50 protein-coding genes and 1 pseudogene (2 of these 51 only partly in view) are annotated in these 56,528 nt (G+C 72.3%); 12 read left to right on the top strand and 39 right to left on the bottom strand.

Annotated features, from left to right (window positions below; genetic code table 11):
- The 3 genes in view from NHL53_RS01165 to NHL53_RS01175 are tightly spaced (at most 1 nt apart) and all read left to right on the top strand, a layout consistent with a single transcriptional unit that may run on beyond the window.
- Positions 1–505, top strand: partial view of an L-fuconate dehydratase gene (locus NHL53_RS01165; RefSeq protein ID WP_433774309.1) — the end only. The gene continues 776 nt to the left of window position 1, outside the view; the window shows 505 of its 1,281 coding nt (coding positions 777–1,281); its start codon lies off the left edge, out of view; the stop codon is at positions 503–505.
- Entirely contained in the window at positions 498–1,481 is a 984-nt protein-coding gene (locus NHL53_RS01170) for an aldo/keto reductase (RefSeq protein ID WP_433774312.1), read from the top strand. The genes NHL53_RS01165 and NHL53_RS01170 overlap by 8 nt, the downstream gene beginning before the upstream one ends.
- A 1-nt stretch (position 1,482) precedes the next feature.
- On the top strand, positions 1,483–1,902 hold the full coding sequence (locus NHL53_RS01175; protein ID WP_433774314.1) for an RbsD/FucU domain-containing protein: 420 nt from the start codon (positions 1,483–1,485) through the stop codon (positions 1,900–1,902).
- On the opposite strand, the gene NHL53_RS01180 is transcribed toward NHL53_RS01175, so the two are convergent.
- The 4 genes and pseudogenes from NHL53_RS01180 to NHL53_RS01195 all read right to left on the bottom strand — a co-directional run bounded on the left by NHL53_RS01180 (position 1,797) and on the right by NHL53_RS01195 (position 6,445).
- Positions 1,797–2,702, bottom strand: a complete 906-nt coding sequence (locus tag NHL53_RS01180; protein WP_433774430.1) for a glycoside hydrolase family 95-like protein — start codon at positions 2,700–2,702, stop codon at positions 1,797–1,799. The two genes, NHL53_RS01175 and NHL53_RS01180, sit on opposite strands and share 106 nt — an antisense overlap.
- Positions 2,700–4,781, bottom strand: a pseudogene (locus tag NHL53_RS01185) (glycosyl hydrolase family 95 catalytic domain-containing protein); the annotation flags it as partial. The gene NHL53_RS01180 and the pseudogene NHL53_RS01185, both read right to left, overlap by 3 nt.
- An 18-nt stretch (positions 4,782–4,799) precedes the next feature.
- Positions 4,800–4,997 (bottom strand): hypothetical protein, encoded by a 198-nt coding sequence (locus tag NHL53_RS01190; protein ID WP_433774317.1) that lies wholly within the window; start codon positions 4,995–4,997, stop codon positions 4,800–4,802.
- Positions 4,998–5,575: 578 nt separating this feature from the next.
- Positions 5,576–6,445 (bottom strand): sugar phosphate isomerase/epimerase family protein, encoded by an 870-nt coding sequence (locus NHL53_RS01195; RefSeq protein ID WP_433774319.1) that lies wholly within the window; start codon positions 6,443–6,445, stop codon positions 5,576–5,578.
- 220 nt (positions 6,446–6,665) lie between these two features.
- Here NHL53_RS01195 and NHL53_RS01200 point away from each other — a divergent pair, with 220 nt between their 5' ends.
- The 3 genes from NHL53_RS01200 (at position 6,666) to NHL53_RS01210 (ending at position 10,301) form a co-directional block, all read left to right on the top strand.
- Complete coding sequence (locus NHL53_RS01200) at positions 6,666–8,183, top strand: sugar ABC transporter ATP-binding protein (protein WP_433774321.1); 1,518 nt, start codon at positions 6,666–6,668, stop codon at positions 8,181–8,183.
- Positions 8,183–9,232 (top strand): ABC transporter permease, encoded by a 1,050-nt coding sequence (locus NHL53_RS01205; RefSeq protein ID WP_433774323.1) that lies wholly within the window; start codon positions 8,183–8,185, stop codon positions 9,230–9,232. The genes NHL53_RS01200 and NHL53_RS01205 overlap by 1 nt, the downstream gene beginning before the upstream one ends.
- A 70-nt stretch (positions 9,233–9,302) precedes the next feature.
- On the top strand, positions 9,303–10,301 hold the full coding sequence (locus NHL53_RS01210) for an ABC transporter substrate-binding protein (protein ID WP_433774325.1): 999 nt from the start codon (positions 9,303–9,305) through the stop codon (positions 10,299–10,301).
- Between the two features lie 205 nt (positions 10,302–10,506).
- Here the strand turns inward: NHL53_RS01210 and NHL53_RS01215 are convergent, their stop codons facing one another.
- From NHL53_RS01215 to rbsK, 8 genes are all read right to left on the bottom strand, one after another.
- Positions 10,507–11,469, bottom strand: a complete 963-nt coding sequence (locus tag NHL53_RS01215; protein WP_433774327.1) for a phosphotriesterase family protein — start codon at positions 11,467–11,469, stop codon at positions 10,507–10,509.
- Entirely contained in the window at positions 11,466–12,374 is a 909-nt protein-coding gene (locus NHL53_RS01220) for a shikimate dehydrogenase family protein (protein WP_433774329.1), read from the bottom strand. The genes NHL53_RS01215 and NHL53_RS01220 overlap by 4 nt, the downstream gene beginning before the upstream one ends.
- Positions 12,371–13,024: a bifunctional 4-hydroxy-2-oxoglutarate aldolase/2-dehydro-3-deoxy-phosphogluconate aldolase gene (locus NHL53_RS01225; RefSeq protein WP_433774331.1), complete on the bottom strand. Its 654-nt coding sequence runs from the start codon at positions 13,022–13,024 to the stop codon at positions 12,371–12,373. The genes NHL53_RS01220 and NHL53_RS01225 overlap by 4 nt, the downstream gene beginning before the upstream one ends.
- Complete coding sequence (locus NHL53_RS01230; protein ID WP_433774333.1) at positions 13,021–13,992, bottom strand: NAD(P)-dependent oxidoreductase; 972 nt, start codon at positions 13,990–13,992, stop codon at positions 13,021–13,023. The genes NHL53_RS01225 and NHL53_RS01230 overlap by 4 nt, the downstream gene beginning before the upstream one ends.
- Positions 13,992–15,497, bottom strand: coding sequence for a xylulokinase (gene xylB / locus NHL53_RS01235; protein ID WP_433774335.1), 1,506 nt, complete (start codon positions 15,495–15,497; stop codon positions 13,992–13,994). The genes NHL53_RS01230 and xylB overlap by 1 nt, the downstream gene beginning before the upstream one ends.
- 8 nt (positions 15,498–15,505) lie before the next feature.
- Positions 15,506–16,081 (bottom strand): glucose-6-phosphate isomerase family protein, encoded by a 576-nt coding sequence (locus tag NHL53_RS01240; RefSeq protein ID WP_433774337.1) that lies wholly within the window; start codon positions 16,079–16,081, stop codon positions 15,506–15,508.
- A gap of 86 nt (positions 16,082–16,167) precedes the next feature.
- Positions 16,168–16,956, bottom strand: a complete 789-nt coding sequence (locus NHL53_RS01245) for a GntR family transcriptional regulator (protein WP_433774338.1) — start codon at positions 16,954–16,956, stop codon at positions 16,168–16,170.
- A 5-nt stretch (positions 16,957–16,961) separates the two neighbouring features.
- Positions 16,962–17,909, bottom strand: coding sequence for a ribokinase (rbsK, locus tag NHL53_RS01250; RefSeq protein WP_433774340.1), 948 nt, complete (start codon positions 17,907–17,909; stop codon positions 16,962–16,964).
- Positions 17,910–18,015: 106 nt separating this feature from the next.
- Between rbsK and NHL53_RS01255 the strand changes: the two genes are divergently transcribed.
- Positions 18,016–18,663: a transaldolase family protein gene (locus NHL53_RS01255; protein WP_433774342.1), complete on the top strand. Its 648-nt coding sequence runs from the start codon at positions 18,016–18,018 to the stop codon at positions 18,661–18,663.
- 109 nt (positions 18,664–18,772) lie between these two features.
- On the opposite strand, the gene NHL53_RS01260 is transcribed toward NHL53_RS01255, so the two are convergent.
- The 21 genes from NHL53_RS01260 to NHL53_RS01360 all read right to left on the bottom strand — a co-directional run bounded on the left by NHL53_RS01260 (position 18,773) and on the right by NHL53_RS01360 (position 39,689).
- The gene (locus NHL53_RS01260; protein WP_433774344.1) at positions 18,773–19,702 is read right to left on the bottom strand and encodes a hypothetical protein; all 930 of its coding nucleotides are present in this window, start codon (positions 19,700–19,702) and stop codon (positions 18,773–18,775) included.
- Positions 19,703–20,035: 333 nt separating this feature from the next.
- Complete coding sequence (locus NHL53_RS01265; protein WP_433774346.1) at positions 20,036–20,782, bottom strand: SDR family NAD(P)-dependent oxidoreductase; 747 nt, start codon at positions 20,780–20,782, stop codon at positions 20,036–20,038.
- Entirely contained in the window at positions 20,779–21,615 is an 837-nt protein-coding gene (locus tag NHL53_RS01270) for a fumarylacetoacetate hydrolase family protein (protein ID WP_433774348.1), read from the bottom strand. Before NHL53_RS01270 ends, NHL53_RS01265 begins: the two co-directional genes overlap by 4 nt.
- 108 nt (positions 21,616–21,723) lie before the next feature.
- The gene (locus NHL53_RS01275; protein WP_433774350.1) at positions 21,724–22,566 is read right to left on the bottom strand and encodes an amidohydrolase family protein; all 843 of its coding nucleotides are present in this window, start codon (positions 22,564–22,566) and stop codon (positions 21,724–21,726) included.
- A complete protein-coding gene (locus tag NHL53_RS01280) occupies positions 22,563–23,237 on the bottom strand; it encodes a FadR/GntR family transcriptional regulator (protein WP_433774352.1) in 675 nt (224 codons plus the stop codon). The genes NHL53_RS01275 and NHL53_RS01280 overlap by 4 nt, the downstream gene beginning before the upstream one ends.
- A 191-nt stretch (positions 23,238–23,428) precedes the next feature.
- Positions 23,429–24,349, bottom strand: a complete 921-nt coding sequence (locus NHL53_RS01285) for a dihydrodipicolinate synthase family protein (RefSeq protein WP_433774354.1) — start codon at positions 24,347–24,349, stop codon at positions 23,429–23,431.
- The gene (locus tag NHL53_RS01290; protein WP_433774357.1) at positions 24,343–25,170 is read right to left on the bottom strand and encodes an SDR family oxidoreductase; all 828 of its coding nucleotides are present in this window, start codon (positions 25,168–25,170) and stop codon (positions 24,343–24,345) included. The genes NHL53_RS01285 and NHL53_RS01290 overlap by 7 nt, the downstream gene beginning before the upstream one ends.
- The gene (locus NHL53_RS01295) at positions 25,167–26,267 is read right to left on the bottom strand and encodes a mandelate racemase/muconate lactonizing enzyme family protein (protein ID WP_433774359.1); all 1,101 of its coding nucleotides are present in this window, start codon (positions 26,265–26,267) and stop codon (positions 25,167–25,169) included. Before NHL53_RS01295 ends, NHL53_RS01290 begins: the two co-directional genes overlap by 4 nt.
- Positions 26,268–26,298: 31 nt before the next feature.
- A complete protein-coding gene (locus NHL53_RS01300; protein ID WP_433774361.1) occupies positions 26,299–27,189 on the bottom strand; it encodes a carbohydrate ABC transporter permease in 891 nt (296 codons plus the stop codon).
- Entirely contained in the window at positions 27,186–28,124 is a 939-nt protein-coding gene (locus tag NHL53_RS01305; protein ID WP_433774363.1) for a carbohydrate ABC transporter permease, read from the bottom strand. The genes NHL53_RS01300 and NHL53_RS01305 overlap by 4 nt, the downstream gene beginning before the upstream one ends.
- Positions 28,125–28,128: 4 nt before the next feature.
- Positions 28,129–29,382 (bottom strand): ABC transporter substrate-binding protein, encoded by a 1,254-nt coding sequence (locus NHL53_RS01310; protein WP_433774365.1) that lies wholly within the window; start codon positions 29,380–29,382, stop codon positions 28,129–28,131.
- A gap of 99 nt (positions 29,383–29,481) precedes the next feature.
- A complete protein-coding gene (locus NHL53_RS01315; RefSeq protein ID WP_433774367.1) occupies positions 29,482–30,198 on the bottom strand; it encodes a FadR/GntR family transcriptional regulator in 717 nt (238 codons plus the stop codon).
- A 231-nt stretch (positions 30,199–30,429) separates the two neighbouring features.
- A complete protein-coding gene (locus NHL53_RS01320; protein WP_433774369.1) occupies positions 30,430–31,299 on the bottom strand; it encodes a dihydrodipicolinate synthase family protein in 870 nt (289 codons plus the stop codon).
- Positions 31,300–31,341: 42 nt separating this feature from the next.
- Positions 31,342–32,430 (bottom strand): sialidase family protein, encoded by a 1,089-nt coding sequence (locus NHL53_RS01325; RefSeq protein WP_433774371.1) that lies wholly within the window; start codon positions 32,428–32,430, stop codon positions 31,342–31,344.
- Positions 32,427–33,920 (bottom strand): tripartite tricarboxylate transporter permease, encoded by a 1,494-nt coding sequence (locus NHL53_RS01330; protein WP_433774373.1) that lies wholly within the window; start codon positions 33,918–33,920, stop codon positions 32,427–32,429. Before NHL53_RS01330 ends, NHL53_RS01325 begins: the two co-directional genes overlap by 4 nt.
- Positions 33,917–34,420 (bottom strand): tripartite tricarboxylate transporter TctB family protein, encoded by a 504-nt coding sequence (locus tag NHL53_RS01335; RefSeq protein ID WP_433774375.1) that lies wholly within the window; start codon positions 34,418–34,420, stop codon positions 33,917–33,919. The genes NHL53_RS01330 and NHL53_RS01335 overlap by 4 nt, the downstream gene beginning before the upstream one ends.
- Entirely contained in the window at positions 34,417–35,394 is a 978-nt protein-coding gene (locus NHL53_RS01340) for a tripartite tricarboxylate transporter substrate binding protein (protein WP_433774377.1), read from the bottom strand. Before NHL53_RS01340 ends, NHL53_RS01335 begins: the two co-directional genes overlap by 4 nt.
- Positions 35,395–35,614: 220 nt before the next feature.
- Positions 35,615–36,274: a GntR family transcriptional regulator gene (locus NHL53_RS01345; RefSeq protein WP_433774379.1), complete on the bottom strand. Its 660-nt coding sequence runs from the start codon at positions 36,272–36,274 to the stop codon at positions 35,615–35,617.
- 300 nt (positions 36,275–36,574) lie between these two features.
- Complete coding sequence (locus tag NHL53_RS01350; protein ID WP_433774381.1) at positions 36,575–37,999, bottom strand: FAD-dependent oxidoreductase; 1,425 nt, start codon at positions 37,997–37,999, stop codon at positions 36,575–36,577.
- 508 nt (positions 38,000–38,507) lie between these two features.
- The gene (locus NHL53_RS01355; RefSeq protein WP_433774383.1) at positions 38,508–39,281 is read right to left on the bottom strand and encodes a M56 family metallopeptidase; all 774 of its coding nucleotides are present in this window, start codon (positions 39,279–39,281) and stop codon (positions 38,508–38,510) included.
- A 48-nt stretch (positions 39,282–39,329) separates the two neighbouring features.
- On the bottom strand, positions 39,330–39,689 hold the full coding sequence (locus tag NHL53_RS01360) for a BlaI/MecI/CopY family transcriptional regulator (RefSeq protein WP_433774385.1): 360 nt from the start codon (positions 39,687–39,689) through the stop codon (positions 39,330–39,332).
- 299 nt (positions 39,690–39,988) lie between these two features.
- Here NHL53_RS01360 and NHL53_RS01365 point away from each other — a divergent pair, with 299 nt between their 5' ends.
- The 4 genes from NHL53_RS01365 (at position 39,989) to purU (ending at position 47,371) form a co-directional block, all read left to right on the top strand.
- Positions 39,989–41,569, top strand: coding sequence for a cytochrome ubiquinol oxidase subunit I (locus NHL53_RS01365; protein WP_433774386.1), 1,581 nt, complete (start codon positions 39,989–39,991; stop codon positions 41,567–41,569).
- A gap of 15 nt (positions 41,570–41,584) precedes the next feature.
- Positions 41,585–42,637 carry a cytochrome d ubiquinol oxidase subunit II gene (cydB, locus tag NHL53_RS01370; protein ID WP_433774388.1) on the top strand — a complete coding sequence of 351 codons (1,053 nt, stop codon included), beginning with the start codon at positions 41,585–41,587 and terminating at the stop codon, positions 42,635–42,637.
- Between the two features lie 94 nt (positions 42,638–42,731).
- Positions 42,732–46,379 carry a thiol reductant ABC exporter subunit CydC gene (cydC, locus tag NHL53_RS01375; protein ID WP_433774390.1) on the top strand — a complete coding sequence of 1,216 codons (3,648 nt, stop codon included), beginning with the start codon at positions 42,732–42,734 and terminating at the stop codon, positions 46,377–46,379.
- Between the two features lie 125 nt (positions 46,380–46,504).
- The gene (gene purU, locus NHL53_RS01380; RefSeq protein WP_433774392.1) at positions 46,505–47,371 is read left to right on the top strand and encodes a formyltetrahydrofolate deformylase; all 867 of its coding nucleotides are present in this window, start codon (positions 46,505–46,507) and stop codon (positions 47,369–47,371) included.
- A 620-nt stretch (positions 47,372–47,991) separates the two neighbouring features.
- Here the strand turns inward: purU and NHL53_RS01385 are convergent.
- Positions 47,992–48,903, bottom strand: coding sequence for a serine hydrolase (locus NHL53_RS01385; protein WP_433774394.1), 912 nt, complete (start codon positions 48,901–48,903; stop codon positions 47,992–47,994).
- A gap of 137 nt (positions 48,904–49,040) precedes the next feature.
- On the bottom strand, positions 49,041–51,014 hold the full coding sequence (locus tag NHL53_RS01390; protein WP_433774432.1) for a M13 family metallopeptidase: 1,974 nt from the start codon (positions 51,012–51,014) through the stop codon (positions 49,041–49,043).
- Positions 51,015–52,150: 1,136 nt separating this feature from the next.
- Between NHL53_RS01390 and NHL53_RS01395 the strand changes: the two genes are divergently transcribed.
- Positions 52,151–53,473, top strand: coding sequence for an MATE family efflux transporter (locus NHL53_RS01395; RefSeq protein WP_433774396.1), 1,323 nt, complete (start codon positions 52,151–52,153; stop codon positions 53,471–53,473).
- A gap of 422 nt (positions 53,474–53,895) precedes the next feature.
- On the opposite strand, the gene NHL53_RS01400 is transcribed toward NHL53_RS01395, so the two are convergent.
- The 4 genes in view from NHL53_RS01400 to NHL53_RS01415 are tightly spaced (at most 25 nt apart) and all read right to left on the bottom strand, a layout consistent with a single transcriptional unit that may run on beyond the window.
- Positions 53,896–54,186, bottom strand: coding sequence for a hypothetical protein (locus NHL53_RS01400; RefSeq protein ID WP_433774398.1), 291 nt, complete (start codon positions 54,184–54,186; stop codon positions 53,896–53,898).
- A 25-nt stretch (positions 54,187–54,211) separates the two neighbouring features.
- Positions 54,212–54,853, bottom strand: coding sequence for a TrmH family RNA methyltransferase (locus NHL53_RS01405; RefSeq protein WP_433774400.1), 642 nt, complete (start codon positions 54,851–54,853; stop codon positions 54,212–54,214).
- A 19-nt stretch (positions 54,854–54,872) separates the two neighbouring features.
- Entirely contained in the window at positions 54,873–55,529 is a 657-nt protein-coding gene (locus NHL53_RS01410) for a metal-dependent transcriptional regulator (RefSeq protein ID WP_433774402.1), read from the bottom strand.
- 23 nt (positions 55,530–55,552) lie between these two features.
- Positions 55,553–56,528: the 3' portion of an SDR family NAD(P)-dependent oxidoreductase gene (locus NHL53_RS01415; protein WP_433774404.1), read on the bottom strand. 11 nt of this gene lie beyond the right edge of the window; only the last 976 of its 987 coding nucleotides appear in the window; its start codon lies off the right edge, out of view; the stop codon is at positions 55,553–55,555.

The following is a 56,528-nucleotide window of genomic DNA, read 5'->3' on the forward strand; positions in this document are numbered from 1 at the left end:
CGCCTGGATGGGCCGCCTCGCGGAGTTCGACGTCGCCTGGATCGAGGAACCCACCAACCCCGACGACATCCTCGCCCACGCCGCGATCGCGAAGGGCGTCGCCCCGATCCCCGTCGCGACCGGCGAGCACTGCGGCGGACGCGTGATGTTCAAGCAGATGCTGCAGGCCGGATCCCTGAGCGTGCTGCAGATCGACGCCTCGCGCGTCGCGGGCGTCAACGAGAACATCGCGATCCTCCTGCTCGCGGCGAAGTTCGGCGTGCCCGTCTGCCCGCACGCGGGCGGCGTCGGCCTGTGCGAGGCCGTGCAGCACCTCTCGATGTTCGACTTCGTCGCCGTCTCCGGCACGACCGAGGGGCGCGTCATCGAGTACGTCGACCACCTGCACGAGCACTTCGCGACCCCCACCGACGTGCGAGGCGGCGTCTACCACGCGCCGACCGCGCCCGGCAACGGGATGGAGATGCTCGCCGCCAGCCGGAAGGAGTACGAGTTCCGTGGCTGACCCCGTCTCCGCCCGCTCGGCGCTCGAGCTGCCCGCCCTGGGGTACGGCGCCGCGAACGTCGGCAACCTGCACCGCGCCCTCACCGACGACGAGGCGCACGCCGTGCTCGAGGCCGCGTGGGACGCGGGGATCCGGTACTTCGACACCGCGCCGCACTACGGCCTCGGCTGGTCGGAGCGCCGCCTCGGCGCCTTCCTGCGCACGAAGCCGCGCGACGAGTTCGTGCTGTCGACGAAGGCGGGCCGCCTGCTCGTGCCCAACCCGGGCGGCGAGGGCGAGCTCGACCTCGAGAACGACTTCCACGTGCCGGCCGCGGTGCGCCGCGAGTGGGACTTCTCGCCGTCGGGCATCCGCCGCTCGGTCGAGGCGTCGCTCGAGCGCATGGGGCTCGACCGCATCGACCTCGTCTACCTGCACGACCCCGACCGCCACGACCTCGAGCGCGATCTCGCCTCGGGCACGGAGGGCCTCGACGCGCTGAAGAGCGAGGGGATCCTGCGGGCGTCGGGGATCGGATCCATGTCGTCCGACGCGCTCGCCCTCGCGGCGTCGTCTGGCGGGCTCGACGTGCTCATGGTCGCCGGGCGCCTCACGCTGCTCGAGCAGCCGGCCCTCGCCGACGTCGTGCCGGCGTGCGAGCGCACCGGCACGGGCATCGTCACGGCGTCCATCTTCAACTCGGGGCTCCTGGCGACCGACGATCCGACCGCCAACCCGCGCTACGAGTACGGCACGGCGCCGCAGGAGGTGCTCGATCGGGCGACGCGGATCGCCGGGATCTGCCGTGCGCACGGCGTCCCCCTCCCCGCCGCGGCGCTGCAGTACACGCGCCGCATCGGGCCGGTGCGCTCGGTCGTGGCGGGCAGCAGCCGGCCCGCGCAGATCCGGCAGAACGCCGCGTGGATGACCCTGTCCGTTCCCGAGGACCTCTGGGCCGAGCTGGCTCACGAGGGCCTCATCCCCGAAGGAGTCTGACGTGCTCGAAGGAATCCACCCGCTGCTCACCGGCGAGCTGCTGCTGCGCCTCGACGAGATGGGCCACTCCGACGCCGTCGTCGTCGCGGACGCGCACTTCCCCGCCGCCGCGCTCGGCCGACACGTGATCGACCTGCCAGGTACGTCGACGCCCGACGTGCTGGCCGCGATCCGCTCGGTCGTGCCGCTCGACGACGCCCCGGGGCTCGACCTCATGGAGTCGGCCGACGGCCAGGTGCTGGACGTGCAGCGCGAGCTGATGTCGGCGGCAGGCACGACGCCGGACGCGACGCGGTTCGTCGAGCGCTTCGCCTACTACGAGGCGGCCCGCGCCGCGTACCTCATCGTGCGCACGGGCGAGACGCGCAAGTACGGCAACGCCCTGCTGCGCAAGGGCGTCGTCGGCCACCCCGCCGCCTGACACCCCCCCAGACCCGCCCCGCTCGCCCGAGCCCCCTGCTCGCGAGCGGCGCAGATATTCCTCCACATATCTGCGCCGCTCGTGCATTCCTGCGCCATTCGCGAGCTGAGCAGCCGCGGGGAGGCGCGACGAGCGGAGACGCGCACGGCCCCCGCGGCGAGCATCGGCCCGACGTCCTCGCCCGTCGTCGCGAGCCCGTCGTCGCCGCCCTCGTCTCCGGATCCCGGCGCGTCGTCGCCGCCGTCCGAACCGGATCCGTCCGATCCCGCTCCCGCGTCCTCCGCGGACCCGTCGTCGGCGGCCTCGCCCGCGTCGTCCGCGGATCCGTCCTCGCCGGCCTCGCCCGCGTCTCCTGCGTCGTCGCCAGCCTCACCCGTGCCCTCCGCGGACCCGTCGGCGGCCGCATCCGCGTCGTCGCCGGCCTCGCCTGCGTCCTCCGCATCCTCGCCGGGATCCGCATCCTCGTCCGCGGGCGGATCGTCCGCCTCCGCGATGCGGTAGGTCTCCCCCTCGACCGTGTCGAAGGAGATCTGGTCGGATCCCTCCGCGACCGTCTCGACGACCGCGCCCGAGCTGTCGCGGACGACGAGGTCGGCGATCCCGGGGTGCTGCCCGACGAACGTGCCGCCGCTGCGCGAGGTGACCGCGAACTCCGTCGCGACGCCGTCCTCCCAGGCCTGGTCGATGACGAAGTTGCCGCGGGCGACGAGCCCCTCCACGCGTCCCGCGCTCCACGCCTCGGGGACGGCGGGCAGGAACTGCGTGTAGCCGAGCTGGCTCTGCAGGAGCATCTCGGTCATGCCCGCGGTCAGGCCGAAGTTGCCGTCGATCTGGAACGGCGGGTGGGAGTCGAGGAGGTTGTCCATCAGCCCGTTCCGGTTGCCGGCGAGCATGGCTCGGACCATCGAGTAGGTCTCCTCCGCGAGGCCCGTGCGGGCGTACTGGTTGATCTTCGTCGCCTTCGCCCAGCCCGTGCCCTCCAGACCCCTCTGGTCGAGCGACGTGACGGCGGCGTCCATCCACTCCGGCGTGTCCTTGCTGATGAGGGTGCCGGGGAAGAGCCCGATGAGCTGGGACACGTGCCGATGGACCGAGCCCTGGTTCGCGTCGCCGCCCGCCCCGAAGTTCCAGATGTCCTCCTCTGGCAGCTCGCCCGCCTGGGCGCGACCGAGGGACGTCTCCTCGAACCACTCCTTGACCTGCCCCTCCTCGCCGATGAGGACGGGATCCAGCTGCGCCTGGTTCGCCTCCCAGACCGCCCGGAGATCGGCGTCGACGTCGAGCTCCTCGGAGGCGTCGATCGCCATCTCGTACAGCTCCCAGACGAGCGACTGGTCGTAGGTGGTGCCGATCGCCGCCGGGCCGTGCTCCGCGGAGACGCCCGGCGCCACGGTCAGCCGCTCCTGGTACGGGCTGTACCAGAGGTACTCGTTCCAGAACGCGGCCATCTCCCTGAGCATCGGGTACGCCGTCTCGCGCAGGAAGTCCTCGTCTCCACTGAACCGGTAGTAGTCGTAGATGTTCTGCATCGCCCACGAGGATCCGCCGATGTTCCAGCCGTACTCCTGGATCCCGATGGGCGCCGTGTGGCCGAAGGGGTTGACCTGGGTGTTGATGAGGAACCCGGCGCCGTCGCCGATCGGCGTGCCGGCGAGGTCCTCCGTCGCCACGCCGGCCGACCGCTCGGCGGTGAGGCGGCCCGGCACGACGAGCGACTCGACGTACTCGTTGAACGGGATCTGCGTCTCCGCGAGGTTCGTCGTCATGGCCGGCCAGTAGTTCATCTGGACGTTGACGTTGAAGTGGTAGTCGCCGCCCCAGAAGCTGTCGGCGCTGCCGATCAGCCACAGGCCGACGAGGTTGGTCGGCAGATCTCCGGCCCGGGAGCCCGCGATGCTGAGGTAGCGCCCGAACTGGAACACCAGCTGGTCCACGGCGAGGTCGTGCTCGCCCTCGCGGTAGCGGCGCATGAGCTCGTCGGTGGGCACGTCCGGCACCTCGGCGCCCACGTCGAAGCTGACGCGCGAGAAGAGCTCCTGGTAGTCGGCGAGGTGCCGCTCGCGCAGCTCCTCGTATCCGCGATCCAGGGCCGTCGTGACCCGCTCGAGGATCTCGGCGTGCGGATCGTCGCCGCGGTAGTGCGGGTACTCGTTCGCGTAGTCCGTGCCGGTCGAGAACACGAGCGTCACCGCGTCGGCCTCGCTGACGGAGAGCGTCGTCCCGTCGTCGCTGCGCACCGACCCGCCCTCGTTGGCGAAGCGCACCTGCATCTCGCCCTTCAGCTGGTTGTCGTCCACCCGTCCGGACAGGACGATGCTCTGCTCGTCGGCGTCGGCGACGGTCGTCGTGGTGAGGCCGCTCGCGGCGTCGACGGAGGCCGTGAACGACAGGCTCCCCGCCTCGGAGGCCGTGAGCCGCACGACGACGACCTGATCCGGGTAGCTCACGAAGTACTCGCGCTCGTAGCGCACGCCGTCGTGCTCGAAGCCCACCGTCGAGACGGCGGTCTCGAGGTCGAGGTCGCGCACGTACGCGCCGACCTCGTCGTCCGAGATGCCGGAGGCGGAGAAGTCCAGGGAGATGTCGCCGAGATCCTGGTACTTCCCCATTCCGCCGGTGTCGCCGAACATGAGGCCCTCGAGCTGCTCGTTGGCCCCGCCCTCGCCCGCGGCGGGGAGGCCGAAGACGTGCTCGGATCGGTCGTCGAGCGCCTGGCGGTAGCCCTCCAGCTGCTCGGGCGTCACGCCGTCGCGCCTGTTGCCTCCGAGGTACTCGCGCCCCGGCGCCGGCCCGCCCTCCCAGAGGGTCTTCTCGTTGACGTGCAGACGCTCGGAGGCCGGCCCTCCGAACGCCATCAGGCCGGTGCTGCCGTTGCCCTGGACGAGCGCCTCGCTCTCTCAGTCCTCGACCGGCGCGGTGTACCACATGCGCAGCGGATCGCCGTCCTGCGCCGCCTCCGCGGGCGGGAACGCCTCGCTCGCGGCCGAGGGGACGCCGCGGGCGTCCGCGGACGGCGACGCGGCGGGCAGCGCCGCCCCGGTCAGGGGCAGCGCGAGGAGCGCGGCGACGGCGGGCAGGAGTCTCTTTCGGATCATCATCGACCTTTCGGATGAGGCGCACGACGGGGTGCGCGTACGCGACCCCGTGAACCGTCAGAGAGCCCCGATGCCCGGAAGGCCATCGATAGATCGGATGTCTGACCGCCTCGGCTGGACGGTACCGAGCTGAGGAAACCCTGCCTACCACAGGTCTCCGCGAAACTGACCGTCTCGCCACTCACAAGACATCCCATGCCTGCGCCGCGGGCGAGGCGCCGCCACCCCGACGATCCCCGCCGGCCACCTCGCCGAGCCGCCCCTCCTTCGCCCCACGGAGCCCCCCCCCGCCCGCACCCCGTTCGCCACCTGCCACGCCCTGCCCTGCTCGCCACCTGCCTCCCCTTGCTCGCCACCGGCCTCCCCTTGCGCGCGAGTGGCGCAGACATTCACGAGCGGCGCAGATATTCGGCCGGATTTCTGCGCCACTCGCGAGAAACTGCGCCACTCGCGAGCCGAACGGGGAGGGAACGGGAAGAGGACCGATCAGAAGGAGGGCAGGTCGAGGCGAGTACGGACGGCCGGGGCGGAGGCCGATCACGGAGGGCGCGGCGAGCGAGGGCGCCGAGCGACACCCCTCAGTGCAGGCGGATCGTGTCGACCGCCCGCAGCTGGCCGCGGATGAACGCGTTGGCGTGGGCGGCGAGGTCGTCCGAGTCGTCCCAGAGGTTGCGCCACACGCCGAGGGTGTTGCTGAGCTCGGCGCTCACGATCGCCGACGAGAACGACTCGAACACGACGGGCCCGTCGTATCCGGCCCGCGCGAGGCCGCGGAAGAAGCCGTCGAAGTCGACCGTGCCGCTGCCGAGGTAGCCCCGGTGGCTCTCGCCGATGTGCACGTATCCGAGCGCGTCGCCCGCGTCGAGCACGGGCTGCGCCATATCCGACTCCTCGATGTTCATGTGGTACGTGTCCAGGTGCAGCGACACGTTCTCGTGATCCACCCGGTCGAGCAGCGCGAGGCCGCCCCGCGCGGTGTTCGCGACGTTCGACTCGTAGCGGTTGACGATCTCGAGTCCGAGGCGGATGCCCTTCCCCGCCGCCCGGTCGGCGAGGCGGCGCAGCGCGTCGGCCGCGTGCGCGACGCCCTCCTCGGTCGCGGGCTCCATGTACTTCCGCATCGCGCTGTAGATGACGCCCGTGAGCCACCGGCCGCCGAGGGCGTGGACGATGTCGATGCACGTCTCGAGCATCTCCTCGCCCGCCACCCGCACCGCGGGATCCGGGCTCGTGAGGTCAGTCGCGGCGGTGAGGCCGAGCGAGGCGGTCGCCTCGATGTCGTGCTCCGCGAGCAGGCGCGCGGCGAGCGCCCGGTCGAAGCGCTTCGGATCCATCATCGGGATCTCGAGGATGTCGAATCCCGCGCGTCTCGTCGCGGTGATGGCCCGCGTGATCCCGCTCTCGTCGAGACTCCCCGTGAACACCTGAGCGTGTGCGCCGATCTGCATTGACGTTCCTTCCCTCTTCGTCGAGGATGTGCTTCCGTAATCGTTTACAGGCGGGCTCGCAGGGACTTGTTATCGAAATGTCTCCCGGATCACCTCGTTGACGAATACATTATGTGACAACCTTGCGATCGAGGCCACCGCAAGACAGAATTGATCTGACCTTTGCGGGCGGAGTCGCCGGCAAAGACGCCACCCACCCTCAACGAAGCAGGTACACATCGTGACCGCACCACTCCTCGAAGTCGAGGGGATCAGCAAGAGCTTCCCCGGCGTCCGAGCGCTGCACAAGGTGCAGTTCCGGCTCGACGCCGGCGAGGTGCTCGTCCTCGTGGGCGAGAACGGCGCCGGCAAGTCGACGCTGATGAAGATCCTCTCGGGCATCTACACGCGCGACGAGGGCGTCATCCGCGTCGACGGGCGCGACGTCGCCATCGCATCCCCGAGCGAGGCGCAGGAGCTGGGCATCAGCATCATCCACCAGGAGATGAACCTCGCCCCCGACCTCACGGTCGCCCAGAACATCTTCATCGGCCGCGAGCCGCACGTCGGGCCGTTCCTCTCGGAGCGCGCGCTCAACAAGAAGACATCTGATCTTCTTCGCGAGCTCGGCATCGTGCTCGCACCCCAGCAGCTCGTGGGCGACCTGACGGTCGCGCAGCAGCAGATGGTCGAGATCGCCAAGGCGCTCTCGTACAGCGCGCGCGTGCTCATCATGGACGAGCCGACCTCGGCGCTCAGCGACTCCGAGGTCGAGACCCTGTTCCGCCTCATCGCCGACCTCAAGGCCAAGGGCACGGGCATCGTCTACATCTCCCACCGCATGGAGGAGCTCCAGCGCCTCGCCGACCGCGTCACCGTCCTGCGCGACGGCGAGTACATCGGCGGCCTCGAGCGCGCCGAGATCTCGATCCCGCGCATCATCGAGATGATGGTCGGCCGCGAGATCAAGGAGGGCGCCCGCCCCGCGTCGACCGACGTCGCCCGCGACGAGGTCGTGCTCCGCGTCTCGGGCCTCAGCACCCGGTCGCTGCTCCAGGACGTCTCGTTCGAGCTGCACCGGGGCGAGATCCTCGGGTTCGCGGGCCTCATGGGCGCCGGCCGCACCGAGACCGCCCGCGCCCTCATCGGCGCGGATCCCCGAACCGCCGGCGCCATCGAGGTGAACGGGCGCGAGGTGCGCATCTCGCAGCCCGCCGACGCCGTGCGCCACGGCATCGGCTATCTCTCCGAGGACCGCAAGCGCCTCGGCCTCATGCTCGAGCAGGACGTGAACTTCAACACGCTGCTCGCCTCGATGCAGGACTACGCGTCGGCCATCGGCTGGATGCGCGACGGCAAGGGCCGCGACGTGACGAAGGGGTACGTGCAGAGCCTGCGCGTGAAGACCCCGTCGATCAACCAGACCGTCAAGCTGCTCTCGGGCGGCAACCAGCAGAAGGTCGTCATCGCGAAGTGGCTCGCTCGCGACTGCGACATCCTCATCTTCGACGAGCCGACGCGCGGCATCGACGTCGGCGCGAAGGAGGAGATCTACGCCCTCCTGCACGAGCTCGCGCGCGAGGGCAAGTCGATCATCGTCATCTCGTCGGAGCTCCCCGAGGTGCTCCGCCTCTCGCACCGGATCGTCGCGATGGCGGGCGGGCGCATCACGGGCGTCCTCGACAACGAGAACGCGACCCAGGAGAACATCATGGAACTCTGCACGATGGATGCAGCAGAAGAAGGGCAGGCCGCCTGATGAACGCACAGCCCACCTCGCGCAAGGGCGACGAGTCGCCCGGCACCACGACCCTCATCGCCACCGCCATCGCGGAGGAGAAGCGCTCCTCCGGCGGGATCAAGGGCGTGCTCAGCCGCTCGCTGCAGCAGTCGCTCGCGTTCGGCACGCTCATCGTGCTCATCGCGTTCTTCGCGATCGCCAGCCCGAACTTCTTCACCTGGTCGAACATCTCGAGCATCCTGCTCTCGACGGCCGTCGTCGGCATCCTCGCCCTCGGCACGACCATGGTCATCATCACGGGCGGCATCGACCTGTCCCTCGGCACCGGCATGACGCTCTGCTCGGTCATGACGGGCGTGTTCATCACGAACATGGGCCTGCCGCTCTGGGTCGGCGTCATCGGCGGCATCGCGATGGGCGCCCTCATCGGCCTCATCAACGGCACCGGCGTCGCGATCCTCGGGCTGCCGCCGTTCATCGCCACGCTCGCGATGATGATGATCGCCCAGGGCCTCGCCCTCGTGATCTCCGGCGTCGCCCCCATCTACTTCTCGGGCACCCCGGCGTTCAAGGAGATCGCGCTCGGCGCCCTCATCCCCGGCCTGCCGAACGGCGTGCTCATCATGCTGGCCGTCGCGCTCGTCGCCTACCTGCTGCTGAGCAAGACGCTCATGGGCCGGTACACGTTCGCGATCGGATCGAACGAGGAGGCCACGCGCCTCTCGGGCATCAACACGCGCCGCTGGAAGATCCTCATCTACACCGCCGCCGGCGCCTTCACGGGCCTCGCGGGCGTCGTCATGGCGGCCCGCCTCGACTCGGCGCAGCCGCAGCTCGGCATGGGCTACGAGCTGCAGGCGATCGCCGCGGTCATCATCGGCGGCACCTCGCTGCTGGGCGGGCGCGGATCCATCATCGGCACGCTCATCGGCGCGCTGATCATGTCGGTCCTGCTCAACGGCCTGCGGATCCTGTCGATCCAGACCGAGTGGCAGACGGTCGTCACGGGTCTCGTGATCCTCGTGGCCGTGTTCGTCGACTCGCTGCGCAACAGGCGCAGCGCCTAGCTCCCCCTCCGCACACCCCCTTGCACCCGAACGCCGGTTGGGAACCGGCAGAAGAGACGATGGAGTTCTCATGAAGAAGTTCACGAAGCGCGCCGCGGCCCTCGGCATCGCGGCCGTCGCGGCCCTGGCCCTCGCCGGCTGCTCGAACAACGGCGGCGGATCGAGCGACATCGATCCCGACAGCATCCCCGAGGACGAGACGTACATCGCCCTCGTCTCGAAGGGCTACCAGCACCAGTTCTGGCAGGCCGTGAAGGCCGGCGCCGAGGAGCGCGCGGACGAGCTCGGCGTCACGATCACGTTCGACGGCCCCGCGGCCGAGACCGAGATCGACAAGCAGCTCGACATGCTGAAGAACGCGATCGACCGCAAGCCCGACGCGATCGGATACGCGGCCCTCGACCCCGAGGCCTGCGTGCCCCTGTACGAGGAGGCCGAGGCCGCGGAGATCCCGATCGTCGAGTTCGACGCCACCTGCAACAGCGAGTACGCGGCGAGCTTCGCCGCGACCGACAACACGGTCGCGGGCGCGCTGGCGGCCGAGAACATGGCCGAGCTCATCGGCGGCGAGGGCAAGATCGGCATCGTCGGCCACAGCCAGATCAACTCGACCGGCGTCGAGCGCCGCGACGGCTTCGTCGAGAAGATGGAGGCGGACTACCCCGACATCGAGATCGTCGACATCCAGTACGGAGACGGCGACCACCTGAAGTCGGCCGACATCGCGAAGGCGATGATCACGGCGCACTCCGACCTCGCGGGCATCTACGGCACGAACGAGGGCTCCGCTATCGGCGTCGTCAACGCGGCGAACGAGCTCGGCCTCTCGGGCGATGACCTGATGATCGTCGGCTTCGACTCGGGCGCGGCGCAGATCAACGCCATCAAGGAGGGCACCATGGCCGGCGCCGTCACGCAGGACCCGAAGATGATCGGCGCCCTCACCGTGCAGACCGCGTACGACATCATCAACGGCGAGGAGGTCGAGGACTACCTCGACACCGGCTCGTTCTGGTTCGACGCGAGCAACATCGACTCGGAGGAGATCCAGGAGAAGATCTACGAGTGATCTGACCCGCACGACGAAGGCCCCCGCCGCTCGGCGGGGGCCTTCGTCGTATGCGGTGCTCGTCTCGTTGCTCGTCTCGTTGCTCGCGAGCGGCGCAGAAACTCGCGAGCGGCGCAGAAATCAGGCCGAATATCTGCGCCACTCGCGAAGACCTGCGCCACTCGCGAGCCTCCTGCCCGGCAAGTCCCGCCCGACGCGTCGGGCCTCAGAAGGCGAGGAGGGCGCGGGGGCCTGTCGTCGTGAACCGGGACACGGCCCCCCGGCCGATCCGCGCCGCGAGACGCGGCAGGTAGCGCTCGCCGAGGTACGCGATTCCCGGCATGCCGCCGTAGGCCCGGTAGCGGGTCGCGCGCGCGACGTCTCCCCCGAGGAGGATCCGGTCGCCCCCGGCCGCGACGACCCGCTCCGTGAGGCGCAGCAGCTCGTCGTCGCTGCGCGTGCGGGGTCGGGCCATGCCGTCGTACCCGAGCCACGCCCCGCGCGCCATGAGCTCGACGTGCAGGCCGGGGTCCGGATCCCGGTCGGCGTGGGCGAGCACGACGCGGCGCTCCGCGACCCCGAGGCCCGCGAGCAGGTCGAGCACCTCGTGCGCGGCCGTGCAGAACTCGAGGTGCACCATGATCGGCGCGCCCGTCTCGCGGTGCGCGCTCGCCGCCGCCTCCAGCGTCGCGCGCTCGAACGGGCTGATCGCCCAGTAGCCGATGCCGGTCTTGACGATGCCGGCGCGCACCGGGGATCCGTCGGGGGCCGTCGCCGGGGCGGCTCCCGGCTCGTCGCGCTCGGGCGCGCCGTCGACGATGTCGCGCACGAACAGCGCCGCGCGCTCCTCGACCCCGAGCCGGCGCAGCGGATGCCCGTCGGGGTAGTGCGCCTCGCGGTGGAGCCCCGTCGCCTGCACGACGGCGAGGCCCGTGCGGTGCGCGATCGCCGCGACGTCGGCGGGGCGGCGCCCGAGGCCGATGGGCGTCGCGTCGACGAGCCCCGAGAAGCCGCTCGCGACGAGCGACGCCGCCTCCCGCTCGGAGCGGACGGGATCGTCGATCTCGTCGCCGGGCAGCAGGGGGCTGACCTGGAAGAGGTGCTCGTGATAGTTCGTCGGCCCGAGCAGAGACGGATCGAGGGGCCCGAGCGCCGTGCGCACGAGCCCCTCCGGACGCGGCTCGGTCACCGCCGCGCCTCCTCGGCGATCCGCGCGAGGCGCGAGACCCGGTCGGCCGGCATGGGGATGTCGTAGACCTCGGCGATCACCTGCGTCCAGCCGTGGATGAAGTAGCGCCAGCCGTCGACGACCGTGAGGCCGCGCGCGGCCTCCTGCGCCCGCGCCTGATGCAGGAACTCGAGGGATCCGCGGTAGTTGAACTCCCACGCGAACGCGCCCTCGGGGAGCACGGCGTCGTCGGGGAGCGGGGATCCGGGGCGGTCCTTGCCGAGTCCGGAGGCGTTCACCACGAGGGATCCGGCGGGCGCCTCCGCGAGCGCGCGCCTGGTCGCGTCGGGGCTCGCGAGGCGCAGGTCGAGCAGGTCGGCGGGGGTGCCGCGCTGGTCGTGCACCTCCCGCAGGTGGGCGAGGCGCTCCTCGCTCGTGTCGGTGACGACGATCCGGCGGGGCCGGTCGTCGCGCTCCGCGAGGCACCAGGTGAGGGCGGTGCCCGCTCCTCCCGCGCCGAGCACGACGGCGTCGCGGGCGGCTCCGAACCCGTCGGCGGGGAAGAACTCCTCGAGCGCGAGCCGCGCCGTGAGGGGATCCTTCGCGTGCCCGAGCAGGCGCCCATCGCGCTTCGCGATGCTCGAGATCTCGCCGCAGGCGCGGGCGAAGTCGTCGAGCTCGTCGAACAGGTCGTGCGCGGCGGCGTAGAGGCTCATCTTGTGGGTCGTGACGAGAGCGCCGGCCCGGTCCGGGTCGTCGCGCAGCGCCTCCACCGACGTCCGGTACTGATCGGGGCGCGCGCCCAGGGGCAGGTCCTCTCCCGCGAGCGTCGCGCCCTCGAGGCCCAGCTCCTCGGCCCAGAGCGGGAAGAGGGTCATGATCGACGAGGATCCGGTGGAGACGCCGATGAAGGTCATGCGGGTCATGCCGCGCCTCCCGTCGCCCGGACGAAGGCGGCTCGGAACTCGCGCGCCAGGCGCTCGATGACGTCGTAGCGCTCCTCCGCGAGGGCCGTCGCGGGGCACAGGTCGCCGCCCGCGCCCACGGCGATCGCGCCCGCGGCGATCCAGTCGGGGATGTTCTCCGACGTCACGCCCCCCGTCGGCATGAGGGGGGCGTCCGGGAACGGCCCGCGCAGCGCCCTGAGGAAGGCGGGGCCGCCGAGCGATGCGGGGAAGATCTTCACGACGTCGGCGCCGAGCGACAGCGCCCGCATGACCTCGCTGGGGGTCAGCGCGCCCGTCATGGCCGCGCGCCCGGTCGCCGTCATCGCGCGGGCGACCTGCTCGTCGGTGCCGGGCGAGACGAGGAACGCGGCCCCGGCGTCGGCGGCCTCCTCCGCCTGCGCGGGCGTCGTCACCGTGCCCGCGCCCACGAGGGCGGCGTCGCCGTGGCGGGCGACGAGCTCGCGGATCGCGGCGGGCGCGTCCGGCGTCGAGTAGGTGATCTCGAGCCCGGTCACGCCGCCGCGCACGAGGGCGTCGCCGGCCGCGACCGCGTGGGCGGCGGACGGAGCCCGCAGCACGGCGAGCACCCCCGCCTCCCGCACGCGGCGGATCGTCTCGGATGTCGTCATCGTCTTCCTCCTTGCGGGGCGGGGACCACGGCGTCGGGCGGCGCGCTCCCCTCGAGAGCGGCGAGGGCGTTGCGCACGGCGCCCTCGCCCATGTTGTCGACCGCCTCGACGGTCTGCGCGCCCAGGTGCGGGGTCACCGTGACGCGGTCGGCGAGCTCGTCGGAGAGCAGCGGGGATCCGTCGGCTCGCGTGTCACCGGCGAGCGTGTCGGCGGCGAACGCCCCGACGCGGCCGTCGCGCAGCGCGGCGGCGAGCGCCGCCTCGTCCACGAGGTCGGGGCGCGCGGTGTTGACCACGACGGCCCCTGGCCTGCTGGCCGCGAGCCAGTCCGCGGTCACGACGGGGGATCCTCCTGGCGCGTGCAGGGTCACGAGGTCGCACTCGCGGGCGATCCGCTCGGGATCGGCGGGCTCGACGCCGAGGCGCTCGGCCGCCGCCTCGTCGAGGAACGGGTCGGCGGCGAGGAGGCGCGCGCCGAAGCCGGACAGCCGCCGCGCGACGCCCTGTCCGATGCGGCCGAAGCCGACGATGCCGATCGAGAGGCTGCCGAGCTGGCGTCCGCGCGCGACCGACCAGTCGCCCCGGCGCACGCGGCGGTCGCCCACCGCGATCTGCCGCAGGGCGGCGAGCATGAGACCGACGGCGTGATCCGCCACCGCGTCGCTGTTGGCGCCGGGGGTGTTGGACACCGCGATGCCCCGGGCGCGAGCGGCGTCGAGGTCGACGGCCTCCACGCCCACGCCGTATCGGGCGACGATCCTCAGGCGCGGCGCCCGGTCGAGGTGGGCCGCCGTGACGGGCCCCGTCCCGGCGATCCAGGCGTCGGCCCGCGGGAGCAGGTCGGCGAGGGCGTCGAGGTCGTGGTCGCTGGGCCCCGTCGCGACCTCGTGGCCGAGCTCCTCCAGCCGGCGCACGAGGTCGGCGTCGCCGGATCCGAACGACCGGCTCGTGACAAGGACGACGGCCATCAGCCCCTCGCCTCCGCGGCGCGGCGGAACCAGGGCGCGAGATGGCCGTAGGCCTCGTCGAAGAGCGGCAGCCGCGCGCGGTACGCGGCGGTGCGGGAGGGGTCGGGCGCGAACTCGGCCGTGATCTCGGAGAGGTCGCGCGCGGCGCCGAAGCCGTCGACGAGCCCCAGCCCCACCGCGCCCGTGACGGCCGCGCCGAGGCTGTTCGCCTCCTCGACCACCGTGCGGCGGCGCACGGGCACGCCCCACATGTCGGCCATGATCCGGAGCCAGGCGTCGCTCGCCGCGCCTCCGCCGACCGCGTCGATGCGGTCGATCGTCGCGCCGCCGGATCGGAACGCGTCGATGCACTGCAGGAGGGTGTACGAGACGCCCTCGAGCACCGCCCGCATGAGGTGCGCCCGCGTGTGGTGCCGGCCGAGGCCGACGAACGCCCCGCGCGCGTCGGGATCCCACCTCGGCGAGCGCTCGCCCAGCAGGTAGGGCAGGAAGAACAGGCCCCCGCCCGCCGCGTCGGCGGTGTCGGCCTCCGCGACGAGGTCGCCGAGGGAGGCGGCGTCCGGCCCCGGAGCGAGGATCTCCGAGAGCCACTGCACGGAGGCCCCTCCGGCCTGCATCGTCGCGGTCGGCGCGAACATGCCCGGCACGACGTGGTTGAAGGTGAAGGTGCGCATCTCGGGGTCGAGCACGGGCTCGGGGGAGGCGAAGGAGATCCACGACGAGGTGCCGAGGCACACGTACGCGCCGTCCTCGGGCGCGACGACGCCCGCCCCCACCGCGGCCATCGGGCCGTCTCCCCCGCCCATGACGACGCGCGTCCCGCGGGGCAGGCCCGTCGCCTCGGCGGCCTCGACGGTGAGCGTGCCGACGACGTCGGTCGACTCGACGATCTCCGGGAGGATCCGCGGATCCACCCCCGCCGCCGCGAGCACCTCCTCCGACCACGTGCCGGTGCGCTGGTCGTAGGCGTTCATGGCGCTCGCGTCGCTGCGCTCCGTCGCGAGGCGGCCGGTCAGCCACTGCACGACGACGTCCTTCGCGACGCACGCGTGGCGCACGCGCGCCCACACGTCGGGCTCGCTGTCGCGCACCCACATGACCTTCGCGAGCGAGTACGTGGGGTTGAGGCGGTGTCCGAGGATCCCGTAGGCGCGCTCCTGGCCGAGCCGCTCGACGAGCTGACGCGTCTGGCGCTCGGCGCGGGTGTCGGCCCAGATGATCGCGGGGCGCACGGGCCGGAAATCGGCGTCGAGCAGCACGGCGCCCATCATCTGGCCGCTGACGACGAGGCCCGTCACCTTCCGGGGGTCGGTGCCGGTCTCGTCGAGCAGCCGGCGCGTGGCCGCCACGACGGCGTCGCGCCAGTCGTCGGGATCCTGCTCGGCGACGCCGCCGACGTCGAAGCGCACGGGATAGCCGACCGTGACGGCCGCGAGCAGGCGCCCCGCCTCGTCGTGCAGGGACGCCTTGTTCCCGGTCGTGCCGAGATCGTGTGCGATGAGCACGGGGATCCTCAGCCGAAGAAGGGGCGCAGGTCGACGCCGTCGGCTCCGGCGAAGGCGCGGCGCCCCATGCCGTGCTCGAGCACCCAGCCGTAGTCGTGTCCCGCGCCGCCGGGGTAGACGGCGAGGAAGCGATAGGGGTCGTCGCCGACGTTGATCGAGCGGTGCGCCCACCCCGGAGGGATGTAGCCGATCGTGCCGGGGAGCATGTCGAGCCATTCGGCGCGCTCGCCGTCGAACATCAGCAGGCCGCCTGCGCCCGAGAGGGCGAGGTAGATCTCGCCCTGGTGGTTCGGGTGCTGGTGGCCCTTCGTCATCCAGAGCTCCCCGGCCGTCGTGCCGGGCTGGATCGTCGTGATCGACTGCGGCAGCTCGCGGTCGGCCTCCGGCACGGGCGAGCTCTGCACGCTGTAGACCACGGGGTCGCCGTCCGCGACGGCGCGCTCCCAGGCGTCATGGTCGGCGAAGAGTCCCTCGAGGTCGCTCATGCGGCGCACGAGCGTGGGGCCCTCGGGCGAGAGGGTCGCGTTCTCGGCGTCGAAGCGGATGGCGAACGGGGCGATGGGGGGCGTGGCGAACTCGGTCACGTCGGGACTCCTCGTGGTCGCGGCCGTCCTCCGTCGGACGGGCGGGTCCCCCCAGACTACTTGTAATTACAAGTTGTGCCAAGGCCTCACGCGAGACCGTGGACCGCCGTGTGCCGCAGCTGCGCCGTCGAGGGATCCTCGGCGCTCAGCTGGAACTCGAAGCGGCTCCGGTCGCCGCGATGGTAGGCGACGAAGCACTCCACCGGGCGCTCGTCGGCGCCGTAGCTCACGCTGCGCAGCACGAGCAGCGGCCCGCCCACCGCGACGTCCAGCAGCTTCGCCTTCTCCGGATCCGCGACCGTGGCCTCGGCCGAGCGCACGCCGCGCACCGCGTGGATCCCGTGCGCCGCGAGCACTGCGTAGAGCGACCCCTCCGTCAGGTCGACGTCGAGCGCCGCGGCGCCCGTCTCCTCCGGCATCCACGTGGTCGACAGCGACCACGGCTCCCCGCCGACGAAGCGCAGGCGCTCGATCACGACGACGGGGTCTCCCGGCGCGACGCCCAGCGGGTCGGCGACCTCGTCGGGCGCCGGCTCGACCCGCTGTCGCAGGACGCGGCTCGTGACGCTCACCCCGCGCGCCGCCATCTCCTCGTGCAGGCCCCCGAGGGTGTGCACGAGCGTCTCGGAGACCTTCTGCGGGGCCACGAACGTGCCCTTGCCGCGCACGCGCGACACGACGCCCTCGTGCTCCAGCTGCGCGAGCGCCTGCCGCACCACCGTGCGCGAGACGCCGAACATCTCGCAGAGGCGGTGCTCGCCAGGCAGCAGGTCGCCGGCCCTCAGCCCGTCCTCCTCGATCATCTCCACGAGGCGGTGCTTGAGCTGGTGGTACATGGGGTGCGGCGAGCGCCGGTCGAGCGCGGTGTCGGCCATGGCGCTCAGCCCTGCGCGCGGAGGAGCGCGTCGACCTCGGCGCGCTCGGGGATGCTCGGGGAGGCTCCGGCGCGCGTGACGGCGAGCGCGCCCGCGGCCATCGCCCGACGGATCGCGTCGCCGCGCGACAGGCCCTCCGCGAGCCCGGCGGCGAGGCATCCGGCGAAGGCGTCTCCCGCCGCGGTCGTGTCGACGACGTCGACGCGGATCGCGTCGGAGGACTCCGCCCCGTCGGCGGTGACGGCGACGGCGCCCTGGCCCGCGAGGGTGATGAGCGCGACGCCCGTGCCGCGCTCGACGAACCAGCGCCCCGCGCGCACGGCGGAGTCGCGATCCGCCACCTCGATGCCCGTGATGAGGCGGGCCTCGGTCTCGTTCGGCGTCACGATGTCGACGAGCGCCCAGATGCCCTCGTCGAGCGGCTGCGCCGGCGCCGGATCCAGCACCACCGTCACGCCGTGCTCGCGGGCGCGGGTGGCAGCGTGCCGCGTGAGGGCGTAGGGCGTCTCGAGCTGGGTGAGCATGACGGCGCAGCGGTCGCCCACCTCGGCGAACGCGCGGTCGATGTCGCCCTCTCCGAGGTGTCCGTTGGCGCGCGGGACCACGACGATGTCGTTCTCGCCGGCGGCGTCGACGCGGATGTGCGCGATGCCCGTGCCCTCGCCCGCGACCTCGCGCACGAAGGTCGTGTCGACCCCCGCGTCGGTCAGGCCGTCGCGCACGATCCGGCCGAAGGGGTCGTCGCCGACGCATCCGACGAGGAACGACTCCGCCCCCGAGCGCCCGGCCGCGATCGCCTGGTTCGCGCCCTTGCCGCCCAGCACCATCGTGAACTCGTCGCCGAGGATCGTCTCGCCGCGCTCGGGCACGCGGGAGGAGAAGGTCGTGAGGTCGACCGACGAGCTGCCGACGACGATCACCGCCGAACGTCCCGCTGCGGAAGCACCCGTCATGTCATCCTCCTGTCGGCGGGCGGCATCGTTGACGCGCCCGCGAAGTTGTCATTACATTAGCGGAACGCGCATCGCTCCGAGCGCGGCCGCGCCCGAGAGGATCCCCATGCCCGCTTCCCCCCGCCTGTACGCCGACTCCGCCGTCGTCGACGAGGTCTCGCCCCTCCTCGCGGGGCGCCTCGTGCACGGCGTCACGACGAACCCCACGATCCTCGCACGCGGGGGTCGCACCGCGCAGGACATCCCCGCCCTCTATGCGACGTGGGAGGAGCAGGGAGCCCGCGAGATCTTCTTCCAGGCGACGGGGACGACCGAGGAGGCGCTCGAGACGCGCGCCCGCGAGATCCTCGCGCTCGGCGATCTCGCCGTGGTGAAGGTGCCCGCGACGGCGACGGGCTTCCCCGTCGCGTCCCGCCTCGCGCACGAGGGGCACCCCGTGCTGCTGACCGCGGTCTACGCCGTGCCCCAGGCCCTCGCGGCGGCCGCGGCGGGCATCCGCTACATCGCCCCCTACCTCGGCCGGCTGCGCGACGCGGGCCACGACGGGCTCGCGCTCATCCGCGCGATGCAGGAGCAGTGCGAGGGATCCGCGACCGACGTGCTCGCCGCGAGCATCCGCTCGCCTCAGGACCTCGTCGACCTCCGCGCCGCCGGGATCCCCTTCCTCACGGCGAACCCCGCCGTGCTGCGCGACGCCCTCGTGTGCGAGGCCAGCGACGCGGCGGCCGCCGACTTCGAGGCCGCCGCGGGCTGAGGCGCTCGGCCCTCGGCTCGGCCCTCTCTCGTCCCCCGGCCCCTCCCGGCCCGGCCCCAGCCCCGGCCTCCCGGCTCGCGAGCAGAGCAGAGCAGAGGACAGGGGAGGGTCATGGGCGGATGCCCAGCCCCGTGAGGAATCCGCGGAAGGTCTCGTACGAGCGGATCTCCGGCATCCCCCATCGCACCATCCGCCGTCCCGTGCGGGCCCGGATCCAGTCCTCCCGGCGCTTCTCCGCTCTCACCGCCTCCGCGACGTCCCCGCCGCGGAGCGCGTACTTCGCCTGCCCGTCGAACTCGCCGAGCACCCCCGCGAACTCCAGATCGATCTCGAACGGACGCTCCGCCCAGGAGGCGACGGCGACCTGCAGCCGGATGTCGCGGAATCCCATCCTGTCGAGGTAGAGGCGGCTCACGCTCTCGCCCGGCGATTCCGCGCGGGGATCCGCGAACGCGAGGACGAGACGCGCCTGCTTCACACCCCGTTTGCCGCTCGAACGAGCGAGGATCTCCGCGATGTCGGCGCGCAGCTCCTCCGCCCGCCCGAGATCGACCTCGCGGCTCCCCTCCCGCACCGCGACGGACCGGAGGGCCGCGTCGGCGCAGCAGACGGCGGTCTCGATACTCGCCGAGCGCATGACGTCGTAGACGGTGCGCGGCAGGGTCGTGACCGGCATCCCGTCGAGCACCTGCACCTCGCCATCCCAGCGATCCCGGTGGCGGATCAGGGATCCGGTCGAGGATCCGCTCGTGCGCCGACGCACGATGACGTGGGCGCGGTCGGGACGGTGTCGGAAGAGGGGCAGACCCCACACCGCCGCGGCCGTGGTGTGCGAGAGGACGGCCCCGCCGAGCGTCGCCGCGACAGCGGCACGGGCGAGCGCGAGCTCCCGCGCCTCCGAGAAGGCGCCGTCCCAGGCGTCCGCGTCGACGTAGCGTCCGTGGCGGATCCGCGTGATCTCGCCGCGTTCGACGGCCGCCGCCGGATCCCGCCCCGTGAGGGCGAGCTCGTCACGGCCGAGGGGGTGAAGAAGCTCCATGCGGACAGCGTGCCGCGCGACGCGCGCCCCGCAGGAGGCGGATCCCCGGAAGGGGAAGGAATGTCCCCGGATCCGCCCCTGTGGAGACGGAGTCGCCCAACGGAGCGCCCGACCTCGGCACGGCACCCGCCGCGTTCCGCGCGCTCGCGAGCGGCGCAGATATGCACGAGTGGCGCAGGAATCCGGGAGAATTCCTGCGCCACTCGCGAGTTTCTGCGCCACTCGCGAGCCCGGCTCGGCGCGCCACGCACGAACCGAGACCGGCCGGCCGAACCCGGGCGGGGCTCGGCGCGCCACGCCGGCCCGAACCGAGACCGGCTGGGCGGGGTGCGCCTACTCCGGGCGGAGGCGCAGGCCCTGCATGCCGCCGTCGACTGCGAGGGCGACGCCCGTCGTGGATCCGGCGCGCGGGCTCGCGAGGTACGCGACCGCGTCGGCCACCTCCTCCGCCTTCACGAGACGGCCGTGGGGCTGGCGCGCGTCGAGCGCGGCGCGCTCCGCCGCGGGGTCCGGCGCCGCCTCGAGCAGGCGGCCGATCCAGGGGGTGTCCGCCGTGCCGGGGTTCACGCAGTTGACGCGGATCCCCTCGCGCAGGTGGTCGGCCGCCATCTGCAGGGTCAGGGACTGCACGGCGCCCTTCGTCGCGCCGTAGAGGGCGCGGGCGGGCAGGCCGGCGGTCGCGGCGATCGAGCAGGTGTTGACGATCGCAGCGGCGCTCGACCGGCGCAGGTGCGGCAGGGCGGCGCGCGCGACGCGCACGGCGCCGACGACGTTCACGTCGAACACGCGGTGCCACTCGGCGTCGTCGTTGTCCTCGATCGTGCCCTGGGCGCCGATCCCGGCGTTGTTGACGACGACGTCGACGCCGCCGAGGTCGGCCGCGACCTGCTCGACGCCCGCGCGCACGCTGGCGTCGTCGGTGACGTCGACGCGGTAGGCGTCCTCGAGGCCGTCGTGCACCTCGCGGTCGAACACCGCGACGCGGGCGCCGTCCGCGCGCAGTCGCTCCACGATGGCCGCGCCGATGCCGGAGGCGCCTCCCGTGACGATGGCGACGAGTCCGTCGAACGCGCCGGTCATGCGAAGACCTGCCTCTGCGCGCCGAGTCCGTCGATCTCGAGCTCGACGACGTCGCCCGCCTTCAGGTAGGGGAAGCGACCCGACAGCGCGACGCCCTCGGGCGTGCCCGTCATGATGACGTCGCCGGGCTCGAGGGCCAGGTACTGCGACAGATGCCACACGATGTACGGCACGTCGAAGATCAGGTCGGAGGTCGATGAGTCCTGGCGCGGCTCGCCGTTGACGAAGCTGCGCAGCCGCAGGTCGGCGTGGTCCACCTCGTCGGGCGTGACGAGCCACGGGCCGAGGGGAGAGAACCCCGGGGCCGACTTGCCCTTCGACCACTGCCCGCCCGAAGTCTCCAGCTGCCAGACCCGCTCGGAGAGGTCGTTCGCGATCGTGAAGCCGGCGATGTGGTCCGCCGACTGCTCCGGGCTGTCGAGATAGCTGGCCTGCTTGCCGATGACGATCGCGAGCTCGACCTCCCAGTCGGTCTTCGTGCTCGAGCGCGGGATCCGCACCTCGTCATGCGGCCCGACGACCGTGTTGGGCGCCTTCATGAACATCACGAGGTTCTCGGGCGGGGCGGATCCCGACTCCGCGGCGTGCGCGGCGTAGTTCATGCCCACGCAGTAGATCGCGGAGGGGCGCGCGACGGGGGCGCCGAAGCGGGATCCCTCGATGTCGGCGACGGGCAGGGATCCGGCGGCGATCGCCTCGCGCACGCGGGCGGCGGCGCTCTCGAGGAAGGCGCCGTCGATGTCGTCCGTCAGCGGGGTCAGGTCGTAGGTCGTGTCGTCGACGACGGCAACGGGCTTCTCCGCTCCCGATGCGCCGCATCGCGCGAATCGCATGAATATCTCTCCGAACGTCCGAGGTATGAGGGGCCACTCAGGGTGGACAAGGCCGAGAATACCACCCGCGCGACGCAATGGTCGGATGTTTCCGCGAGCGCGGGGCGGTCAGCCGACGGCGATCCCGTAGAACGCGCGCGCCGTCGATCCGGAGAGCATCTCCCACTCGCCCTCCGACGCCTCCCGGCGCAGCGCGTCGAGCGCCCTGGCGACGGGCACGCCGACGTTCGGCGGCCCCGAGACGGGCCAGTCGCCGCCGAACATCGCCCGCTCGGCGCCGAACGCGTCGAGCGCGACGCGTTCGAAGGCGCCCGCCGACGCGAGGAAGCCCTCCTCGCCCCCGGCCTCGGCCGGCAGGCCGGAGATCTTGACGACGACATCGGGCAGCGCGGCGAGGCGGGTGAGGGATCCGCGCCACCGATCCCCCGCATCGCTCGCGAGGCCGTCTGCGACGGGAGGCTTGCCGAGATGGTCGAGGACGACGCGGACGCCCGGCGCCTGGGCGAGGGCGTCGGCGAGGAGGTCGAGCTGCGGCCACCGCACGCAGGCGTCGAAGGTCAGCCGGCGCGCGCCCGCTCGGCGCAGCACCCGGACGAGGTCGTCGGAGGCGAGGAGAGCGTCGGGAGCGCCCTGCAGCGACGGCCGGACCCCGACGAGGAGCGGCTGCTCCGCGAGCTCGTCGAGCTGGCGGTCGACGTCGGGCGCGACCTCGACGTGCCCGACGACGCCGACGAGGCCCGGCCAGTCGAGGCCCGCCACCCAGTCGATCTCGGCGCGGGCGTCGGCGGGATCCGCGTCGGCCTCGACGAACACCCACTCCGAGATCCGCCCGTCGGCGTCGTCGATGTCGGCGGGCAGCAGCGGTCGGTCGAGCGGCGGGACGCCCCGCAGCCACGGATAGGAGAGGATCCGCGGATCCCACACGTGCGCGTGCGCGTCGAGCACGCTCATCCCGCGGCGCCCCTCAGCCAGCGCTCGACGCCGGCGACGTGGGCGATCATGAGGGCCTGCGCGAGCTCGGGATCCTGCGCGCGCAGGGCGTCGACGATCGCGCGGTGCTCGTCGATCGTGCGGGAGACGGATCCGCCCTCCGTGATACCGCGCCAGATGCGCGCGCGCACCGTGTGCCCGGAGAGCGTGTCGAGGAGGCTCGTGAGGTAGGTGTTGCCGGTGGATCCGGCGAGCGCCGAGTGGAACTCGACGTCGTGCGCGACGAGATCCTCGATGTCGGGGTCGTCGGCGAGGCCGTCGATGAGGGCGTCGAGGGCCGCCACGTCCTCCGGCCCCGCGGTGCGGGCGGCGAGGTGCGCGGCCTGGGGCTCGAGCATGCGGCGCACGGCGAAGATCTCGAGCACCGAGTCGTCCTGGTGGAGGTCGACGACGAACGACATCGCCTCGAGCAGCATGCCGGGGTCGAGGCTCGTCACGTAGGTGCCGTCGCCGCGCCGCACGTCGAGCACGCGGATCACCGACAGCGCCTTCACGGCCTCGCGCAGCGAGCTGCGCGAGATGCCGAGCTCCTCGCTGAGCTCCTTCTCGGGGGGCAGCCGCTCTCCGGGAGCGAGCTTGCCCGACACGATCATGTCCTTGATCTTGACGATCGCCTCATCGGTCACGGCCATGAGAGGAGCCTATCGAGAGATCCGACGTCTGGGGTCGTGGATCCGCCCCGGCCGGGCCGCTCGGCAGGGAAGGCGCCGGGGGCGGCAGGCTCGCGAGTGGCGCAGGAACTCGCGAGTGGCGCAGATATCCGCTCGAATATCTGCGCCGCTCGCGGACATCTGCGCCGCTCGCGAGCCGGGTGAGGCCGCGCCTACCGCGCCCGCTCCGCCCGCGTCGTCTCGATGTGCTCCGCCACGACGTCGGCGAGCCGCGCGACGCGCGAGCGCTGCTCGTCCGACAGCGGGCGGAACGGCCGCCGGCAGTCGCCGAGGCCGCCGAAGGGCAGGCCGGACAGCTCCTTCGCGGCGGGGAACACGTCGATGTCGACGAGCTCCGCGACGACCTCCCCGATCCGGCTCTGCACGCGCTGCGCGCCCGCGAGGTCGCCGCGCTCGAGCATCTCCCGCGCGGCGAGGAACAGCTCGACCTGGAAGCCGATCGTCGTGCCGATCGCGCCGCGCGCTCCCGCCGCGACGGCCGCGACGAACACCTCGTCGAAGCCGCCGATGTAGGCCTTGTCGGGGAACGCGGCGCGCATGCGCTCCAGGTGGAACATGTTGTGCGCCGTCTGCTTGACGCCGATGACCCGCTCGTCCTCCAGCAGATCCGCGGCCGAGTCGGGGTCGAACTCCGTGCCCGTGAACTGCGGGATGTTGTAGAGGATCATCGGCACGTCGACCGCGTCCATGACGGTCCGGTAGTGCTCGGCGATCGCCTCCGGCCCGTAGCGGTAGTAGATCGGGGGCACCATCGACACGGCCACCGCGCCGGCGTCCTGCGAGCGGACGGCGAGGTCGACGGCCTCGCGCGTGCTCAGCGCCCCGACGTGGGCGATGACGGGCACCCTGCCCGCCGCCGCGGCGGACGCCGCGCGCACCACCTCGACCCGCTCGTCCGCGGTCAGCAGCAGGCCCTCGCCCGACGATCCGCAGCAGTAGAGGCCCTCGACGCCCCGGGCGACGTAGTCGTCGACGAGCATCCCGATCCGCTCCGGGTCGACGCGTCCCTCGGCGTCGTAGGGCGTCGCGAGCGCGGCGCTGAGCACCGCGATGTCGGCGGGCGTCGTCACCATGCCGTCCAGCCCCCGTCGACGACGAGGTTCGCCCCGGTCATGTAGCGCGAGGCGTCCGACGCGAGGAAGACGATCGCGCCGTTGAACTCGTCGGGCTCCGCCATCCTCCCGATCGGAATCCGCGCCGTGTAGTTCTCCTGGAACGTCGCGTCCTGCGTGTCCCTGCGCACGCCGGAGGGCGTGAGGGTGTTGACGCGGATGCCGTGCCGGCCCCAGTAGGTCGCGCAGTAGCGGGTGAGGTTGTAGACGCCCGACTTCGCGGCCGAGTAGGCGACGGGCTTCACGAACGGCACGCCCGTCTGCTCCTCCTTGTACGCGTAGATGTCCTGCACGGGCGAGACCATGCCGTAGATCGACCCGACGTTGACGATCGAGCCGGGCTTCCCGGCCCGGCGCATCCGGGCCCCCGCGGCCTGGGACACGAGGAACGTGCCCACGAGGTTGACATCGACCACCTCGCGGAACACCTCCGCGGGGAAGTCCTCGAACGGGCCGGAGACCTCAGGGGGCGCGCTCGGCTGCGTGTCGAGCCCCGCGTTGTTCACTACCGCGTCAGGGCAGTCGCCCCACGCCTCCTCGATCGCGTCGAGCCCGGCCTCGACGCTCCCCCGATCCGTGATGTCGAGCGGCACGGCGAGGAGCCTCTCGTCGCCCGCGAGGTCGGGGAAGACCTCGGCCAGACGCTCCGGCCCTGCTCCGCGCGAGGCGACCGCGACGCGGGCGCCCCTCCCGTGCAGCTCGCGCGCGAAGGCGGCGCCGATCTGGCCGAGCCCGCCGGTCACGAGCGCGATCCGCCCCGCGATGTCGAAGATGTCGCTCATGCCGCGACCTCCGCTCCGACGGCGTGCGCCCTCAGCCGGTCGCGGTCGTACTCCAGCCCCGTGCCCGGCACGTTCCGCGGCGCGAGGAACCCGTTCTCCGGCGGCTGCGGCGCGATGACGCCGAGCTCGGTGAGCGTGCCCCCGTCGGTCATCTCCCCGCAGAGCGCGTTCGGCACGGCGCAGAGCACGGCCGCGCTGAGCTCGACCACGAAGTGCGGCGCCATCGGCGCGCTGTACGCGCGCCCGAGCGCGGCGATGTCCATGTACGGGGTGATCCCGCCGACACGACCGAGGTCGGCCTGCACGAAGTCGCAGGCGTCGTTCACGAGGTACTGGTTGAACTGCTGCAGCGTGTACACGTTCTCGCCGAGGCCGATGGGGATCGACGACCGGGCGCGGAGCCGCGCGTGCGATTCGACATCGTCGACGCGCAGGGGCTCCTCGACCCAGTAGAGCCCGAGGTGCCGGAAGCGCTCGACGGCGCGGACGGCCTCGCCGTACGTCCACCCCTGGTTCGCATCGACCATGAGCGGGTAGGAGCCGACGGCCTCGCGGATCTTCGTGAGCCGCTCGACATCCTCCTCGAGGTCGGGCTTGCCGACCTTGACCTTCGCGGCGAAGAACCCGTCCGCCTTCCAGCCCTTCACCTGCTCGACGACCTCCTCCGCCGAGAGGTTGAGGTTGATGCCGGATCCGTACAGCGGCACGCGGTCGCGGACGCGCCCCAGGAGGTCGGGCAGCGCGAGGCCGTAGCGCTTCCCCAGGAGGTCCCACAGGGCGATGTCGATCGCGGCGAGCGCGAGCGTCGTGGTGCCGCCCGGCCCGTTGTCGCGCAGGTGCTGCCAGGCGTCGTGCCAGACGCCGCGGGGGTTGACCTCGCGCCCGATGAGGGTCGGGACGAGCTCCTCGAGCGCGGCCATCATCATGCGCCCGCCGACGCCGGAGGTGTGGCTGAAGCCGGTGCCGACGAGCCCCGTGTCGGTCGTGATGTCGGCGAGGAGGATCTCGATGTGCGTCACGCGGTGGATCTGGTCGCCCCACGGCCCCTTGGGGAGGGGGATCCGCGAGAGCTGCAGGTCGATGGAGTCGATCTTCATGGAGTGTGTCTCTTTCTGTGGGCCGCGGGCGTCAGCCCTTGACGGAGCCGGCCGCGAGGCCGGCGACGAGTCGCTTCTGCACGATGAGGAATCCGACGATGACGGGGAGCACCGAGAGCACGCCTCCCGCGGTGAGGAGATCCCACCGGATCTGGTACTCGCCGATGAACAGATGCAGGCCGATCGGCAGCGTGCGGGTCGATGTGGATGCGGTGAAGGTCAGGGCGTAGAGGAACTCGTTCCACGTGAGGATGAACGAGTAGGTGCCCGCCGCGACCATCCCGGGGAGCAGGAGCGGCAGGATGAGCAGCCGCACGATCTGGCTCGTGGACGCCCCGTCGATCGCGCCCGCCTCCTCGAGCTCCCGGGGGATCGAGTCGGCGAACCCCTTCAGCAGCCAGGTGGCGAACGGCGTCGCGAAGGCAACGTGCACGAGGGCGAGGCCGATCTTGCTGTCGAGCAGTCCGAAGGCGCGCAGCTGGCCCTGGAGGGAGATGACGAGGAGCACCGCGGGGAACATCTGCGCCACGAGGAGCCCGGTCATCACGCCCCGCTTGCCGGCGAAGTCGAATCGCGAGAGGGCGATCGCGGCGCCCGTCGCGATGAGGAGCGTCAGCGGCACCGCGATCGCCGCCACCGTGAGGCTGTTCGCCAGGTAGGTGAGGAACGGGGTCGTCGTCAGCAGCTCGCGGTAGGCGTCGAGCGTGAACTCGTCGGGGATGATCGACGCGCCGGCGGCCGTCAGCTCGGATCGCGGGGTGAGCGAGGTGAAGGCCATGACGACGTAGGGGCCGAGCACGAGGCACAGGATGCCGATGAGGGCGATCCCGAGGCCGGTGCGGGAGGCGACGAGGCCGATGGGCGCGCGTCCCGCCCGGCGCGGTGCGACGGGCCTGCCGGTGACGATGGTGCTGGTGGTCATCGTCCCGCCTCCTTCCGGTTGGTCATGCGCAGGTAGAGCACAACGAAGATCGCGAGGATGGCCGCCTGGATGACGGCGTAGGAGGCGCCCTGCCCGAAGTCGGTCGCCTTGTAGGCGGTCAGGTAGGACTCGAGCGCGAGGGTCGTCGACGAGTTGCCCGGCCCGCCTCCCGTGAGGATGAAGATGAGGTCGACGTAGTTGGCGGTCCAGATGAGGCGCAGGACGACGGTGATGAGGATCGTCGGGAGGATCACCGGCAGGACGACGTAGCGGAACACCCGGAACGGCCCGCATCCGTCGATGCCCGCGGCCTCCTTGAGCTCGCCGGGCACGCCCTGGAGCGCGGCGAGGATCATGACGGCGAACAGGGGCACGCCCTGCCAGACGTCGATCATGATGAGCGTCGGGAGGGCCGTCGCGTTGGTCGAGAGGAACTCGATCGGGCGGTCGATGATCCCCATGCCCTGCAGGGCGCCGTTGACGATGCCGCTGTTGGGGTCGAGGATCCACTTCCACATGAGCGCGATGAGCACGCTCGGGGTCGCCCATGGCACCATGATGAGCCCGCGGTAGACGCCGCGGAGGGGGAAGCGGTTGTCGAGCAGCAGCGCCAGGCAGAGCCCGAAGATCAGCTGCAGCGAGACCGCGCCGATGACCCACATGGCGGTCCGGCCGAGCGTCGGGGAGAACCCGGGGTCGGTCACGACGGCGGCGAGGTTCTCGAATCCGACGAAGCTGCGCTCTCCCGAGAAGGGGGAGATCCGGTTGAACGCGAACCAGATCGATCGCACCAGAGGATAGGCGGCGAAGACGCCGACGACGACGAGCGCGGGGGCGAGCAGGATGTAGGGGGTGAGCGGGCCGCGCGGCCGCCGGCGGGCGGCGCCCGGCCGCGCCCCCGACGCGGCCGGGCGCTGGTCCTGTGCGACAGTCACGGCGTCACTCCGCGCGCAGCACGTCGGCCATCTGCCCGAGCGCGTCGGCGCTCGAGACCTCGCCCTGGAAGGCCTGCTGGATGATCGGCCCCCACTGCGCGGCGGCGAGCTCGGCGACGCCGGGCAGGGCGGGCCACGCCTGGGCGGTGGGGATCGCGTCGACCGCGACGGAGAGCTGCGGGTCGTCGCTGTACTCGGGCAGGTCGATGACGGATTCGAGCACCGGGAGCTGGCCCTCGGGCGACGCGCTCATCGTCGCCATCTGGTCGTGCTCGCTGAGCCAGGAGATCCACGTCCAGGCGGCCTCCTTCGCGTCGGAGCCCTCCATGACGACGTTGCCGCTCATGGAGCCGAGGGTCGCGCCCGGCTGCCCGTCTCCCGTCGGGATCGGGATCACGCCCAGGTCGTCGCCGAAGGTGTCCTGCATCTCCTTCAGGGATCCGGGGTGGTGGATCATCATCGCGGTGAGGCCGTCGGCGAAGTTGGTCTTGACGTCGGCGAAGGCGGCCGTGATCGATCCGGGAGGGGCGGCGCCCAGTTCGGTGGTGAGGTCGAGGTAGCGCTGGTTGACCTCGACGGCGGTCTCGTCGTCGAGCACGACCTGGCCGCTGTCGTCGACGACGTCGGCGCCGCCCGCGTACATCCACGCGAGCCACTGGTCCTGGCCGCCGGCCCCGCCGCGCACGTCGATCGCGAAGCGTCCGTCTCCGGTGAGCTGCTCGGCGACGGCGAGGAAGTCGTCCTGGGAGGCGGGCGGCTCGAGGCCGGCCTCCTCGAAGAAGGAGACGCGGTAATAGAGGTAGAGCGTCGTGTACTGGTGCGGGAGCATGTACACGGCGTCCTCACCCGGGAGATGACCGGTGGCCCAGAGCGAGTCGACCACGTCGTCGGCGCCGTCCCAGTCGTCGGCGAACCCGCTGAGGTCGGCGATCGCCCCCTCGGGCGCGAACTGTCCGAGCCACCAGTCCTTGCTGCGGGCCGCGTCGGGGCCGGTCCCGCTCATCGCCGAGGTGATGAGCTGGTTCTGGTACTGGTCGAGGGGGATGGTCTCGAGCGTCACCTCGACCTCGTCCTGCTCGGCGTTGAACTGCTCGGCGAGCTCGCTCCAGGTGGTGTCGGTGGCGTCGTCCTGCCACAGCCAGTAGGTGATCGGGACGGGGCCGTCGGATCCGGCGGATCCTCCCCCGCCCGAGCATCCCGCTGCGGTGAGGACGATGGCTCCCGCGGCCGCGAGGGCGGCCAGGCGTCGACGTGTCATCTCTTGCGCTCCTTTGCACGGTGAAACGGATCGGCGCGAGGGCGCGCCGACCGGGGACCGCGACATCGCGGTCGGTCTGCTCCCGAGGGAGCCGAGGGCTCAGACGGCGAGGACGCTCGCCGCTCCGAAGGTGACGTCGGGGAAGCGGTTGCGAACCCCGTAGAAGTGGGCGTCGAGCTCGTACACGGCGCGACGCATGTCGCCCTCCTCGATCGCGTCGATGACGCGCTCGTGCATCGCGGCGATCTCGGGGTTCTCCGCGACGCTCTCGTCGTCGGGGAGAGCGGCGGCGAAGGCGGCCCAGAACGACTGCAGGATCGCGTCGAGGGCGGGGTTCTGGAGCGGCGCCAGAAGCCCGCGGTGGAACCGCTCGTCGAGCTCCGCGAACGACTCACCGCGTTCAGCCCTGGCGACCATCTCGCGCGCGAGGGCGCGGAGGGCGTCGAGGTCGGCGCGGGCGAGGCGGGGGGCGGCGGCGGGGAGCATCGAGGTCTCGAGCGCGTGCCGCACCTCGAGCAGCCCCTTGGCCCCCTCGTGAGCGTCGTCGAGCAGCGAGATCGAGCGGCGGAGGAAGGAGGCCATGTCGAAGCCCTTCCAGATCCGCCGCGCTCCCTGGCGGCTGACGACGATGCCGAGCGCCTCGAGGGCGCTGAGGGCCTCGCGCACCTGCTGGCGCCCGGCGTCGAGCTCGCGGCACAGCTGCGCCTCGCTCGGCATGGGGTCGCCTGCGCGCAGGCCGCGGCGTCGCACCACCTCGACGACCCGGTGGAACAGGGGCTGCTCCGCGGGGTTCTCGATGTCCATCTTGTCTGACATGTTGTGACACTTTCGTCGCCGATGAGGGGTGCGATCCCAGATTACGAGGCGATATCCCCGACGGTCAACCTATTTTGGTCAACAACTTGTCAACAAGTGAGAGGTGTCCAAGGATCCCGCAGTCCCTCCCGAGCGTCGCCGGAACGCGCGATCTCGGCGCGGGCATCCGGCCGGATGCCCGCGCCGATCGAGAGACGGGAGGACGGGCGGGGCGGCGGGAGCCGCCCGCGCTCAGCGGTACGCGGCGACGACCCGCGCGATCTCGGCGAGGGCCGCCTCGTCCGGCTCGTCGAGGGCCATGCGCGACGCCTGCGCGGGCACGTCGAGCAGCCGCAGCGCCGCCTTCATGCGGGGCATGTCGCCGCCGATCACGCGCACGACATCGTCTACCTGCTCCTGCGCGGCCGCGATCGCCGCGGCGTCGCCCGAGTCCGCCGCGGCAGCGAGCGCGCGGAAGGGCTTCGGCAGCACCGACGAGACGCCGGAGACGACGCCCTGGGCGCCCACCTCCCCCGCCGCGACGAGGTCGCGGTCCGCGCCCGTGTAGATGACGAAGCCGTCGGGGACCACGGCGCGATAGGCGGCGATCTCCTCGAGCGACAGCTCGCTGGCCTTGAGCCCGACGACGCCGGGGATCGCCGCGAGCCTCACGAGCAGATCGGGGCTCACGGCGTTCCCGCTGCGCGCGGGGTAGATGTAGACGTACAGGTCGCCGTCGCCGATCTCATCGGCGATCGCCGAGAAGTGCGCGACCATCGCGTCGTCGCTCGTCGGCAGGTAGTAGGGCGTGATCGCCGCGAACTCGCGCGCGCCGAGAGACTTCGCGATCCGCACCCGGCGCCGCGACTCGAACGTGCTGGGCGTGCCGACGTGCACGACCATCCGCATCGTCGGGGCGATGATCTCGGACGCCTGGGCGATGAGATCCCGGAACTCCTCGTCGTCGATCGCCGGGAACTCCCCCGTCGTCCCGAGCACGAACCCTCCCTCGTTGCCCGAGCGCGCGACGTGCTCGAAGATCGCGCGGCTGCCGTCGAGGTCGAGGGCGCCGTCGGCGCGGAACGAGGTGGGGATCGCGGTGAGGATGTCGCGTCTGGTCATGCTGGCTTCTTCTTTCTCGAGAGAGGTGCGGGCTCGGCGGCGTCACGCCGCGAGCAGCTCGCGGGGGACGAGCGCCTCGACGATGCCGCGGCGCTGCCAGGTGTAGGTGATGAGCAGGCCGCCGTCGACGAGGCAGGCGCTCGGATAGGAGTACTCGCCGGATCCGTCGGTGACGACGCCGCTGTCGGCGCCCGCGAAGGATCCCGCGCCCGACGGGGCGCTCGGGGCGAGCAGCGGCTCGTCCGGCACCGGCGTCGCGCCGTCCTCGATCGTGACGGCCTCGCGCCAGGTGCGGCCGCCGTCGCGGCTCAGCGAGACGGAGAGCGGGCATCGCGCCGCCCAGTCCCCGGAGACGGGGTTGTGCACGCAGGCGACGAGACCCGGCGCGACGGCGAGCGCCGTCAGGCCGGAGTTGTTGTTCGCGAGCGCCGTGGGCTCGAGCGGCGTCCAGGTCTCGCCGTCGCGCGACCGGGAGAGGAAGGCGCTCCCCTCCGTGCTGCGGGCCAGGGCGACGACCTCGCCGTCCTCCTCCCACAGCGCCGGCTGGATGACGCCCGCGCCTCGCAGCCGGGCGCGGTCCAGCGGGAGGGGGATCCGCGACCACGTGCGCCCTCCGTCCGACGACCGGTCGACGAACGCCGACCACGTGGGGCGCGCGCCCCACTCCTCCACGGATCCGGGCGCGAGCCAGGTGCCGTCGGCCCGCCGCAGAGGGGGGTTCTTCACGGGACCCCGCCCGCCCGAGCGGTCGCCGGGGACGAGCTCCTCCGGGGCGCTCCAGGTCGCGCCGCCGTCGGAGGATCGGATGACGAGCGTGCGCCACTCCGAGATCCGCTCGCCCCGCTTGAAGAACAGCCAGAGGTCCCCGCTCGGCCCCTCGGCAAGGACCGGGTTCCAGTGCGCGACGTCCGCCGCGACGAGGGGGCGGGGCTCGCCCCACTCCCCGTCGGAGGGTCGCGCCGCGAGCCAGATCCTGTTGTCGGGCGTTCCTTCGCGCGTACCGCCGAACCAGGCGCAGAGCACCCGGTCCCGGTGCGCGATCGTCGACGAGGCGTGCGCCTGCGCCCATCCGGGGTGGTCGACGGCGACCCATCGCCGCCGCACACCGGGGGCGACGGATCCCCCGCTCACGACGAGACCGCCCTGCGCGCCCGCCGTGCCGCGCGGGCGCGGCCGATGAGCGGCGCCGCGACGCTGAGCGCGGCGAGGAGGAGCAGCGCGAGCGAGATGGGCTGGGTGACGAAGATCGACGGGCCGTCGATGATGAGCGCCCTGCGCAGGTTCGACTCCGCGAGCGGGCCCAGCAGCAGCCCGAGCACGACGGGACCCGGCGGGAAGCCCGTGCGCTTCATGAGCAGGCCGACGACGCCCGCGCAGAGCATGACCCACACCGTGTAGATGCTGTTCGTCGTCGTGTACGTGCCGATGATGCAGAAGATCAGGATCCCCGACCAGAGGTAGTGCACGGGCAGGTCGAGGAGCTTCACCATCGCCCCCATCCGCAGGAGGCTGATGCCGAACGACGCGATCGTGGCGATGATCATGATCGCCGCCATCGTCACGACGAGGTCGGGGTTGTTCGCGAACATCGACGGGCCGGGCTGCAGGCCCCAGATGATCATCGATCCGATCATCACGGCCATGACCGCGTCGCCGGGGATGCCGAGCGCCATGGTCGTCGTGAGCGACCCGCCGAGCGTCGCGCTCGACGCGGTGTCCGCGGCCGTGAGCCCCTCGAGCGACCCCTTCCCGAAGCGGCCGGGGCGCTTGGAGGCCCGCTTCGCGCGGTCCCATCCGACGATGCCGGCGATGTCGCCGCCGGCCGCCGGGACGACGCCGACGATGAGCCCCACGACCGAGCCGATCCCGAAGGGCTTTCCCATCTCGCGGTACTCGGCGCGCGTGGGCCACTTGCGGCCCATGCTCGAGATCGGACGCACGGCCGAGGCCCGGTGGGTGAGGATCTGGTCGAACACCTCGGCGATGCCGAACACGCCGATGATCACGGCGATGAACGGCAGGCCGGAGTTGAGGTCGTTGACGCCGAACACGAAGCGCCCGTCGCCGGTGATCGGGTCGCGCCCGACGATCGCGATCGTCAGGCCGACGACGCCCGCGATCACGCCCTTGAGCAGCGACTTCGACGAGATCGAGATCATGATCGTGAGCCCGAAGACGACGAGGGAGAACATCTCGGCCGGGCCGAAGTTCAGCGCGAGCTGCGCGACGGGGCGCGCGACGGCGATGAACAGGATCATCGACAGGAGGATGCCTCCCGTCGTGCCGATCGACGACACGACGAGCGCGAGCCCGGCCTTGCCCTGCTTGGCGAGGGGATAGCCGTCGAGCGTCGTGGCGATCGCCGCCGGCGTGCCGGGCGTGTTCACGAGGATCGACGGGATCCGGTCTCCGTAGTTCGCGCCCACGTAGATCGTGAGCAGCACGGCGAGTCCCTGAGCGGGCTCGAGGGTGAGCGTGAAGCCCGCGGCGAGCGCGACCGCCATCGACCCGGTGATCCCGGGGAAGGCGCCCACGAGCGTGCCGACGACGAGCCCGACGACGAGGCACAGGATCGTCGTGAGGTCGAGCAGCGGCGCGAGGCCGTCGACGATGGCGTTCATAGAGGCACCTTGAGGAGCGTGTGGAAGAGCAGGTAGATGAAGGCGGTGACGCCGACGGGGAAGATCACGAGGGTCTTCCAGCCGCGGCCGCCGAGCACGGCGATGAGCACGAGCGCGTAGACGAGCGCCGACGGGAGGAACCCGACGGCGGGCCACGCGACGGCGAAGGCCGCGGTCGCGGCGAGCACGACGCCCAGCCGGATCCACCCGGTGCGGGTCGTCGACTCGACGTCATCCCGTGGGATCGTGCGGACGACGGCGACGACGAGCAGCGCGGCCGAGACGGCCATGCCGGCGAGGCCCAGCGCGCGGGGCCACCACCGCGGGTCGATCCCGCCCGTCTCGGCGCGCAGCTCGATCCGGCCGGCCAGCCAGGTGACGAGCGCGAAGACGAGGAGGGAGACGACGGCGGTGACGATCTCGAGCGGCCGCGAGGGCGGGAGGCCGGGCTGTTCGGCCTCCCGCTCCGCGAGCGCGTCGTCGGGGGACGCGTCGGTCATCGGCTGCCCAGGATCTCGCCGAAGCGCTCGTACTCGGACAGGACGAACTCCTGGAACTCGGCCGAGTCGCGGTACACGGGAAGCGGTCCCGATGCGGCGAGGGTCTCGACGAAGCCGTCGGAGGTCGCGGCCGCCTCGACCGCTTCCTCGAGCGTCGCCCTGACGTCGTCCGGCAGGTCCTTCGGGGCGTAGATCCCGCCCCAGCCGCCGAACTCGAGGTCGTCGTATCCCGCCTCGGCCGCCGTGGGCACGTCGGGCAGATCGGGGTGGCGCTCGTCGTGGAAGATCGCGAGCGGGCGCAGCTGGCCGTCGTCCGCCGCCGCGGAGACCTCGCCGACGCCGCCGACCGCCGCGTCGATCTGCCCGCCGATGACCGCCGTCACCGCGGGCGCGCCGCCGTCGAACGGGACGGACTCGAGCTGGGCGCCGGTCGCGTCGGCGACGCCGAAGGCGGCGGCCTCCCAGATGGATCCGGCCCCGGAGTTGCCGACGGCGAGGGGCGTCTCCTTCGCGCCCTCGATGAAGTCCTCGAAGGTCTCGTAGGGCGAGTCGTTCGGCACGACGAGCGCGCCGGGGGCGAGCATGATCTGGCCGATGAAGTCGTAGTCCTCGGGCAGCACGTCGAAGCCCTGGTGTCCGAGCATGGCGATCTCGACCGGGACGAAGCCGATCGTGTAGCCGTCTGGCTCCTCGTCGCGCACGTACTGCATGGCGGTGGATCCGGAGGCCCCCGGGCGGTTCTCGACGACGATCGAGGTGTCGAGGAGGGGCTCGAGCTCGGCGGCGAGGGCGCGCGAGGTGAGGTCGGACCCTCCGCCCGCGGCGGCCTGGACGATCAGCGTGATGTCCTCGCTCGGATAGTCGTCTCCCGCGTCGCCCCCGGATCCGCCGTCGGAGCACGCGGCGAGCGCGGCGACGGAGAGGAGGGCGGCGCCGGTTCCGGCGAGGCTTCGGGTGAGTCGGTTGCGGGGCATCTTCGCTCCTTACGGCTGTGCTCCCGACCTCTGTTGTCGGGCAGACGCCATCACATCACGTTAACTGTTAACAGTCAACACCCCGGCGGTGTGTCGGCCGCGTCCCCGGACCCACCTCGGGCTCGCGAGTGGCGCAGATCCTCGCGAGCGGCGCAGATATCCGGGTGGATATCTGCGCCGCTCGCGGATTCCTGCGCCGCTCGGGAGAGAGGGTGCGGCCTCAGACGCGCGCGTCGAGCTCGAGCCGCATGCGGCGCTCCGCGCCCGCGAGGTGGCTCTGCAGCTCGGCCGCGGCGATCACGGGATCCCCCGCCCGCAGCACCTCGTAGAGGCGGCGGTGGGCCTCGGCCGACTCGTGCAGATCCTGGTCGTGGTCGATGGTCACCTGCAGCAGCGCCTCGAAGAGGGGCAGGTGCTGGCGCCACGTCGCCCGCAGCCGCGGATGGTCCGCGAGGTCGTACAGCAGGGTGTGGAAGCGCAGGTCGGCGTCCAGGAACGTCTCGTGGTCGCTCGCGTCCGCCGCGACGGCCAGCTCCTCGACGCACGCGAGCATCGGCTCCCACCGGCTCTCGTCGGTCACGGTCATCGCGCGGCGCAGCGCGAGCTGCTCGAGCGCGCCCCGCAGGCTGTAGAGCTGCTCGACGTCGTCGTCGTCGAGGCCGATCACGTAGATCCCCCGGGGCTTGTGCACCTCGACGAGGCGCTCGTAACCGAGACGCGTGATCGCGTCGCGGACGGGCCCGCGGCTCACGCCGAACTCCTCCGCGAGCGCCTCCTCCGTCATCCGCTGCCCCGGGGCGAGCTCGCCCCGGACGATCCGCTGCCGGAGGATCGCCGCCACCTGGGCTCCCAGCGGCTCCGTGCGCCTCACCTGTGCCATGGCACCCCTCCCGTCATCCGTTAACAGAGTACAGAAGGGGTCCTCCCCCGCGCCCGCCCGGCCCCTCCGGCTCGCCCAGCCGTCCGATCCGTTCCTCCGGCCCCACCGGCTCGCGAGTGGCGCAGAAACTCGCGAGTGGCGCAGGAATCCCCTCCAATTTCTGCGCCACTCGGGAACATCTGCGCCGCTCGCGAGCTGGACAGAGCCGAGCAGAACCGAGCAGAACCGAGCCGGGCGGGCAGACGGGAACAGGAAGACACAGCGCGGATGCCGCGCACGGCCGGGCCGAGCGCGGGCGCGCTACGCGGCGAAGGCCTGCAGCGCGGTGGAGGCGAGGGTGAGCGCCTCGTCGTCGTCGAGGGCCGCGAAGCGCGCGGCGTCGGGGCCGCCGATCACGCCGACGAGGATCGGCTCGCCGGTCGACGGCATGAGGTTCACCCAGGTGCGCACGACGGGGGGCGGATCCTCCCCGTCCTCCTCGCCCTCGTCCTCGGGGGTCTCCTCGACATCGCCCACGGGACCCACGAGGTGCCAGAGGCCCGCCTCCGTCGTCCAGAACGGCTCGTCGAAGCGCAGCCAGATCGTCTCGATCTGCCCCATCTCGAGCGCGGAGATCGCGGAGCGGATCTCGAGCGGGAGGGGCGGCTCGAACTCGATCGCGTCGGCCTGCAGCACGCCGAGGGGCACGGTCACGACGACCCGGTCGAAGGTGAGCGCCTCGCCGGTCGCGAGGCGCAGGCTCACGCCCGTGTCGTCGTAGACCACGCCCGAGACGGGCGACGAGAACGTCACCTCGGTGTCGCCGAGGACGGTCTCGGTGAGCGGCGCGACGTCGCTGACGGCGGCGAGCAGGTCGGATCCCGGCAGCGCGACGGGGAACCAGCTGGAGGCGGTCGCGGGGTCGGCTCCCGTCAGCGCGGCGATCGCGGCGCGCAGCGCGTCGAGCTCGTCGGAATCGTCGGCCCCTGCACCCTCGAGCGCCTCGTCGAGCGTGAGATCCGACGGCTCGGACGCCGCGCGCTCGATGGCCTTCGCGAGCAGGTCGCGGTCGGGCATCTCGGCCTCGCCGTCGGCGGTGCGGGCGGTCTGCTCGCCGACCGGCACGGTGCCGACGCCGAGCACCGCGAAGCGCGCCGCGAGATCCGCGTCGTCGGCGACGATCCACGCGCCGAGCTGCGGCGGGATCGGCCACTCCTCCTCGTCGACGTGGCTGACCATGCGCCCGCCGGTGTGCTCGCGCGCCTCGAAGACGGTGAGGTCGAGCCCGCGATCGGCCTCGACGAGCCCGCGTGCGGCGGCGGATCCGGCGAGCCCCGCGCCGATGACCGCGATGCGCTCGCCCGGCTCCGCGCGCTCGAGCAGCGCGGCGGCGGCGGCCTCGCCCGACTCGATCGCCCCGGCGATCGTTCCCGGCTTGTCGGCGCTCGTCGCCTCGCCCGAGAGGAAGACGCGATCCGCGATGGGGCGCGCGATCGCCTCCCGGTCGACGGGCGACGAGCCGGCGGGCGTGACGCTGCGCGCGCCGTGCGCGAACGGATCCTCCGCCCATTGGGTGCGCACGAACGCCGCCGCGGCCGGCACCTCGCCGAGCGGCTCGGGCGATGCGGTCGGCTCGGGCGGCTCCGTCGGGCCAGGCCGGGGGTCGTCGCCGGTGCACGACGCGAGCAGCACCGCGAGGGCGCCGGCCCCGGCGCCCGCGAACAGCGTGCGACGCGAAATCCTCATCGCCGCCACACTACCCGCGGCGCCCTCGTCGGCCCATCACGTTCCGGCGTCGGCTGCGTCTCGCGACGCGAGAGGGCGCCCGCCGCATACCCGCACCGGTCGGCGCACGCCGGGGCGGGAGCCCCGTGTCTCACGAAACGCGGGAAAGCTCGCCGCATACCCGCCGGAATCGAGACACGCACCGGACGCCGGTTCAGCGCGCGGACCGATGAGCGCACCGCGACTCGCGAACGGCGGGAACGGATCCGCCCCGCCGAGTCGCCGAAACGCACTTCTCCGGAGCCTCATGGCGTGCGTTTCCGCGACCCCAACGGATCCGCTCCGCTCCGAGTCGGCGAAACGCACCCGCGGAGGCACGCTGACGGTGCGTTTCCGCGACTCGGCCAGGCCTGCCGCGCTCCGCATCCCCGAAACGCACCGGCGCAGGCGCGCCGAGCGTGCGATTCCGCGCCCCGAACGGATCCCCCGCCCGCCGAGTCGGCGAGACGGGCGACGCACCTGCCCGCCCTCACCGCCCGTCGAGCCGCGGGGCGAGCCTCCGGAAGCGGTCGTGCAGGCGGTTGCGGCGGCTCGACGCGCCCTCCGGGGATCCCTGCACCTGGGCGACGGTGAGGATCGCGCGGGCGAGCACGGCGTCGGGCTGGGTGCGGCGGGCGTGGTCGTCGGCGAGCATCTCGACGAGCGCGGCGACCTCGCTCTCGGCGCGCGCCGCCATGGGGAACCACGGGAGGGCGGCGCGCCAGGCGCGGAACGCCACGAGCAGCACCTCGTGCCGCTGCTCGACGTGCGCGCGTTCGTGGGCGATGACCGCGGCGAGCTCGTCGTCGTCGAGCGCCGTGAAGAGCCCCTTCGACAGCACCGTGACCGACCCGATCCCCCGCGGCAGGCAGTAGGCGACGGGCGCCTGGTCGTCGAGCACGACCGTGCGCTCGCGGTCGGGATCCGGGACGGACAGGAGCAGCAGCAGCTGCAGGTGGCGGCGGCGCTGGCGCTCGAACTGCACCATCGTCACGAGGAGGTGCCCCAGGAGGTACGCGGCGAGCGCGGCCGGGGGGATCCCGGCGATCCAGGGGTGCTCGGGGAAGAACGCGATGCCGAACAGCCAGAGGGCGCCCACCATCGACAGCCCTCCGGCGAGGGCGATGCCCTGCCACAGGAGGAGCGCCCGGCCCGGGGCGCGCGCCGGCCACGCCGCGCGCGAGAGCACGATCGGGGCGGGCCAGGCGAGCAGCACGGCGACGCCCGCGAGCGCGATCCCCGCCGCGAGAGCCCCGTATGACATGGGTTCCAGCGTAGTTCGCGGGCGGTCGGGGCCCGACCGGTGCGGCGCTTACGCGGCGCCGGAGAGCAGGCGGCGCAGGATGGCGGCGTCGTCGTCGGAGACGCTGCCGACGAAGCGCGCGAGCACGGCGGTGCGGTCGCCGGAGTCGCCGAGCACCTCATGCATGAGCTCGGCCTGGTGGTCGGCGCGCGAGCGGACGGCGGTGTAGCGGTGGGGGCGCACCGACTTGTCGGGGGTGACGAGCCCCTTCTTCTCGAGGCGCGAGAGGACGGTGAGCACGGTGGTGGCGGCCATCTCGCGCTCGCGGCGCGCCTCGATGGCCTCCTTGATGTCGTACGCCGTGAGCGCCGTGTCGGCGTCCCACATGACGTCCATCACGGTGCGCTCCAGGTCCCCCAGTGTGCCCACGCCCCACCTTCCGTCGAGTTCTGCGGGATCCGTCGGCCGCCCGTCGAGATGTTCGACGCGACCCGTTGATCCCCCGGTCAGATGCGGGTTATCGTCAGCCGCGGATGCGGTCGCGGCCCCCGCGATCGTCCTATTCTACCGCGTGTCGAGGGGATCTCTACCGCATGTCGAAAAACTTCTACGAAGAGTCGAACTAGTTCTACGTCGCGTCGAAAATGTTCTACGCTGTGTAGAAGCGAGCGCCATCCGCGTCCGCACCCGCACAGATCCTGCGTTTCCCCTCACCTAGGAGGCCCCGCGTGGAAGCCCTCGACATCGCCCGGTGGCAGTTCGGCATCACAACCGTCTACCACTTCCTCATGGTCCCGCTCACGCTGGGCCTCGGCATGACGGTCGCGATCCTGCAGACCGCGTGGGTGCGCACCGGCCAGGAGCGCTTCCTGCGCATGACGAAGTTCTGGGGAAAGCTCTACCTCATCAACTTCATCGTCGGCGTCGCGACGGGCCTCGTGCAGGAGTTCCAGTTCGGCATGGCGTGGAGCGAGTACTCGCGCTTCGTCGGCGACGTGTTCGGCGCGCCGCTCGCCCTCGAGGGGCTGCTCGCGTTCTTCGCCGAGTCGACCTTCCTCGGGCTGTGGATCTTCGGCTGGGGCCGCCTCCGCAAGGGGCTGCACCTCGCCGCCCTCTGGTTCGCCGTCATCGGATCCTGGATCTCGGCGTTCTTCATCATCGTCGCGAACTCGTGGATGCAGCACCCCGTGGGCGTCGAGCTCGGCGACGACGGGCGGCCCGTGATGACCGACATCTGGGCGGTGCTCACGAACAACACGGCCCTCGCCGCCACCACGCACACGATCGCCGGCGCGCTCATCGTCTCGGGCATGTTCCTGCTCGGCATCTCCTGGTACCACCTGTGGCGCCGCCGCCACGACGGCATCGACACGCTCGACGAGCGCGGATACGTCGTCGTCGGCGAGAACCCCGACCTCCCGGCCCGCGACAGGACCGACCACTCGGTGTGGATCACATCGCTGCGCCTCGGGGCCGTCATCGCGATCCTCGGCTTCTTCGGCACCGGCATCACCGGCCACTGGCAGGGCCAGCTCATGTACGAGCAGCAGCCCATGAAGATGGCGAGCGCCGAGGCCGCCTGCCACACGGGATCCTCGTTCTCGCTGCTGTCGATCGGAGACCCGGGCACGACCGACTGCTCCCAGGTGACGACCGTCATCGAGATCCACGGCCTGCTCGGCTTCCTCGCCACGGACGAGTGGGGCGCCGAGATGCCCGGCATCCGCGACCTCGAGGCCGAGTACCAGAACCAGTACGGCGAGACGATCCCCGCCGAGGACGTCTACACCGACCACGCCGGATCCGAGGTGCAGTACGTGCCTCCCATGTGGGTCACGTACTGGGCGTTCCGGCTCATGATCGGCCTCGGCGGCATCGTCGCCGGCGCCGCGCTCATCGCGCTGATCCTCACGAGGCGCGGCACGGTGCCCGACTCGAAGGGGATCAAGAACCTCGCCCTGTTCGGCATCATCGCCCCGTTCGCGGGCAACATCGCCGGCTGGATCTTCACCGAGATCGGCCGCCAGCCGTTCGTCGTCGCCCCCAATCCGGATCCATCCGGCGTCGACGGGGTGTTCATGTTCACCGCGGCGGCCGTCTCCCCGGGCGTCACGGCCGGCGAGCTGCTGTTCTCGACCGTCGCCCTCACGGCGGTCTACGGCGTGCTCGCGGTCATCGAGGGCGGCCTCATCGTGAAGTACGTGCGGGGCGGCGTCGCGAGCGCGATGCCCGAGCTCGTCCACCGCGACGACTCCCCCGAGCAGGACACCACCGACAAGGGCGACGACGTGCTCGCCTTCGCCTACTGACCAGGAGCAGATCCCATGGATGTTCTTCCCGTCGTCTGGTTCATCATCATCGGGGTGCTGTGGATCGGCTTCCTGCTGCTCGAGGGGTTCGACCTCGGCGTCGGCATGCACCTCCTCTTCTCCACCCGGGACGAGAAGGAGCGTCGCACGATGCTCAACACGATCGGCCCCGTGTGGGACGGCAACGAGGTGTGGCTCATCACGGCCGGCGCCGCGATCTTCGCCGCCTTCCCCATGTGGTACGCGTCGCTGTTCTCGACCCTGTACATCCCGCTGACCATCGCGCTGCTGGGCCTCATCATGCGCGCGGTCGCCATCGAGTTCCGCGGCAAGGTCAACACGGAGCGCTGGGTGCGCTTCTGGACGTGGGCGCTCGGCATCGGATCCGTCGTCGTCGCGTTCACGATCGGCGCGGCCCTCGCGCTCACCTCGACGGGCCTGCCGATCAACGACAACGGCGACCGCGTGGGCGGGCCCTTCGCGTGGCTGTCGGCGCCCGCCGTGATCGGCGGCCTCGCCCTCGTCGGGTTCTCGCTGGTGCACGGCGCGACGTTCCTCGCGCTGAAGACCGATGGTGCGATCCGCGACCGCGCCGCGCGCTTCAGCGCCACCTGGGCGCCCCTGCTGCTCCTGCCTGCCGCCGTGTGGGCGCTCTGGGTGCAGTTCGCGAACGGCGGAGGCACGATCCTGTCCTGGATCCTCGTCGCGCTGGCCGTCGCGGGGCTCCTCGTCGGCTGGGTCGCGGCGCGGCGTCGCCGCGAGGGGCTGGCGTTCCTCGGCTACGGCGGGTTCATCTTCGCCGGCGCGGGCGCGATCTTCGCGGGGATGTTCCCGAACGTCCTCCCCTCGACCCTCGACGCCGCTCACAGCCTCACGGTGTGGAACGCATCGAGCAGCACCTATACGCTGACGGTCATGACGGTCGTCGTCGCGTTCGGGCTCCCGATCGTGCTCGGCTACCAGACCTGGTCGTACTGGGTGTTCCGCAAGCGGCTCACCCCCGGCATGATCCCGACCGCGCACGACGTGATCCCCGCGGTGCTGCGCGAGAAGGCGACGGCCGACTAGACCCCCGCAGACCGGCGCGGCGCGCACCCCATCCCCCTTCCTGTTCGCGCGCCTCGCCAGGGCCGCCGCCGAGTCTGATAAGCAGAGGAGCACGATGAACAGCGACCCGTGGCAGATCGAAGCGGCCCGACCGAAGCAGGCGGCGCGCCGCCCCGAGCTGGGGCCGGTCTCCCGCTTCTCCCTCTACGGCCTCGGCCTGTTCGCCGCCCTCAAGGGCTTCGGCCTCGTGCTCGTCGCCGGAGCGGTCGCCGCGGGCATCGCGGGGGTGCAGAGCGGAGACCTCGACACCCGCACGGTCGTGCTGCTGGGCGCGGGCGGCGCGCTGCTGCGGGGGATCGCGACCTGGGCGACGGCCGTCGTCGCGCAGCGCACCGCGATCGCCGTGAAGCGCTCGCTGCGGGGCCGCCTGTGGGATCGCATCGCCGGCGGCGACGCCGAGGCGGCCGAGGCCGACGAGCCGCCGGGCGACGCCGAGCTCCCCACGGCGAGGGCGCGGCGCGCGGGGGCCGAGCGCGAGGGATCCGTGTCGGTCCTCGCGACCGACGGCCTCGACGACCTCGACGACTACTACACGAACGCGCTGCCCTCGATCATCCAGGCGGCGATCGTCCCCCTCATCCTCGGGGTGCGGATCCTCGGAGCCGACTGGCTGAGCGCCCTCGTGATCGTCCTCACCGTGCCCCTCGTGCCGATCTTCATGACGCTCATCGGCAAGCACACCGAGCAGCGCACCGACGAGGCGCTCTCGGCGCTCACCCGCTTCGCGAACCACATGACGGAGCTCGCGCGCGGGCTCCCCGTGCTCGTCGGCCTCGATCGCGTCGCTGAGCAGGCGGAGGCCCTCGACGGCATCCAGCAGGCCTACCGCGCGCGCACCAGGGAGACGCTGCGGTGGGCGTTCCTGTCGGCGCTCGCGCTCGAGCTCATCTCCACGATCTCCGTCGCGGTGGTCGCCGTGTTCCTCGGCCTGCGGCTGCTGAACGGCACGGTGGGCCTCGAGGACGCCCTGCTGGCGCTGATCCTCGCGCCCGAGTGCTTCCAGGCGCTGCGCGAGATGGGATCCGCGTTCCACGCGTCTCAGGACGGCCTGAGCGCGCTCGAGCGCGTGCGGCGGATCCTCCGGGGTCCGCGCCGCGCCGACCTGCGCGGGGCGGCGCTGCCGGTCGTCGCGGACATGACGGCGCCCCTCGCCCTGCCCCTCACGCGCGGCGAGACCGTGCAGACCTCGCCGCCCGCCGGATTCCCGACCCTCGACGAGATCGCGGCGGGGACCGCGTGGCGCGACGAGCCCGAGCGGGCGCGGGAGCGCGAGGATCCGGGCCCGGTCGCCGTCCGCGACCTCACGGTGCGCTACGCGGGACGGGGAGCGCCGACCCTCGACCGCTTCTCGGCGGAGTTCACGGGCATCACCGCCGTGACCGGGCCGTCCGGATCCGGCAAGTCGACGCTGCTCGGGGCGCTGACGGGCACGCTCCCCGCCGATGCGGAGGCCGTCGGGTGGATCGTCGGCGTCGAGGCGGACCACGTCGGCTGGGCGCCTCAGGCGGCCCGCTCGTTCATGGGCACCCCGTGGGACGAGCTGGCGCTCTACGGCGCGAAGTCGCCCGAGGCGCTGCTGCGAGAGCTCGGGCTCATGAAGGTCGCGCAGGCGACGATCTCCGAGCTCAGCCCCGGCGAGCTGCGCCGCCTCGCCGTCGGGCGCGCGCTCGCCCGCGTCGACCAGGGCGCCACGGTGCTCGTGCTCGACGAGCCGACGGCCCACCTCGACGATCGCTCCGCGGAGCTGGTGCGCACCGCGATCCGCCGCCGCGCCGAGCGGGCCACCGTGATCCTCGCGACGCACGAGCCCGAGACGCTCTCCCTCGCGACCACGCGGATCCCCGTGACGGGCGGGGCGGAGCCCGACGACGCGCCGCTGCCGGCGGGCGCCGCATCGATCCGGGGCGACATCCCCGCGGAGGACGCGCTCGCGGACGAGCCGTCGCCCATCACCTCCTCGACGGTCGGGGTGCCGATCGTCACCGACCGCGCGCGCCTCGCGGAGCTCACCGACAGCACGACGCTGAGCCTGCCGTCGCTGCGCGGCCCCAGCCATCACGCGCTCGGACGCGGCGGCGGGGGCGCGTGGACGACGCTCGGGCGGCTGCTCTCGCCCGCCGTCGGCATCTGGATCGGCGGGATCCTGCTCGCCTTCGCGACGATCGCGATGGGCCTGTCGCTGACCGCCGTGTCCGGCTGGCTGATCGTGCGCGCGAGCGTCGAGATGTACATCATGTATCTGCTCGTCGCGATCGTCGGCGTGCGCTTCTTCGGCATCGGGCGCGCGGTGTCGCGCTACCTGGAGCGCCTCGTCACGCACGAGGCCGCGTTCCGCGTGACCGACGCGCTGCGGCTGCGGCTGTGGCGCGCGATCGCGGGCCGCGGGGCGGGGTCGCGGCGCCTGCTCGAGGGCGGCTCGCCGCTCGACTACCTCCTCACGCTGTCGGACGAGCTGCGCGATCAGCTGCCGCGCACGATCCCCCCTCTCGCGGTCGGCGTGCTGTCGATCGTCGGCATCACGGCCGTCACGGGGTTCGTCGTGCCGGGCCTCACGTGGCTGGTGCTGGGCGTGCTGCTCGCCGCCGCCGCGGCGGGCACGGCGGTCGCGATCCTCGCCGCGCGCGGCGCCGCCCGCACCCGGATCCGCGCCCGGTCGGCGCTCGTGCGCGGCACGTCCGCGCTCGCGTCGGCGTCGGACGAGCTGCGCGCGAACGGCGTGGCCGGTCCGGCGCTCGCGCGCCTCGACCGCGCGGGAGGGCGCCTCGCGCGAGCCGAGCGCCGCACGGCCTGGTCGGCGGGCCTCGCGAGCGCGATCGTGACCTTCGCGACGTCGCTGCTGGCCGCGATCGTCGCCCCCGTCGCGCAGGCGAGCGCGGCCGAGCTCGTCTGCGTCGTCGCCCTGCTCGCCCTCGCCGCTCTCGAGCCCCTCGAGGGGCTCGTCTCGGGCGCGCGGCGGATCCCCGCTCTGACCGCCGTCGCGCGCCGCCTGACGCCGCTCATGGACGCCCCGGATCCCGTGCTCGCGGGCCGCGAGGAGGCGCCCGATCCAGTGCGCGAGATCTCGCTCGCGAGCGTCGCCGCCTCCTATCCCGGCCGCACCGAGCCGGTGTTCCGCGACGTGACGGGCACGGTGCGCACGGGCGAGTGGCTCATCGTGTCCGGGCCGTCGGGATCCGGCAAGTCGACCCTGCTGTCGGTCGTCATGGGGGCGCTGCCCGCGGCCGAGGGATCCGTGCTCGCCGACGACCTGCGCCTGCCCGCTCTGACGGCCGAGTCGTGGCGCGCGCGGATCGCCTGGTGTCCCCAGGACGCGTATGTGTTCGACTCGACGATCCGGGGCAACCTGCTGCTCGCCCGGCCGCGCGACGCGGCTCCGAGCGACGACGAGATGCGCGACGCGCTCCAGCGCGCGGGCCTCGGGCCCCTGCTGGAGGCCCTGCCGGACGGTCTCGACACCCGCGTCGGATCCGCCGGATCCTCGCTCTCCGGCGGCGAGCGCCAGCGCCTCGCCGTCGCGCGCGCCCTGCTGACGCGCGCCGACGTGATCCTGCTCGACGAGCCGACCGCCCACCTCGACGCCCCGACCGCCGAGGCCATGATGCGGGACATCCGCCTGGCGACCGCCGACCGCATCGTGATCCTCGTGAGCCACCGCGCCGACACCCGCGAGCTCGCCGGAGCGGCGAGCGTCGTGGAGCTGTGAGGGGCGGGGCGGCGCACTGACGAGAGGACGATCGCGCCAGATGAGGACGATCCGGCGCTGAGGATCCTCCTCTCAGCGCATCGTCCTCGTCTCGCGGCACGCGCGGTGTGCGAGACAATGGTGCGATGAGCCCCGCGTCCCTCGACCACGCCAGCCTGATCGTGCACGGCCCCGACCAGGAGGGCCTCGTCTCCGCCGTCTCGTCGCTTCTCGCGCGCAACGACGCGAACATCACGTCTCTCGACCAGCACTCGACGGATCCGCAGGGCGGCGAGTTCTTCCAGCGCGTCGTGTTCCACCGGGCGAACTTCTCCGCCGCGCGCGAGGAGATCGAGGCCGACCTCGCCGACACGCTCGCGCCGCTCGGCATGACGTGGCGCCTGCGCGACATGTCGGTGCCGCCGCGCATGGCGATCCTCGCGTCGAAGGACGACCACTGTCTCCTCGACCTGCTGTGGCGGCACCGCCGCGGCGAGCTGCCCGTGTCGGTGCCCATGGTCATCGCGAACCACCCGAACACGGCCGAGGACGTGCGCCAGTTCGGCGTGCCCTTCTTCCACGTGCCGTCGCAGAAGGGCCCCGACAAGTCGGAGTCCGAGGCGGAGATCCTCCGCCTGCTGTCGGGCAACGTCGACTTCGTGGTGCTCGCCCGCTACATGCAGATCCTGTCGGGCGGCTTCCTCGAGAAGGTCGGCGTGCCCGTCATCAACATCCACCACTCGTTCCTGCCCGCGTTCATCGGCGCGAACCCGTACCGCAAGGCGCACGAGCGGGGCGTGAAGCTCATCGGGGCGACGAGCCACTACGTGACCGAGGATCTCGACGAGGGTCCCATCATCGAGCAGGACGTCGCACGCGTGACGCACGCCGACTCGGCCGACGATCTGCGCCGCCGCGGCGCGGACGTGGAGCGGGCGGTGCTCTCCCGGGCCGTGCTCTGGCACGCGGAGGATCGCGTCATCCGCGACGGCAACCACACGATCGTCTTCTGACGCGCGGGCGCCCGTGGCATCGGCGCCCCGCCCCCGTGTCTCGACTTCTGCGGGAAAGCGAGCGCCGTACCCGCCGAAGGTGAGACACGAATCCGGCTGTCGGCCAGACATGTCTCGACTTCTGCGGAAAACCGGGCGCCATACCCGCACAAGGTGAGACACGGTGCGCACGCCGGGCACCGCGGATCGGAGCACGGCGCTCCCTCGCTGCGCTGTGCGCCCGACATTCCTGCGCATGTCTCGACTTCCGCGGGAAAACCGGCGCCGAATCCGCACAAAGCGAGACACGGATCCGGCTGGCAGCCAGGCATGTCTCGACTTCCGCGGGAAAGCCGGCGTCGAACCCGCACGATGTGAGACACGGCGCGCACGCGGCACGGCGGATCGGAGCACGGCGCTCCCTCGCTGCGCTGTGCGCCCGACATCCCTGCGCATGTCTCGACTTCTGCGGGAAAAGCGGCGCCGAACCCGCACAAAGCGAGACACGGATCCGGCCGACAGCCAGGCATGTCTCGACTCGCGCGGGAAAGCGCGCGCCATAACCGCACCAAACGAGACACGGTGCGCACGCGGCGGCACGGAGGGCCGGGCCGAGCCGCCGCTCCGCGACGCCGGATCCCCTACGCGACGATCTCGAGCAGGTCCTCGCCGAGGGTGTGGAACGCGCGGTGCACGTGGTGGCGCATGAGCAGCGACGTGTCGTCGAACTCGACGAACAGGGCGTAGGAGAGCGCGGCCGAGCGGCCCATGACCACGCCCGTGTCGGCGCGTACGCCGTCGGCGCGGCCCGTGGCGCCGACGAACAGGAGATCGTCGTCGCGGCTGGGCGCGGGGCCCGGATCGAGCGCCATCGGCGCGGCGACGAGGCTCACGTCGCGACGCAGCGTCAGAAGCGACGTGACGATGCCCGCCGTCTCCTCGTCGACGCCGTCGCGGCGCAGCACGCGCTGCAGCAGGCGGGCGTACTCGCTCGCCGTGCCGATCGCGGCGTGCGGGGCGTCGTCGGGGCCGCGGGTGTCGCGGAAGCGGTCGAGCAGGGCCGAGCGGGTCATGCCGAGCGACACCATGCGGCGGGTGACGTTCTCGTGGCCGACGAGGTCGAGCAGCGCGTTGGAGGCGAGCGGATCGCCGGTGGACGCGGCGAGCGCCGCGACGTCGCCGAGCGGCAGCTCGTCGACCTGCAGGTGGCTCCAGAGGCCGAACTCCGACTCGTCGGACGGCTCGACCGGCGCGGCCGGGTCGAGCACGCCGTCGCGGATCTGGCAGGCGACCTCGACGAGGAGCGGCAGCACGCCGACCTCCGACACGGGCAGCGCGACGTGCGCGTCGGCGGCGAGCAGAGTGTGCCCCGAATCGACGTCGGAGACCTGGATGCCGATGCGGGCGCCGACGTGCGCGATTTCGTCGAGGGCTCGCATCGTGGCGCGCATCCGCAGCGTTCCGGGGGCGCGACGGGGCGCACGACGGCGGCTTCCCGTGCCGCGGCGCTCTCCCCTCAGCGATGCGGCCCGGCCGGTGGGTTCGGTGCCCACGGATCCTCCTCGGACGGGCGGGCGCCCGGAGGCTCCCGCGGGGGACAGCGCTGCGCCGGTGTCCGTCCCCACCCGCACGGCGAAGCGCCGAAGGTCTCTCCTATTGTGCGCCGGGTTCCGCGGCGTGTCGCCCTCCGTCACCAGATCGTCACACGCTCGTCGCCGGCGAGCCACAGGTCGTCGCCCTCTGCCACGTCGAACGCCTCGTAGAAGGCGTCGATGTTGCGTACGATCTGGTTGCAGCGGAACTCGTTGGGCGAGTGCGGGTCGATGGCGAGCAGGCGCAGCGTCTCGGCGTCGCGCGACTTCTGCTGCCACACCTGCGCCCAGGAGAGGAAGACCCGCTGCACGCCGGTGAAGCCGTCGATGACCTCGGGCTCGGCGCCGTCGAGCGACAGCTCGTAGGCCTTCAGGGCGATGCTGAGGCCGCCGAGGTCGCCGATGTTCTCGCCGATGGTGAGGGATCCGTTGACGGTGTGCTGCGGATCGAGGCCGCGCGGGGTGAGCGCGTCGTACTGCGCGATGAGGCTCTTCGTGCGCTGCTCGAACGCCGCCCGGTCGTCGTCGGTCCACCAGTTGCGGAGGGCGCCCGTGCCGTCGTACTGGGAGCCCTGGTCGTCGAAGCCGTGCCCGATCTCGTGGCCGATGACGGCGCCGATGCCGCCGTAGTTGGCGGCCGCGTCGCGCTCGGAGTCGAAGAACGGGTGCTGGAGGATCGCGGCGGGGAACACGATCTCGTTCATGAGCGGGTGGTAGTAGGCGTTGACCGTCTGCGGGGTCATCTGCCACTCGTCGCGGTCGATGGGCCCGCCGACCTTGCGCAGCTGCCGGTCGTGCTCGAACGCGTTCGCGCGCCGCACGTTGCCGACGAGGTCGGCGGGGTCGATCTCGAGGGCCGAGTAGTCGAGCCACGCGGACGGGTAGCCGATCTTGGGCGTGAAGCTGTCGAGCTTCTCGAGGGCGCGCTCGCGCGTATCGGGGCTCATCCACTCGAGCGAGCGGATCGAGCGCCGGTAGGCCTCGATGAGGTTCGCGACCAGCTCGTCCATCTGCTGCTTCGCCTCGGGAGGGAAGTGCCGCTCGACGTAGATGCGGCCGACGGCCTCGCCCATCGCGCCCTCGACGAGGGAGATGCCGCGCTTCCAGCGCTCGCGGATCTTCGGCACGCCCGTGAGCGCCGTGCCGTAGAAGGCGAAGCTCTCGTCGACGAGCGCGTCGGTCAGGTAGGCCGCCGACGAGCGGATGACGGCGTACCGCAGCCACGCCCGCCAGTCGTCGAGTCGCTCCTCGACGAGCAGGGATCCGAGGCCGGTGAGGAACGAGGGCTGGTAGACGTTGACCTCGGCGAACGCATCGGCCGACGCGGCGTCTCCCCGCACGGCGTCGAGCCACGGCTGGAGGTCGACGCCCGCGAGCCGCTGGGCCTCGACCCACGGCACGAGGTTGTAGGTGGCGACGGCGTCGCGGCTGCGCACGTTGTCCCAGTGGTGCGAGGCGATCTCGGTCTCGAGGGCGACGATGCGATCGGCCTGCGCGGAGGCGTCGTCGAGGCCCGCGAGCTCGAGCATGCGCTGCACGTGGGCGCGGAAGGCCGTGCGGATCTCGGCGAACGCCTCGTCGCGGTAGTACTGCTCGTCGGGGAGCGAGAGCCCCGACTGCACGACGAACGGAACGTAGCGGGTGGGGTCGCCCGGGTCGGGCTCGACGAACAGCCCGATGACGCCGGGCACGCCCTCGCGGTCGAGCCGGCCGGAGGCGGCGAGGAAGCCCGGGATGTCGGCGATGCGGTCGACGACGGCGAGCTGATCGGCGATCGGCTCCGTGCCCCTCTCGGCGATCGCGGCCGTGTCCATGAACGAGGTGAAGAGGTCGCCGACTTTGCGCGCCTCGGTGCCCGGATCGGCGCCCTGCGACTCGTCGACGATCTCGCGCACGTGGCGCTCCGCCTGCTCGGCGATCTGGTGGAACGCGCCCCATCGGGCCTTGTCGCCCGGGATCTCGGTGCGGTCGATCCACGCGCCGTTGACGTGGCGGAACAGATCGTCCTGCGGGCGGATGTCGGCGGAGAACTCCTCGATCGCGAGGCCTGCGGGAAGCGTCATGGGCTCCATCGTAGGCACGGCCTCCGACATTCGAAGCGGGGCGCGGCGGTGCGTCCGCAGACCGGCGGGGCCACCCGATCTCGCGGCCGGACGACCCGCGAGCACCGCCGGATCCCGGGGCTGTGCGACGTGCGTTTCCGCGACCCGGGCCCAGGCTGGCCCTCCCAAGTACGCGGAACGGCGGATCCCGGGGCTGTGCGACGTGCATTTCCGCGACCCGCGCACCACGCTGGCCCCCCTGAGTACGCGAAATGGCGGAACCCGGGGCCGTGAGACATGCGTTTCTGTGACCCGAGCACCGCGCTGATCCACCGAGTATGCAAAAGGGCGGCGCCCCAGGCCGTCCAGCGTGCGTTTCTGCGACCCGGAGACGATCGCGCCCTTCGAGTACGCGAAACGGCGGAACCCGCGATCGTGCGACATGCGTTTCTGCGACCCGAGCACCGCGGTGATCCACCGAGTATGCAAAAGGGCGGGACCCCAGGCCGTTCAGCGTGCGTTTCTGCGACCCGGGCGCCGCACTGATCTCCTGAGGACGAGAAACGACGGAACCCGCGGCCGTTCAGCATGCGTTCCTGCGACCTGGAAACGATCACGCCCTTCGAGTACGCGAAACGGCGGAACCCGAAACCGGTCGAGGTGCGTTTCCGCAACCCGGGCGCCGCGCCGCGCCTCCGCGTACGCGAAACGGCGCAACCCCGATCCGTGCGACGTGCGTTTTCGCGACCCGGGCGCCGCACTGATCTCCCGAGGAGGCGAAACGGCGGAACCCGCGGCCATTCAGCATGCGCTCCTGCGACCCGGAGACGATCACGCCCTCCGAGTACGCGAAATGGCGGAACCCCAGGCCGTTCAACGTGCGTTTCTGCGATCCGGAGACGATCGCGCCCTTCGATTAGGCGAAACGGAGGCCGCGGCCGTCAGACGCGCGCTTCCGCGCCCCGGGCGCCGCGCCGCACCTCCGAGTACGCGAAACGGCGCGGCCCCGGCCCGTGCGACATGCGTCTCCGCGACCCGAGCACCGCCTCGCCCCGAGTGCGCGGGATCCGCGGATCAGCTCGGCGCGCGCCTCCGGGCGAGCTCGCGGGAGTCGACCGAGGCGCCCGCGAACCCGCCGCGGCCCGCGGCGCGCCTACGCTGGATCCGTGCCCCGCCCCCCCTCCCTCAACCGCGACATCCTGCGGCTCGCGCTGCCCGCACTGGGGTCGCTCGTCGTCGAGCCGCTGTTCATCGCGCTCGACTCCGTCATGATCGGCCACCTCGGCGTCGCGCCCCTCGCGGGCATCGGGATCGGCGCGGGAGTGCTCAACACGATCGTCGGGCTGATGGTGTTCCTCGCGTACTCGACGACGCCCGCCGTCGCGCGCCTCGTCGGCCGCGGCGACTGGTCGGGAGCCGTGTCGCGCGGCATCGACGGGATGTGGCTCGCCCTGGGCATCGGCGCGGCCCTCGCGGTGTCGGGCTACCTGCTCACGCCGTGGGCGGTGTCGCTGTTCCGCCCCTCGGCCGAGGTCGCCGAGCAGGCCGAGATCTACCTCGGCCTGTCGATGTGGGGGCTCCCCGCGATGCTCATCGTGTTCGCCGCCACCGGGCTGCTGCGCGGCCTGCAGGACACCGTGACGCCCCTCTGGATCGCCGGCGTCGGCTTCGGCGCCAACGCGCTGCTCAACTGGCTGTTCATCTACGGGCTCGAGTGGGGGATCGCGGGATCCGCCGCCGGCACGGTCGCGGCGCAGTGGGGCATGGTCGTCGCGTACGCGATCATCGTCGCCCGGCTCGCGCGCACCCACGGGGCCTCGACCGCGCCGACCCGGTCGGGCGTGCGCGGCACCGCGCGGACAGGCGGCTGGCTGCTGCTGCGCACCGCCGCCCTGCGCACCGGCCTGCTGCTGACGGTCGCGACCGCCTCGATGATCGGCACCGAGGAGCTCGCGGGCTGGCAGGTGGTCTTCACGATCTCGTCGATCGCCGCCTTCGCCCTCGACGCGCTCGCCATCGCGGCGCAGGCGCTCATCGGAAAGCACCTCGGGGCGGGCGACGAGGAGAGCGTGCGGGAGGTGCTGCGCCGCACCGTCGCATGGGGCGCCGTCGGCGGCGGCGCGCTGGGGCTGGCGATCGCGGGGCTGTCGCCCCTCGTCGGCGTCGCCTTCACGGGCGAGTGGGCGATGTCGTGGCTCATCCTGCCCTCGCTCGTCGTGATGGGGATCCTGCAGCCTCTCGCCGGCGTCGTCTACGTGCTCGACGGGGTACTCATGGGCGCGAACGACGCCCGCTACCTCGCCCTCGCCGGGCTCGTGAACCTCGTGCCGTTCGTCGTCTACCTGCTCGTGCTGCTCATGACCGTGCCCACCGGATCCTGGGGGCTCATGGGCGTCGCGATCGGCTTCTTCGCCGTGCTGATGGGCATGCGCTGCCTCACGCTCGCGCGCCGCGTGCGCGGGACGGCCTGGCTGCGCCAGGCGGCCTGAGCGCGGGATCCGTCGAGCCCGCGGGGCGCGGGGCGTCGAGTGCACGGCGACGCCAGAAGTCGGCCTACCCGGCCCGAACGCGGCGTGTCCGCCGAGCCGGGCGAGAAATGGCGTCGTCGTGCACCGGACGGGGCCGTGTCAGCGGGTATGGCACGCCCACTCCCGCAAGGCATGGAACGGGGCGGGTGGGGCCGCGCACCCATGTCTCGCCTTCTGCGGGTGTGGGCCCGCTCCTTCCCACGCGGCATGCGACACGGCACGCGGGGCCGGGAACCCGTGTCTCACGTTCGGCGGAGATCCGGCGCTCACTCCGACCGTTCGTGAGACACGGTGCCCGGGGTGCTGGACCCGTGTCTCACGTCCCGCGGGTATCGAACGCTCATTCCGACGCCTTCCGAGACACGGGACCGCGCCGCAGGCGCTCACCAGCCGACGGTCCCCGGATACATGCCCGTCAGCTCGACGACGTAGGCGGCGCCCAGCTCGCGCTGCAGCCGATCCCGCAGCTCGCGACCGCGCGCGAAGTGGGAGCGCTCGGTCTGGGCGCTCACCCATCCGTCCTCCGGGGAGAACGCGCGGTTGAACCAGCGCACCCAGGAGAGGCAGTCGGCTACCAGATCCTCCGACAGGACGTCCAGGCCGAACGCGTAGTCCCCTCGGGCGCGCACGGGCCATCCCGTGTACGAGACGCCGATCTCGACGCGCTCCGTCATCGGCGACCGCCGCGGGTTCCGACCCTCACCGCTCCCCCGCCCACCTCCGGCACCACTCGTACATCACGACGGCGCCCGCCGCGGAGGCGTTGATCGAGCGGGTGGATCCGTACTGCGTGATCTCGATGCGCGCCTGCGACGCCGCGAGCGCCTCCTCGCTGAGCCCCGGGCCCTCCTGGCCGAACAGCAGCACGCAGCGCTCCGGCAGGTCCGCGCGGTCGACGGGCTGGGCGTCGCCGACGTTGTCGACGGCGAGGATCGGGATCCCCTCCCCCTGGGCCCACGCCGCGAAGGTCGCCACGTCGGGGTGGTGGACGACGTGCTGGTAGCGGTCGGTGACCATCGCACCCCGGCGATTCCAGCGCTTCCGGCCGATGATGTGCAACGTGTCGGCCAGGAACGCGTTGGCGCTGCGCACGATCGACCCGATGTTCATGTCGTGCTGCCAGTTCTCGATCGCGACGTGGAACGGATGCCGCCGCGTGTCGAGGTCCGCGATGATGGCGTCCATATTCCAGTAGCGGTATGCATCGACGACGTTGCGGCTGTCGCCGTTCTCGAGCAGCTCGGGATCCCAGTGGTCGCCCTCCGGCCACTCCCCCGGCCAGGGGCCGACGCCGTGCGTGGAGGCCTCGCGGTGGGGAGCGGGGGCGGGCTCGTCGGTCATGCGTCCATTCAATCGCGGATCACGGCCGGGCCGCGCCCGACGGATCCGACAGCCACACCGCTTCCGCGGCGCCGTCCGGCAGCTCGACGAGCGCGCCGCCGACCTCGACGCCGCCGGGGCGCACGACGACCGGCGTGCCCACGTCGATGCCGCACGCCGTGATCGCCCGGAGGAGCAGCGGATCCCGGTCGCTGACCCGCAGCACGCGGCCCGCGTGCCCCTCCGCCGCCTCGGCGAGCAGCGCGAACGGCTCGCGGGCGACGGATCCGTCGGCCTGCGGGATCGGGTCGCCGTGCGGGTCGACCGCCGGGCGGCCCAGCCGGGCGTCGATGCGATCGAGCAGCCGGTCGCTCAGCGCGTGCTCCAGCACCTCGGCCTCGTCGTGCACCTCGTCCCAGGCGTAGTCGAACTCGCGCACGAGCCACGTCTCGATGATGCGGTGCCTGCGGGTCATGGCGAGCGCGCGGACGCGCCCCGCCTCGGTGAGCGTCACGGCGCGGTACGGGGCATGATCGACCAGCCCCGAGGAGGCGAGCTTGCGCACCATCTCGCTGACGCTCGACGGCGCGACCCCGAGGGCGGAGGCGAGAGCCGACGGCGTGATCGGGTCGTCCTGCCACTCCGTATGGGCCCAGATCGCCTTGAGGTAGTCGTCGGCGGCCGGGCTCGTAGGCATGCCCTCCAGCGTACGCGGTGCGGTCAGCGCACGAATCGGGCGGCGCGCTCGAACGGCCAGGTGAGGCCGGAGAGGTCCTCGCACGCCTCCCACACGCGCCGACGCACCTCCGGATCCATCGAGGTGCGCGAGGGGCGCTGCCGCACGGGCTCGCCGCGCGTGATGCGCTTCGGCCCCCAGTAGTCGCCGCCGTGGACGCGCGGATCCAGCAGCGCCCTCAGCACCGAGTCGGCGCCGCGCTCCTTGCTCTGCGCGATGGGCGCCTGCATCATGTCGCGCAGCCGCTTCCACGCGCCGGGCTCGTTGACGCCGGCGACGCGCGAGGTGCGCCCCCCGATCGAGTAGCCCGGGTGCGCGATGACGCTCTCGACGGGCACCCCCGCGTCGCGCAGCCGCGCGTCGACCTCGAGGCCGAGCGCCTGCACGGCGACCTTCGACTGCACGTACGCCTTCCACGGCGTGTACCCCTCGTCGAGCTGCATGTCGTTCGGGGCATACTTCCCCAGCCACGTCGACATGCTGCCGAGCCACACGATGCGGGGCGACCAGCGGGAGGTCGCCGAGCGGGCGAGCGGCACGAGCAGCTCCGCGCCGAGGATGAAGTGGCCCAGCACGTTCGTCGCAAACACCAGCTCGCGGCCGTCGCGGGTCTTCTCGCGATGACGCGGCGTGTGCACGAGCCCGGCGTTGAAGATCACGCCGTCGAGGCGCGTGCGCTGGAACAGGCCTCCCCGCACGCTCGCGGCGGCGGCGCGGATGGATCCGGGATTCGCCACGTCGAGCAGCAGCGTCTCGACCGACGCCCCCGGCACGCGGGCCGCCAGCGCGTCGTGCGCGGCCGCGAGGCGGTTGGGATGGCGGCCGCTGAGGATCACGTGCGCGCCGGCGCGCGCGAGCTTCTCGGAGGCGAAGTATCCGAGGCCCGCGTTCGCACCCGTGACGAGGTAGCACCTGCCCTCCTGAGAGGGCAGCGCCGTCGGATCCCACGCATCGTGCGCG

Origin of the sequence: Microbacterium sp. gxy059 (assembly GCF_050958665.1) — a bacterium.
Lineage (GTDB): Bacteria > Actinomycetota > Actinomycetes > Actinomycetales > Microbacteriaceae > Microbacterium.

What these genes read in the sequence shown, in the direction of transcription:
- NHL53_RS01180 (WP_433774430.1), bottom strand. Translation starts at nt 2,702, where the DNA reads ATGACCGAGATGCTCCTGCAGAGCCAGCTCGGCTACACGCAGTTCCTG.
- NHL53_RS01190 (WP_433774317.1), bottom strand. Translation starts at nt 4,997, where the DNA reads ATGATCCGAAAGAGACTCCTGCCCGCCGTCGCCGCGCTCCTCGCGCTG.
- NHL53_RS01195 (WP_433774319.1), bottom strand. Translation starts at nt 6,445, where the DNA reads ATGCAGATCGGCGCACACGCTCAGGTGTTCACGGGGAGTCTCGACGAG.
- NHL53_RS01205 (WP_433774323.1), top strand. Translation starts at nt 8,183, where the DNA reads ATGAACGCACAGCCCACCTCGCGCAAGGGCGACGAGTCGCCCGGCACC.
- NHL53_RS01210 (WP_433774325.1), top strand. Translation starts at nt 9,303, where the DNA reads ATGAAGAAGTTCACGAAGCGCGCCGCGGCCCTCGGCATCGCGGCCGTC.
- NHL53_RS01220 (WP_433774329.1), bottom strand. Translation starts at nt 12,374, where the DNA reads ATGACCCGCATGACCTTCATCGGCGTCTCCACCGGATCCTCGTCGATC.
- NHL53_RS01225 (WP_433774331.1), bottom strand. Translation starts at nt 13,024, where the DNA reads ATGACGACATCCGAGACGATCCGCCGCGTGCGGGAGGCGGGGGTGCTC.
- NHL53_RS01230 (WP_433774333.1), bottom strand. Translation starts at nt 13,992, where the DNA reads ATGGCCGTCGTCCTTGTCACGAGCCGGTCGTTCGGATCCGGCGACGCC.
- NHL53_RS01245 (WP_433774338.1), bottom strand. Translation starts at nt 16,956, where the DNA reads ATGGCCGACACCGCGCTCGACCGGCGCTCGCCGCACCCCATGTACCAC.
- rbsK (WP_433774340.1), bottom strand. Translation starts at nt 17,909, where the DNA reads ATGACGGGTGCTTCCGCAGCGGGACGTTCGGCGGTGATCGTCGTCGGC.
- NHL53_RS01255 (WP_433774342.1), top strand. Translation starts at nt 18,016, where the DNA reads ATGCCCGCTTCCCCCCGCCTGTACGCCGACTCCGCCGTCGTCGACGAG.
- NHL53_RS01260 (WP_433774344.1), bottom strand. Translation starts at nt 19,702, where the DNA reads ATGGAGCTTCTTCACCCCCTCGGCCGTGACGAGCTCGCCCTCACGGGG.
- NHL53_RS01265 (WP_433774346.1), bottom strand. Translation starts at nt 20,782, where the DNA reads ATGACCGGCGCGTTCGACGGACTCGTCGCCATCGTCACGGGAGGCGCC.
- NHL53_RS01270 (WP_433774348.1), bottom strand. Translation starts at nt 21,615, where the DNA reads ATGCGATTCGCGCGATGCGGCGCATCGGGAGCGGAGAAGCCCGTTGCC.
- NHL53_RS01275 (WP_433774350.1), bottom strand. Translation starts at nt 22,566, where the DNA reads ATGAGCGTGCTCGACGCGCACGCGCACGTGTGGGATCCGCGGATCCTC.
- NHL53_RS01280 (WP_433774352.1), bottom strand. Translation starts at nt 23,237, where the DNA reads ATGGCCGTGACCGATGAGGCGATCGTCAAGATCAAGGACATGATCGTG.
- NHL53_RS01285 (WP_433774354.1), bottom strand. Translation starts at nt 24,349, where the DNA reads ATGGTGACGACGCCCGCCGACATCGCGGTGCTCAGCGCCGCGCTCGCG.
- NHL53_RS01290 (WP_433774357.1), bottom strand. Translation starts at nt 25,170, where the DNA reads ATGAGCGACATCTTCGACATCGCGGGGCGGATCGCGCTCGTGACCGGC.
- NHL53_RS01295 (WP_433774359.1), bottom strand. Translation starts at nt 26,267, where the DNA reads ATGAAGATCGACTCCATCGACCTGCAGCTCTCGCGGATCCCCCTCCCC.
- NHL53_RS01300 (WP_433774361.1), bottom strand. Translation starts at nt 27,189, where the DNA reads ATGACCACCAGCACCATCGTCACCGGCAGGCCCGTCGCACCGCGCCGG.
- NHL53_RS01310 (WP_433774365.1), bottom strand. Translation starts at nt 29,382, where the DNA reads ATGACACGTCGACGCCTGGCCGCCCTCGCGGCCGCGGGAGCCATCGTC.
- NHL53_RS01315 (WP_433774367.1), bottom strand. Translation starts at nt 30,198, where the DNA reads ATGTCAGACAAGATGGACATCGAGAACCCCGCGGAGCAGCCCCTGTTC.
- NHL53_RS01320 (WP_433774369.1), bottom strand. Translation starts at nt 31,299, where the DNA reads ATGACCAGACGCGACATCCTCACCGCGATCCCCACCTCGTTCCGCGCC.
- NHL53_RS01330 (WP_433774373.1), bottom strand. Translation starts at nt 33,920, where the DNA reads ATGAACGCCATCGTCGACGGCCTCGCGCCGCTGCTCGACCTCACGACG.
- NHL53_RS01335 (WP_433774375.1), bottom strand. Translation starts at nt 34,420, where the DNA reads ATGACCGACGCGTCCCCCGACGACGCGCTCGCGGAGCGGGAGGCCGAA.
- NHL53_RS01340 (WP_433774377.1), bottom strand. Translation starts at nt 35,394, where the DNA reads ATGCCCCGCAACCGACTCACCCGAAGCCTCGCCGGAACCGGCGCCGCC.
- NHL53_RS01345 (WP_433774379.1), bottom strand. Translation starts at nt 36,274, where the DNA reads ATGGCACAGGTGAGGCGCACGGAGCCGCTGGGAGCCCAGGTGGCGGCG.
- NHL53_RS01350 (WP_433774381.1), bottom strand. Translation starts at nt 37,999, where the DNA reads ATGAGGATTTCGCGTCGCACGCTGTTCGCGGGCGCCGGGGCCGGCGCC.
- NHL53_RS01355 (WP_433774383.1), bottom strand. Translation starts at nt 39,281, where the DNA reads ATGTCATACGGGGCTCTCGCGGCGGGGATCGCGCTCGCGGGCGTCGCC.
- cydB (WP_433774388.1), top strand. Translation starts at nt 41,585, where the DNA reads ATGGATGTTCTTCCCGTCGTCTGGTTCATCATCATCGGGGTGCTGTGG.
- cydC (WP_433774390.1), top strand. Translation starts at nt 42,732, where the DNA reads ATGAACAGCGACCCGTGGCAGATCGAAGCGGCCCGACCGAAGCAGGCG.
- purU (WP_433774392.1), top strand. Translation starts at nt 46,505, where the DNA reads ATGAGCCCCGCGTCCCTCGACCACGCCAGCCTGATCGTGCACGGCCCC.
- NHL53_RS01390 (WP_433774432.1), bottom strand. Translation starts at nt 51,014, where the DNA reads ATGGAGCCCATGACGCTTCCCGCAGGCCTCGCGATCGAGGAGTTCTCC.
- NHL53_RS01400 (WP_433774398.1), bottom strand. Translation starts at nt 54,186, where the DNA reads ATGACGGAGCGCGTCGAGATCGGCGTCTCGTACACGGGATGGCCCGTG.
- NHL53_RS01405 (WP_433774400.1), bottom strand. Translation starts at nt 54,853, where the DNA reads ATGACCGACGAGCCCGCCCCCGCTCCCCACCGCGAGGCCTCCACGCAC.
- NHL53_RS01410 (WP_433774402.1), bottom strand. Translation starts at nt 55,529, where the DNA reads ATGCCTACGAGCCCGGCCGCCGACGACTACCTCAAGGCGATCTGGGCC.